Annotated in this window: 54 protein-coding genes, 3 tRNA genes, 2 rRNA genes and 1 pseudogene (2 of these 60 running past the window's edge); 21 read left to right on the top strand and 39 right to left on the bottom strand. The window is 51.8% G+C overall.

Annotated features, from left to right (window positions below; all coding sequences use genetic code 11):
- From HMPREF2804_RS01205 to HMPREF2804_RS01245, 9 genes are all read right to left on the bottom strand, one after another.
- Nucleotides 1-1,763, bottom strand: partial view of an MMPL family transporter gene (locus HMPREF2804_RS01205; protein ID WP_239664809.1) — the 5' portion only. Its footprint begins 988 nt before the window's first position; the window shows 1,763 of its 2,751 coding nt (coding positions 1-1,763); the start codon lies at nt 1,761-1,763; its stop codon lies beyond the left edge, outside the window.
- 58 nt (nt 1,764-1,821) lie between these two features.
- Nucleotides 1,822-2,475 carry a TetR/AcrR family transcriptional regulator gene (locus HMPREF2804_RS01210; RefSeq protein ID WP_048755403.1) on the bottom strand — a complete coding sequence of 218 codons (654 nt, stop codon included), beginning with the start codon at nt 2,473-2,475 and terminating at the stop codon, nt 1,822-1,824.
- A gap of 128 nt (nt 2,476-2,603) precedes the next feature.
- Nucleotides 2,604-4,169 (bottom strand): sensor histidine kinase, encoded by a 1,566-nt coding sequence (locus HMPREF2804_RS01215; protein WP_070626962.1) that lies wholly within the window; start codon nt 4,167-4,169, stop codon nt 2,604-2,606.
- 85 nt (nt 4,170-4,254) lie between these two features.
- Nucleotides 4,255-4,998: a response regulator transcription factor gene (locus tag HMPREF2804_RS01220; RefSeq protein WP_004005894.1), complete on the bottom strand. Its 744-nt coding sequence runs from the start codon at nt 4,996-4,998 to the stop codon at nt 4,255-4,257.
- A gap of 183 nt (nt 4,999-5,181) precedes the next feature.
- A complete protein-coding gene (locus HMPREF2804_RS01225) occupies nt 5,182-6,045 on the bottom strand; it encodes a hypothetical protein (protein WP_048755404.1) in 864 nt (287 codons plus the stop codon).
- Nucleotides 6,046-6,319: 274 nt separating this feature from the next.
- On the bottom strand, nt 6,320-7,456 hold the full coding sequence (locus tag HMPREF2804_RS01230) for a Fic family protein (protein WP_048751193.1): 1,137 nt from the start codon (nt 7,454-7,456) through the stop codon (nt 6,320-6,322).
- Between the two features lie 238 nt (nt 7,457-7,694).
- A complete protein-coding gene (locus HMPREF2804_RS01235) occupies nt 7,695-9,185 on the bottom strand; it encodes a hypothetical protein (protein ID WP_070626963.1) in 1,491 nt (496 codons plus the stop codon).
- Between the two features lie 11 nt (nt 9,186-9,196).
- The gene (locus HMPREF2804_RS01240; RefSeq protein ID WP_048755406.1) at nt 9,197-10,588 is read right to left on the bottom strand and encodes a hypothetical protein; all 1,392 of its coding nucleotides are present in this window, start codon (nt 10,586-10,588) and stop codon (nt 9,197-9,199) included.
- Between the two features lie 263 nt (nt 10,589-10,851).
- A complete protein-coding gene (locus HMPREF2804_RS01245) occupies nt 10,852-11,625 on the bottom strand; it encodes a hypothetical protein (RefSeq protein WP_048779314.1) in 774 nt (257 codons plus the stop codon).
- 250 nt (nt 11,626-11,875) lie between these two features.
- On the opposite strand from HMPREF2804_RS01245, the gene HMPREF2804_RS01250 reads away from it, so the two are divergent.
- The 6 genes from HMPREF2804_RS01250 (at nt 11,876) to HMPREF2804_RS01275 (ending at nt 17,276) form a co-directional block, all read left to right on the top strand.
- Nucleotides 11,876-12,730, top strand: coding sequence for a PRD domain-containing protein (locus HMPREF2804_RS01250; RefSeq protein ID WP_070626964.1), 855 nt, complete (start codon nt 11,876-11,878; stop codon nt 12,728-12,730).
- Nucleotides 12,731-13,173: 443 nt separating this feature from the next.
- The gene (locus HMPREF2804_RS01255) at nt 13,174-14,163 is read left to right on the top strand and encodes a mannose/fructose/sorbose PTS transporter subunit IIA (protein ID WP_070449371.1); all 990 of its coding nucleotides are present in this window, start codon (nt 13,174-13,176) and stop codon (nt 14,161-14,163) included.
- Complete coding sequence (locus HMPREF2804_RS01260; RefSeq protein WP_070449374.1) at nt 14,160-15,032, top strand: PTS mannose/fructose/sorbose transporter subunit IIC; 873 nt, start codon at nt 14,160-14,162, stop codon at nt 15,030-15,032. The genes HMPREF2804_RS01255 and HMPREF2804_RS01260 overlap by 4 nt, the downstream gene beginning before the upstream one ends.
- A gap of 9 nt (nt 15,033-15,041) precedes the next feature.
- Nucleotides 15,042-15,905: a PTS system mannose/fructose/sorbose family transporter subunit IID gene (locus tag HMPREF2804_RS01265; protein WP_004005902.1), complete on the top strand. Its 864-nt coding sequence runs from the start codon at nt 15,042-15,044 to the stop codon at nt 15,903-15,905.
- A gap of 104 nt (nt 15,906-16,009) precedes the next feature.
- Nucleotides 16,010-16,777: an HAD family hydrolase gene (locus tag HMPREF2804_RS01270; protein ID WP_048755410.1), complete on the top strand. Its 768-nt coding sequence runs from the start codon at nt 16,010-16,012 to the stop codon at nt 16,775-16,777.
- A gap of 70 nt (nt 16,778-16,847) precedes the next feature.
- Nucleotides 16,848-17,276, top strand: coding sequence for a hypothetical protein (locus tag HMPREF2804_RS01275; RefSeq protein ID WP_048755411.1), 429 nt, complete (start codon nt 16,848-16,850; stop codon nt 17,274-17,276).
- Between the two features lie 170 nt (nt 17,277-17,446).
- Here HMPREF2804_RS01275 and HMPREF2804_RS01280 read toward each other — a convergent pair whose 3' ends face one another.
- Complete coding sequence (locus tag HMPREF2804_RS01280) at nt 17,447-18,334, bottom strand: nucleotidyl transferase AbiEii/AbiGii toxin family protein (RefSeq protein ID WP_168164896.1); 888 nt, start codon at nt 18,332-18,334, stop codon at nt 17,447-17,449.
- Complete coding sequence (locus HMPREF2804_RS01285; protein ID WP_048751399.1) at nt 18,331-19,161, bottom strand: type IV toxin-antitoxin system AbiEi family antitoxin domain-containing protein; 831 nt, start codon at nt 19,159-19,161, stop codon at nt 18,331-18,333. The genes HMPREF2804_RS01280 and HMPREF2804_RS01285 overlap by 4 nt, the downstream gene beginning before the upstream one ends.
- A gap of 96 nt (nt 19,162-19,257) precedes the next feature.
- On the opposite strand from HMPREF2804_RS01285, the pseudogene HMPREF2804_RS01290 reads away from it, so the two are divergent.
- Nucleotides 19,258-20,028: pseudogene (locus tag HMPREF2804_RS01290) on the top strand (LLM class flavin-dependent oxidoreductase); the annotation flags it as partial.
- A 346-nt stretch (nt 20,029-20,374) separates the two neighbouring features.
- Here HMPREF2804_RS01290 and HMPREF2804_RS01295 read toward each other — a convergent pair.
- From HMPREF2804_RS01295 to HMPREF2804_RS01310, 4 genes are all read right to left on the bottom strand, one after another.
- Complete coding sequence (locus HMPREF2804_RS01295; RefSeq protein WP_070626966.1) at nt 20,375-20,743, bottom strand: hypothetical protein; 369 nt, start codon at nt 20,741-20,743, stop codon at nt 20,375-20,377.
- A gap of 9 nt (nt 20,744-20,752) precedes the next feature.
- A complete protein-coding gene (locus tag HMPREF2804_RS01300; RefSeq protein WP_070534561.1) occupies nt 20,753-21,184 on the bottom strand; it encodes a hypothetical protein in 432 nt (143 codons plus the stop codon).
- Between the two features lie 172 nt (nt 21,185-21,356).
- The gene (locus HMPREF2804_RS01305) at nt 21,357-23,093 is read right to left on the bottom strand and encodes a cation:proton antiporter (protein WP_070626967.1); all 1,737 of its coding nucleotides are present in this window, start codon (nt 23,091-23,093) and stop codon (nt 21,357-21,359) included.
- Between the two features lie 252 nt (nt 23,094-23,345).
- A complete protein-coding gene (locus tag HMPREF2804_RS01310) occupies nt 23,346-24,236 on the bottom strand; it encodes a biotin synthase (protein ID WP_070626968.1) in 891 nt (296 codons plus the stop codon).
- A 160-nt stretch (nt 24,237-24,396) separates the two neighbouring features.
- Here HMPREF2804_RS01310 and HMPREF2804_RS11430 point away from each other — a divergent pair, with 160 nt between their 5' ends.
- From HMPREF2804_RS11430 to HMPREF2804_RS01335, 5 genes are all read left to right on the top strand, one after another.
- Nucleotides 24,397-24,990, top strand: a complete 594-nt coding sequence (locus HMPREF2804_RS11430) for a TetR/AcrR family transcriptional regulator (RefSeq protein ID WP_037231446.1) — start codon at nt 24,397-24,399, stop codon at nt 24,988-24,990.
- A 126-nt stretch (nt 24,991-25,116) separates the two neighbouring features.
- Entirely contained in the window at nt 25,117-26,508 is a 1,392-nt protein-coding gene (locus tag HMPREF2804_RS01320) for a galactokinase (protein ID WP_070626969.1), read from the top strand.
- Nucleotides 26,509-26,609: 101 nt separating this feature from the next.
- Nucleotides 26,610-26,774 (top strand): hypothetical protein, encoded by a 165-nt coding sequence (locus HMPREF2804_RS01325; protein WP_004005912.1) that lies wholly within the window; start codon nt 26,610-26,612, stop codon nt 26,772-26,774.
- A 231-nt stretch (nt 26,775-27,005) separates the two neighbouring features.
- Complete coding sequence (locus HMPREF2804_RS01330; protein ID WP_013398139.1) at nt 27,006-27,311, top strand: glutaredoxin domain-containing protein; 306 nt, start codon at nt 27,006-27,008, stop codon at nt 27,309-27,311.
- A 19-nt stretch (nt 27,312-27,330) separates the two neighbouring features.
- Nucleotides 27,331-28,149: a shikimate 5-dehydrogenase gene (locus HMPREF2804_RS01335; RefSeq protein WP_070626970.1), complete on the top strand. Its 819-nt coding sequence runs from the start codon at nt 27,331-27,333 to the stop codon at nt 28,147-28,149.
- A 362-nt stretch (nt 28,150-28,511) separates the two neighbouring features.
- Here HMPREF2804_RS01335 and HMPREF2804_RS01340 read toward each other — a convergent pair whose 3' ends face one another.
- Together HMPREF2804_RS01340 and HMPREF2804_RS01345 are read right to left on the bottom strand one after the other, a co-directional pair.
- Nucleotides 28,512-29,297, bottom strand: coding sequence for a rhomboid family intramembrane serine protease (locus tag HMPREF2804_RS01340; protein WP_070626971.1), 786 nt, complete (start codon nt 29,295-29,297; stop codon nt 28,512-28,514).
- Nucleotides 29,298-29,425: 128 nt separating this feature from the next.
- A complete protein-coding gene (locus HMPREF2804_RS01345; protein ID WP_004005916.1) occupies nt 29,426-29,953 on the bottom strand; it encodes a peptidylprolyl isomerase in 528 nt (175 codons plus the stop codon).
- Between the two features lie 218 nt (nt 29,954-30,171).
- On the opposite strand from HMPREF2804_RS01345, the gene HMPREF2804_RS01350 reads away from it, so the two are divergent.
- A complete protein-coding gene (locus tag HMPREF2804_RS01350) occupies nt 30,172-30,513 on the top strand; it encodes a hypothetical protein (protein WP_013398143.1) in 342 nt (113 codons plus the stop codon).
- A 144-nt stretch (nt 30,514-30,657) separates the two neighbouring features.
- Here HMPREF2804_RS01350 and HMPREF2804_RS01355 read toward each other — a convergent pair whose 3' ends face one another.
- The 18 genes from HMPREF2804_RS01355 to dnaA form a co-directional block, all read right to left on the bottom strand.
- Nucleotides 30,658-31,047: a hypothetical protein gene (locus HMPREF2804_RS01355; protein WP_070626972.1), complete on the bottom strand. Its 390-nt coding sequence runs from the start codon at nt 31,045-31,047 to the stop codon at nt 30,658-30,660.
- A 318-nt stretch (nt 31,048-31,365) separates the two neighbouring features.
- Nucleotides 31,366-31,482, bottom strand: a 5S ribosomal RNA gene (gene rrf / locus HMPREF2804_RS01360).
- A gap of 3 nt (nt 31,483-31,485) precedes the next feature.
- Nucleotides 31,486-31,558 (bottom strand) — tRNA-Ala (locus tag HMPREF2804_RS01365).
- Between the two features lie 83 nt (nt 31,559-31,641).
- Nucleotides 31,642-32,685, bottom strand: coding sequence for a Tat (twin-arginine translocation) pathway signal sequence (locus HMPREF2804_RS01370; protein WP_070626973.1), 1,044 nt, complete (start codon nt 32,683-32,685; stop codon nt 31,642-31,644).
- 217 nt (nt 32,686-32,902) lie between these two features.
- Complete coding sequence (locus tag HMPREF2804_RS01375) at nt 32,903-33,388, bottom strand: DUF3349 domain-containing protein (RefSeq protein ID WP_004005920.1); 486 nt, start codon at nt 33,386-33,388, stop codon at nt 32,903-32,905.
- Nucleotides 33,389-33,435: 47 nt separating this feature from the next.
- The gene (locus tag HMPREF2804_RS01380) at nt 33,436-33,738 is read right to left on the bottom strand and encodes a hypothetical protein (RefSeq protein ID WP_004005921.1); all 303 of its coding nucleotides are present in this window, start codon (nt 33,736-33,738) and stop codon (nt 33,436-33,438) included.
- A complete protein-coding gene (locus tag HMPREF2804_RS01385; protein WP_070626974.1) occupies nt 33,738-35,003 on the bottom strand; it encodes an inorganic phosphate transporter in 1,266 nt (421 codons plus the stop codon). Before HMPREF2804_RS01385 ends, HMPREF2804_RS01380 begins: the two co-directional genes overlap by 1 nt.
- Nucleotides 35,004-35,415: 412 nt before the next feature.
- Nucleotides 35,416-35,532: ribosomal RNA gene (gene rrf / locus HMPREF2804_RS01390) — 5S ribosomal RNA — on the bottom strand.
- Nucleotides 35,533-35,535: 3 nt separating this feature from the next.
- Nucleotides 35,536-35,608: transfer RNA gene (locus HMPREF2804_RS01395), tRNA-Ala, on the bottom strand.
- A gap of 27 nt (nt 35,609-35,635) precedes the next feature.
- On the bottom strand, nt 35,636-35,749 hold the full coding sequence (locus HMPREF2804_RS10900; protein ID WP_115333524.1) for a DUF2648 domain-containing protein: 114 nt from the start codon (nt 35,747-35,749) through the stop codon (nt 35,636-35,638).
- A 22-nt stretch (nt 35,750-35,771) separates the two neighbouring features.
- A tRNA-Ile gene (locus tag HMPREF2804_RS01400) sits at nt 35,772-35,845 on the bottom strand.
- A gap of 195 nt (nt 35,846-36,040) precedes the next feature.
- Nucleotides 36,041-36,622 carry a DUF3566 domain-containing protein gene (locus tag HMPREF2804_RS01405; RefSeq protein WP_070449406.1) on the bottom strand — a complete coding sequence of 194 codons (582 nt, stop codon included), beginning with the start codon at nt 36,620-36,622 and terminating at the stop codon, nt 36,041-36,043.
- Entirely contained in the window at nt 36,622-39,261 is a 2,640-nt protein-coding gene (gene gyrA / locus HMPREF2804_RS01410) for a DNA gyrase subunit A (protein ID WP_070626975.1), read from the bottom strand. Before gyrA ends, HMPREF2804_RS01405 begins: the two co-directional genes overlap by 1 nt.
- Before the next feature lie 79 nt (nt 39,262-39,340).
- On the bottom strand, nt 39,341-41,401 hold the full coding sequence (gene gyrB, locus HMPREF2804_RS01415) for a DNA topoisomerase (ATP-hydrolyzing) subunit B (protein WP_179958860.1): 2,061 nt from the start codon (nt 41,399-41,401) through the stop codon (nt 39,341-39,343).
- A gap of 247 nt (nt 41,402-41,648) precedes the next feature.
- Nucleotides 41,649-42,317, bottom strand: coding sequence for a DciA family protein (locus HMPREF2804_RS01420; RefSeq protein ID WP_083308321.1), 669 nt, complete (start codon nt 42,315-42,317; stop codon nt 41,649-41,651).
- Nucleotides 42,314-43,525, bottom strand: a complete 1,212-nt coding sequence (recF, locus tag HMPREF2804_RS01425; protein WP_070626976.1) for a DNA replication/repair protein RecF — start codon at nt 43,523-43,525, stop codon at nt 42,314-42,316. The genes HMPREF2804_RS01420 and recF overlap by 4 nt, the downstream gene beginning before the upstream one ends.
- 66 nt (nt 43,526-43,591) lie before the next feature.
- Nucleotides 43,592-44,719, bottom strand: coding sequence for a DNA polymerase III subunit beta (dnaN, locus tag HMPREF2804_RS01430; protein WP_004005928.1), 1,128 nt, complete (start codon nt 44,717-44,719; stop codon nt 43,592-43,594).
- 614 nt (nt 44,720-45,333) lie between these two features.
- Nucleotides 45,334-46,995 (bottom strand): chromosomal replication initiator protein DnaA, encoded by a 1,662-nt coding sequence (gene dnaA / locus HMPREF2804_RS01435; RefSeq protein WP_070626977.1) that lies wholly within the window; start codon nt 46,993-46,995, stop codon nt 45,334-45,336.
- 445 nt (nt 46,996-47,440) lie between these two features.
- Between dnaA and rpmH the strand changes: the two genes are divergently transcribed.
- From rpmH to HMPREF2804_RS01475, 8 genes are all read left to right on the top strand, one after another.
- Complete coding sequence (gene rpmH, locus HMPREF2804_RS01440; protein WP_004005930.1) at nt 47,441-47,578, top strand: 50S ribosomal protein L34; 138 nt, start codon at nt 47,441-47,443, stop codon at nt 47,576-47,578.
- A gap of 64 nt (nt 47,579-47,642) precedes the next feature.
- Nucleotides 47,643-48,047 carry a ribonuclease P protein component gene (gene rnpA, locus HMPREF2804_RS01445; protein WP_083308322.1) on the top strand — a complete coding sequence of 135 codons (405 nt, stop codon included), beginning with the start codon at nt 47,643-47,645 and terminating at the stop codon, nt 48,045-48,047.
- Nucleotides 48,028-48,474, top strand: coding sequence for a membrane protein insertion efficiency factor YidD (gene yidD, locus HMPREF2804_RS01450; protein WP_048752400.1), 447 nt, complete (start codon nt 48,028-48,030; stop codon nt 48,472-48,474). The genes rnpA and yidD overlap by 20 nt, the downstream gene beginning before the upstream one ends.
- Before the next feature lie 54 nt (nt 48,475-48,528).
- A complete protein-coding gene (gene yidC / locus HMPREF2804_RS01455) occupies nt 48,529-49,557 on the top strand; it encodes a membrane protein insertase YidC (RefSeq protein ID WP_013398156.1) in 1,029 nt (342 codons plus the stop codon).
- A 29-nt stretch (nt 49,558-49,586) separates the two neighbouring features.
- Nucleotides 49,587-50,141 carry a Jag family protein gene (locus HMPREF2804_RS01460; RefSeq protein WP_070555415.1) on the top strand — a complete coding sequence of 185 codons (555 nt, stop codon included), beginning with the start codon at nt 49,587-49,589 and terminating at the stop codon, nt 50,139-50,141.
- Nucleotides 50,142-50,774: a 16S rRNA (guanine(527)-N(7))-methyltransferase RsmG gene (gene rsmG / locus HMPREF2804_RS01465; protein WP_070626979.1), complete on the top strand. Its 633-nt coding sequence runs from the start codon at nt 50,142-50,144 to the stop codon at nt 50,772-50,774.
- Nucleotides 50,775-51,278: 504 nt separating this feature from the next.
- Nucleotides 51,279-52,115: a ParA family protein gene (locus tag HMPREF2804_RS01470; protein WP_004005936.1), complete on the top strand. Its 837-nt coding sequence runs from the start codon at nt 51,279-51,281 to the stop codon at nt 52,113-52,115.
- A 211-nt stretch (nt 52,116-52,326) separates the two neighbouring features.
- Nucleotides 52,327-53,799, top strand: a complete 1,473-nt coding sequence (locus HMPREF2804_RS01475; protein WP_070626980.1) for a ParB/RepB/Spo0J family partition protein — start codon at nt 52,327-52,329, stop codon at nt 53,797-53,799.
- A gap of 597 nt (nt 53,800-54,396) precedes the next feature.
- Here HMPREF2804_RS01475 and trxA read toward each other — a convergent pair.
- From trxA to murJ, 4 genes are all read right to left on the bottom strand, one after another.
- Nucleotides 54,397-54,723 (bottom strand): thioredoxin, encoded by a 327-nt coding sequence (gene trxA / locus HMPREF2804_RS01480; protein ID WP_048755435.1) that lies wholly within the window; start codon nt 54,721-54,723, stop codon nt 54,397-54,399.
- Between the two features lie 15 nt (nt 54,724-54,738).
- Nucleotides 54,739-55,770 carry a thioredoxin-disulfide reductase gene (gene trxB, locus HMPREF2804_RS01485; RefSeq protein WP_070626981.1) on the bottom strand — a complete coding sequence of 344 codons (1,032 nt, stop codon included), beginning with the start codon at nt 55,768-55,770 and terminating at the stop codon, nt 54,739-54,741.
- A 256-nt stretch (nt 55,771-56,026) separates the two neighbouring features.
- Nucleotides 56,027-57,262 (bottom strand): hypothetical protein, encoded by a 1,236-nt coding sequence (locus HMPREF2804_RS01490; protein WP_048755437.1) that lies wholly within the window; start codon nt 57,260-57,262, stop codon nt 56,027-56,029.
- A 90-nt stretch (nt 57,263-57,352) separates the two neighbouring features.
- Nucleotides 57,353-57,671: the final stretch of a murein biosynthesis integral membrane protein MurJ gene (murJ, locus tag HMPREF2804_RS01495; RefSeq protein WP_048752390.1), read on the bottom strand. It continues 1,367 nt past the right edge of the window; 319 of the gene's 1,686 nt are visible here — the last part of the coding sequence; the start codon falls outside the window, past its right edge; its stop codon occupies nt 57,353-57,355.

Below are 57,671 nucleotides of genomic sequence, written 5' to 3' on the forward strand. Positions count from 1 at the left end.
TCGGGGTCTTTCGCCTCAACCGCATGGGCGATATCGAGCTGTGCCTGCTCGGCCTGCGCATCGCTCATGCCTGCAGGGGTGTGTGCCACTGCAACCACAGGACCGCTCATGCCTTCACCAAACTTGTCTTTAACAATTTGGTAGGCCTGGTACTCGGTGCTTTCCACCTGCGAGCTTTCTGCCGAGGGAAGACCCATGCGCATCTGACCCATCGGAATGGCAATAGCACCCAACGCCACCACGCAGAGCAGGATGGTCACCACAGGTTTGGCGAGCACAATTTTCAGCCAACCGTGCGGGGTAGCCTCACGTTTTTCCTGCTCGGCGTGATGCGCTGCGATCTTCTCGGGAGTATCGATAGATGCCCACGTTTTCTTCGACATGACCTTACGGCCGATCAGCGAAAGCATCGCGGGGGTCAGGGTTACCGAAATCAACACGGCCACGAAGACGCACAATGCCGCAGCGTCGCCCATGTATCCCAGGAAGGGAATACCTGTCACGTTCAGGGCAAGCAGGGCGATAATCACAGTTGTTCCGGCGAACAGAACCGCGTTACCGCTGGTGCCGTTAGCGACCGCGATAGATTTTCGCAGCGGCATACCGTCCATCAGGTTAGACCGGTGCCTGTTGAGAATGAACAGTGAATAGTCGATGCCCACCGCAAGACCAAGCATCATGCCCAGCATATAGGTGGTTGAGCTCATATCGATAAGGGATGAGAACGACAGGGTTCCCAGAATACCTATCACCACGCCCACAAGCGCCATGATGATAGGCAGCCCGGCGGCAATAAGAGTACCGAGCATAACGATAAGCGTAATGAGTGCCACCACAATACCGATAACCTCGCCAATACCCATACCCACATTGGGAGATTCGGCGATATTCTGGTCAAAATAGACCTTCAAACCCTTCAGATCGGCACTCTTGAAGTGTTCCATGAGCTTTTCTTTATCAGCCTGAGGGGTTTCTGCACTCTTTGTCTTGAAGAAAACCCCGGCGATTGCGGTCGAGTTATCTTCAGAGACCGTTCGATAGTCGCTTGTCAGCTCCAAAAGCGCAGATTTGCGGGCGTATTCCGACTGTTGTTCGGGGAGTTTTTTCTCAGCATCGGCAAGTTCAGCAGACTTAGCGTCATATTCTTTCTGAGACTCTTCCAACTTGGCGCGTTGCTCGTCCAACTGCCCCTGTTGGGAGCCGAGCTGTTCGCGCATAGACTCTAGAGCGCCAGCCGCTTTGGCTTGTTCGCGGGCTTCGTCGAGTTGTTTTTGTGCAGCATCCAGCTGCTCTTTACCGTCTTTAAGCTGCTTACCGGCTTCTTCGAGCTGTTTCTTGCCGTCCTCGATGCGCTGCGGTGCGGCATCTAGCTGAGGTTTGCTCTCGTCAAGCTGTTTTTTACCGTCGGCTATCTGCTGTTCGGTGGCAAAAGGATCGCTGACGGCGTCAACAGCCGAGTTCTCATCCTTGAGGCTGTTCAGCGTGGTTATGAAGGCCTGTTTCTGTTCCTCGGTGATTGCGGATCCGTTATCTGTCTTTACAACAATCTGCCCGTTACCGCGGTTAGCATCGGGATACCGAGCAGAGAGTTCGTCGGTAAGACGCTGGGTTTCGGTTCCGGGCATCGTGAAGGTGGTCTTCAGCTGCCCGTGGAATGCGCTATAGCTACCGGCAACACCGGCAATAACAAGCACCCAGATAGCAATAACCGCCCACGCCCTGCGTGCGGCAAAGCTACCTATGGAATATAGCCACTTAGCCACTATGGTTCTCCTCAAATGTCTCTGTATCGGTTGAGTATGGTGTGCGTATTTACCGCGCCTATGTGTATTTGCCGTCGATTAGCTCTTCGACGTAGTCGAGGCAGTGTTCTATGTTTTCCCGCATTTTTTCGGCATTTTCGGGCGGCTGTGGGTTACCTTCGGCGTCGTAGAAGGAGGTCGCGATTCCCTCGCAGATAGCGGAAGCAATGAGGTTCCCGAAGATTGCGATGCGCATCCGCGGTATGTCCTGCCGCTCCTGCCATAGCTTGTCAATGACCATCTCAATGGAGTTCAAATAGGAGGTTGAGCTGTACTCATTGAACTTATTATCGAGAGCGTAGTCGTGAAGGGCGAACAGCAGCCGAGCGTGGGGTTCTACGTGCTCGGCAAGGCGTTCGGTGGTGAATGCTGCACGCACGCCGTTGAGCATATCCCGCTCGGGATGCGCTCCTCTGGGGGTGCAAAAGTCGGGGATGACTTCAAAAATACGGCGTAGGTAATCGTTCAGGCGTTCAACGACGGCGGCTTCTACCGAGGAAAAATGATTGAAAATGGTGCGCCTGGATACACCGGATTCTTTGGCAAGCGCATCCGCCGTGAGCGCTTTAAGGCCGCCTGCGAGCACGAGTTTTTCTGCCGCATCCATAATGGCGATGCGGTTCTCGGCTTTACGCGCGGAGCGTTTATCTACAATCTTTTGGGCAATACACACAGTTATTACACTAAGTGCAATATTGCACCAAGTGCAACTATTTTTTGTGTGAGCTCAGACATATTTTTGCACTGAGTGCATATTGTTTGAAAAGTCTCTGCTCGCCAGAAAGCCCCGAGCCAAGCGGTCTATGAGACCGAAACCCCCTGCCGCATAAGCGGAAGACGTACCGAAAATTCGGTTCGTCCGGGGCGGCTTCGCACAGAAATCAGCCCGCCGTGTGCCTGCACGATCGCCTGCACGATTGCCAACCCGAGGCCGGTCGTCCCGTCAGAGCCCGAACGCGCCTTGTCTGCCCGCGCGAATCGGTCAAAAATCTTGGGCGCAAACTCTGGGTCAATTCCGGGACCGTTATCCACAATGGTCATAAGCGCTTCACGCCGATCCGCAGATACCCGCAGCCCGGCAATAACGGTCGTACCCTCGTCCGTATGTTTGCGCGCATTAGAAAGCAGATTCAAAATAACCTGCTGAATCTGCGAGCGGTCCGCGATCATCTCAACCGGCTCATCCGGCACATCCATGCGCCAGATATGGTCGCGCGCCGCCGCCTGCATATCCGAAACACTCTCGACAAGCAGCTCGGTTAAGTCGATGTTCTCAAACTTCGGTTCACGCCCTTCGTCCAAGCGCGCCAGCAACAGCAGATCTTCCACAAGACGCGACATTCGTTCAGTCTGCGAATCGATGCGTGCAAGCGAGGACTGCCCACCATCGGCGAGAGGTTCCGTCCACCGCAGCATATCGGAGTAGCCCTTAATGGCGGCCAGCGGGGTACGCAACTCGTGGGATGCATCCGCAATGAAGGCACGTATCTGCTTTTCGGTACGTTCACGCACGTCAAGAGCCGAACTCACGTTATCAAGAAGCTGATTGAGCGCATACCCCACAGACCCCACTTCGGTGCGGGGATTCGCATCCTTGGGGGTCACACGCACTTCGGGAGCAATAGTGTCAGATTCCAGATTGAGGCGCGCCACCTCAGTCGCCACACCGGAGACACGCTCTAGGGACTTCATCGTTCTGCGAATTACGAACGAACCCAAAAACCCGGTACCGATCATCACAGCAACCGAGCCAATACCCATTGTGATAGAGAGCATGGTAAGGGTCTGATACATTGCCCCCAGCGGCACACCGGTGATAAGCGCGTCCGAAGAAGGCCCCGGTGAAGAAACCTTCACCATGTATTTACCAACGTCAAGGTTCACTTCGGTAAGCTGACTCTCTTGATTTACGGTGTTCCGAAGAGAGTTAAGAGTCTCGCGGTCTTTATCGCTGAGCTCCTTGATACTCCCGTCAGCACTCAAATACCCCGAGAATTTGTAACCACCCTGATGATCAACACAAAGGTTAATGGTTCCGGCACCCTGACCCGGCGTATAGAGAGGGTTTTTCGGATTAGATTTATCGAGGCATTCAAAACCGTGGCCGCTGGGAGAATTATTGGGATTGGCGGCGCGATTCGCAGTTTCTTTGAGGGTACTGCCGATTTGTGATCGCAAAGAGTTCTGTAGCGTGGCATAGGTTGAAACGCTGGTGATAAAACAGGCGATTCCTAGAGCCGAAACGAGAATAAGAATAAGTCGCCTGCGCAGATGCGGCATTGGGCGTATGGCGGTTTTATCCCGTTTTTTTCGACTACCCTGTGGGGGCTGTGTCTCGGGAACACTGGGAGCTTCCACAATGGTCACAGACTTCACCCCTTCCAGGATATATTACTAAATCGGAATATAAGAATATATACACCTTGACTAGGCACTTTACACAATCAGGGGCTTAAACTGCCGGTCGAATTACATAGCCAGCACCGCGTACCGTATGGATCATAGGTTCACGACCCACATCAATTTTCTTCCGCAGATACGAAATATAAAGTTCCACAATATTCGCCTGACCACCAAAATCGTAATTCCAGACATTATCCAAAATCTGGCTTTTAGAGACCACGCGCTTCGCATTCTCCATCAGATAACGCAACAGGTCGAATTGGGTTGCCGTGAGAGCGATAGGTTCACCGCCACGTGTAACTTCGCGAGTATCTTGGTTGAGCACCAAATCCCCCACAACGAGTTCGGCATCGTCAATAGCGGCAACACCCGAACGCTGCACCAGTCGGTGCAGGCGAATCATAACCTCTTCCATCGAAAACGGCTTGGTCACATAGTCGTCGGCACCGGCGGCAAGCCCTTCGATGCGGTTATCCACCGAATCTTTCGCGGTCAAGAAGAGGCAAGGCACTTCGGGGTAAAACTTCCGGATGCGGTCCAACAGTTCCAGACCGTCGAAACCGGGCATCATAATATCAAGCACCAGCACATCGGGGCGCCAATCGCGGGCAATAGCTAAGGCTGCGGGTCCATCACCAGCCGACTGCACCTCCCACCCGATCATCTTCAGGCCCATACTGACGAGTTCTTTGAGCATCTCCTCATCATCGACCACTAGGGCACGAATGGGGCTGCCGTCCGGATGTTCAAGGGTCGGCAGGTTTTTAGCGATTTCGGTTGCTTTGCTGCTCATAGTGTTAAGGGTAGCGGTATTTAAACGCCTGTGTAGGTTTAGCGGCTACTTTTCGAGCAGAACATAAAATATACATGCCCCGCACACAGCCTGCACACAGTATTCCTAACCCGCCAGTACAAGGATGTCCACAAAAGTGGGTGACGCGCATTAGTCCACGTCACCCACATTATGAGGAATTATTTAGAGGCGAATACCGCTTGGTACTACTGTACGAGGCTGAAGCGGCACAACACCACCGCCGCCGGGAGAGCCATATCCGTTAACGCGGGATGGCGTGGCTGTTTGGGCATCCGAGAAATCTTCATCCCGAATCTCTCCTCGATCAGTGATCTCGGTGAGTATTTCTTTATCCCGGTCTCCCACCCGTATCTCTTGGGGAAATATTTCAATCCATGAGCCGTTAGAGCAGGTCATGACTTTTACTTCCCGGTCTTTAATATACCGATAGGTGCCGTCCGCGTTAACGTATGTTTCTTGTCGGGTTCCATACCCGTAATTAGCTTCGGTGATTTCCTGCCAGGAACCGTCAGCATGCAGTTCTGCGCTGTGGCTCTTTGTTTTCATGGTCCAGGTTCCATCAGCTTTGACTTCCCCATGTTCATCGCCGCGCTTATCGTAGATCCATGACCCATCGGATTCGTTGATAGTGGTCCATTTCTTATCTTTGCTGTCCACAGATTCGGTGGATCTGGGGCGGGGCTTACCTGCTTTGTTATCGTCAGTCAGCGCTATCTCTTTTTCGCTGATACCCTTTTTCTTGAGTTCTTCAAGATCCAGGTTTTTGCCGGATTCGTGGCTCGGGCAGGTGATTGGAAACTTAACGTCCCGCATAAAATCAAGACCCCGCGCCTTTTCTGGGTGCTCCAAAAGTTCAGATACTTCAATCTGCTGCCCAGCAGACGATGCGTTCGAGCCGGAGGATGATGCCGCAGCATGCGAGCTTTGGGTCGAGGAATTATTGGATGAAGATGCGGTTCCTGATGAACACGCACCCAGGGCAAAAACCAGAGCAGTGCCCAAAGAAAATACAGAAAGTCTACGCATTAAAAGTCCTTATCGGTGACTATGAGGGAAGTTACAGGATCAAATATACCCTGTCTCAGATCTTCCCCACCGAAGACACGCTTCTGCCGGTCATAGGAACCAAACGTAGGTACCCTTCTACGAATACTTTCTAGCGCTCATTATTTAACAGCCCGCAAACCATTATTTAACCCAATACCCGTTTTTGCCCCTAAATTTCGGGGATTTCATGGAAGGGCATAGAATCATTATTTAACCCAAGGTCACACAGTATTTACTCTGTTACCGGAGGATCTTACATACCATCACGTAAAATCTGCGGAAGCATCCCGAGTTCATCAAGTTGCCTCACCACATAGATCGTCAGATCGTTTCCCTGCACCCGTACACTGTATTGACGAGTCCCCTCGGGCCGATACAACAAATCACGATCGACTAGTTTCTTCAGGTATTTACTGCGAACCGCTGCAGACCCAGGCACAAGGTCTTCAACATCTTTAGCATGAGCCCGGCCCATCTCAGCAATACGAAGAAGCACCGCAACATCACGACTTGTCAGAACAGCATTCTGATAAGCTTTTTCGAGTACCGGGCCGTAAAGCTCATTCAATACAAAACCGGTAGACGATAATTCAAGAATATTCTTTACATCGGATTCGATTCCCCGCAAAACATATAAGCACCATGATTCAAGATCATCATCGCGTAACGAATCGGCGGTCTCCAAATGCCGATAGTAGGCGTGACGATCAGACCCAAAAACAACGGTTGGGTTCAACGCTCGATACCCATGTGTTGCGGTAAAGCCAAGCTTAACGAGCATCGCATAGGTGATGAGCCGTGAGACACGACCGTTTCCATTCCCGAAAGGATGAATCCACACGAACCTGTGATGACTAATAGCAACCTGCAGCAGGTGATACTGCGGGCTCATGGGTTTGTTCATAAACTCAACAAGCTGGCGCATATCAGCGGGTACGGATTCCGGTCCGGGCGGCTGGTGCGTAGACTGCGCGATGCGCACCTCGGAACTTCGATAACTTCCAGGGGTAGCATCACCTTCCCGCTCTAGCCCATCGACTGCGAGCGCGTGAAGTTCTCGAATAAACATTTCCGTCAAGACAAAATCTTCAGTCACAACGTCGTCAATATAAGCACTGGCTTTTTCAAGATTGAGGATTTCACGCACACCGTCATCAAAGCTCTGTCCATCGCGCACACCTTGGAGCGCATCCAGCATCGTGGTGCGATTTCCTTCGATGCGCGCCGACATAATATTGGAGAGATTTTGAAAAAGCTTTTGCAGGTCGCTGTAGAGTGGCAGGTCCGTTTGATCCTGCCCCTGCAAAGTGGTTCGAATTCGTTCAAGCTCAATAATGGTCGAAGCTAGATCAGAGGTAAAACTGATGTGGGGAATACGAATAGGCTCCATACCTTCTATACTACCGACAAGGACTGCATTATTTAACAGCCCGCAAACCATTATTTAACCCAGCACCCATTTTTACCCCTATATTCCGGGGAATTTTTGGAAGGGTACAGAATCATTATTTAACCTTCAGGCAAATATTATTTAACTCCGAGCCCTTGATGATGTGTGCAAAAGGGTGACGCATCCAGCCATACAATCTGGATGCGCCACCCTCTACCTTCTTCACAAATAATTTCCGTTAAGACACAGCCTGCTGACCGGGCTGCAGAGGCTGACGCGGGGTCAGCGGAATGACCCCTCTCCCACCGGGACCATCACCTCCACCAATCAGTAAATCTGGTTGAGGAGGAACGTAAATATACCGTTCTTTATCTACCGAAGATACCTCGCTCTTACGCGATGACGATTCCCTACTTACCGTAGATTCCCGATATACTTTGCCGTCCGGGGTGCTATATACAGTTTCATAGGTGCTCTGAGTGCGCCACGTGCCATCAGATTTTACTTCTTCTGTTCGGTCCCGGTCTTTTCTCTGCCAACTTCCGTCAGGGTTTACGTGAATAATATCTTCCCCGTCGCTGCGTGTATTATTTTTGATTTCCCATGAGCCGTCAGCATACAACACAGTAGTTTTATCATAATTACCGGAGTTATCAGAATCTTTCTGCGTCCACGTGCCGTCTGCTGCAACATGTATTGTCGTGTCACCATCGCGCGATTCCCAGCTCCACGAACCATCCGGATTGACCTTAGCCATACCGAAGAAGGGGTCTTTTTCTGAACGTGGTCGGGGCTTGCCCGCTTTATTCTCATCCGTCAGGAGTATGCCCTCAAGTTCAGCGGTAGCATGCTTATACTCATCGGTTCCAGGAACAGCCTCTTTAACAGGCATTCCCAAAGGCAGAGCCGTACGCGGTTTCAGGGGAATAACACCATTTTGAGGAATATATAACCCCATATCGTACATACTATTCATGTATTCCCTAGGAGTTGTAACCCCACTCTGCGCCCCACGTGTGATAGATTTTTCCTCCCCGGTTTCTGTATTCTTTTCCACGGCTGTACCGTCAGGGTTTCCCGTGATGACCTTATTATTCGAGTATCCGCTAGACTTCCACGTACCATCGGCATGTGCCTCAACATTGTCTGGGGAAGATGAATCGCTCTTACGCTCGACACTCCACGTACCGTCAGCATTAACGCGAGTTTTCGTCTGTGAAGAAGAAACTTTTTCAATCCTCTCCCAAGATCCATCTGCGTTAATCGTCATTTCGTGATATATGTCAGACCCCGTTCCACGCTTCACATGGAATGTACCATCGACATTAACTACAACTGATAATTTATCCTGGCCGCTGCCTTCTTCAACAGTCCACGAACCGTCGTCCTTGAGCTTTACATTCTTTCCTAACGAGCTCTGAGGCTTCTGTTCAGCGCGCGGGCGGGGTTTACCAGCCTTATTATCGTCAGTAAGACCCACAATCTGTTTCTCATGACTCTGTTCTTCATTCTTCTGTTTCTCCTCTGCTGGGTTTGTCGTGGGGGAAGCGGAAGAAGACTCGGGTGAGGCAGAAGATGATGCAGAGGAAGATATAGAGGAGACAGGGGAAGATCCCTCAGATTTACTCGGCTGAGATCGTTCCACAGTCATACAGGCGCTGAGCGCGAGCATGAGGGCGCATCCGGTGGAAAGAGGAACGACGATGCGGGTGAACTTAGTGATTTTCATCGAAAATTTCCTTAAGACACGGCTTGCTGACCAGGTTGAAGAGGCTTACGCGGTTTCAGTGGAATAACGCCTCCGCCGCCGGGGCCGTCCTCTAAATAGGAGAGGCTCGGTTCATGGGGAACTTGAATATGGCTCACTTCATGTTCTCCCGAAGGGAGCTCGGTCTTCCGACCCGAACTCTCCCGAAAGACTTTACCGTCTGAGGTGCTGTACTTGGTGTCGTATTCAGTTTGGGTGCGCCACGTCCCGTCCGCTTTCACCTCTACCGTTCGGAAGGAATCCTTTGAAGTCCAACTGCCGTCGGGGTTCACGTGAACAAAGTTTTCTCCATCGCCCATTTTCATTTTAGATTCCCAAGAACCATCCGCGAACAACTGCGAACTTCCTTCACGGCCAGTTTCTGCGGAGTCCTTCTGATCCCACGTACCGTCTTCAGAAACACGTATGGCTGAACCTTTACTCTGCCAAGTCCATGCCCCATTCGGGCTGACGATAGCATCATCATCGATTTTCCTCTCTGAACGTGGACGGGGCTTGCCCGCTTTGTTCTCATCTGTCAGGAGTATGCCCTCAAGTTCGGCGGTAGCATGCTTATACTCATCGGTTCCAGGAACAGCCTCTTTAACGGGTATTCCCAAGGGCAGAGACTTACGAGGCTTGAGCGGAATAACACCGTTTTCAGGGACGATCTTATCAAGGTTATAGGTATCGGCGATCGAGCCTTCATCATGGTCTTTCGGGGTCGTGACCATCTTCCACTCTAGCGGGGTAAGAGGTTTTTCCTCCCCCAACTTCGTGTTCTTTTTGATTGCCGTACCGTCGGGTTTTCCCGTTATAACCGCGTTCGTCCTTTCGGTAGATTCCCAGCTGCCGTCGGAACGCATCTCAACTTTTTCTGGGGAACCCTCACTCCCATATTTTTTCTCAATGGTCCACGTGCCGTCAGCATTAACGTGAGTTTTTTGTTCGCTGGAAGAACTTTTTTCGATTTTCTCCCAGGACCCATCGGCGTTGAGGGTAAATTCTTCCGTAGAATCTTCCGAATTTTTATTCTTCACCTGGAATGTGCCATCGGCGTTAACCGAAACCGATTCCGTGCGTCCATTATTGTCTTCTTCGACAGTCCATGAACCGTCGTCCTTGAGCTTTACATTCTTTGTTGAATCCAAAGGCTTCTGATCAGAGCGCGGGCGCGATGTACCGGCCTTATTATCGTCAGTAAGCCCCACGATCTGTTTCTCATGCGACGTTGCAGAAGCTGAAGAGGATGCGCCGGAACCGCCATGAGTAGAATCTTCCGAACCGATTCCTTGTACAGAGGTCGAGCAAGCACTGAGTGCCAGCATGAGAATACATCCGGCAGATAGGGGACCAAATACGCGAGTGTGATTATCATTCTTCATCGGAAGTTTCCTTACGGCTATGTAGTCTATGCGGTGCTTTGATGCGGTGTTTAAAAATACCTTTAGTTTCAGTCTACGGTTCTTGGACAGACCCGATGCCGCTAACACCCCACGTTTTCTTCCAACACTCAGCGAATATAGAGTACGTTCCCATATTTCTTCCAGCAAAGCTCCAGATAGAAAGGTGTTTTAGACACAAAAAGGGTGACGCATCCAGCCGTAAAATCTGGATGCGCCACCGTACTACCGAGAGAGGTTCGAGGTTACTGAGCCTTCTCCCCTGCTTTAAGCGGGGTACGCGGTTTGAGAGGAACAACGCTGTTGCCGCCTACACCGCCAGGAGCATACAGGGTAGGTGGAACTGGAACTACGGAAGGAGTAAGTTCCTTCCCAACCTCACGCTTCTCTTGGCCTGGTTTCTCTTGGTAGACCTTGCCGTCGGCAGTTCCGTAGAGGGTAGAGTGCGAGTCCACACTGCGCCACGACCCATCGGCTTTAACCTCCATGCCCTGGGCCCCTTTAATCAGATCCGTATCACCGCTCTCGCGTACTCGAATCCAGCTGCCATCGGGGTTTACGTGAACGCGTTCATCTCGGGCCGCTTCATATTTTTCCCAGGTGCCGTCAGCATTCAGATTAGCCTTATCACCATTATTGCTTTCCCAAGTCCAAGTACCATCTTTTTGGACATGCATCGTTCCCAAACTACTGGTGTAGTCCCAGGAGCCATCCTCATGGATGGTAGCACCGCTGGAAACAGAACTATACGATGATGTCGGCCGCGGCTTACCGGCCTTATTATCATCGGTCAGGGCTTTTGAGGTAGCGCTCGAACTTGCCGAAGCCGAGGCGCTGGTGCTGCTGGAAGCTGAGGCACTAGGTGATGCGGTTTCCGAGGCAGACGCGCTCGCGCTCGACGAGCTGGCGGCGGAAGACGAAGGTGCCACACTGCTCACCGAGGAGGAGCAGGCGCTCAGGGCGAGCACCGCAATAAGAGCGGCGGAAAGCGGCATCGCTAGACGACGAGGGTTATACATAGAAGTCTCTTTCAACAGTGATTATTGCACGATGTTTATAGCACCGACTTATTCATTCTATCGGCATCTCTCCATAAAATGCAGAATATACCCTTCATATTTTAGAAGGACTGCATCGTATTTTATGTTTATCGAGGTAAAAGGCGGCAAGCCTAGAGCGCATAGATTCGCTTTCTCACAGTAAACAGCACAAGGGGGCTGTAAAATCTTGAGAAAGCATTCGATACCGCCCACACGGAAGGAGGGATGCATGCGCATCAGCCGCATCTATAACAATAATGTCGCCCTCACCCGTGATTCCTACGGGCAAGAGGCAGTAGTTATTGGGCGCGGACTTGCCTTTGGTAAACGCAAGGGCGATCTGGTTGATCCAACTAAGGTCGAGCAGACGTTCATTCCCGAGCACGATATTTCCGCCGAACGGCTCAGTTGGTCGCTCTCCGAGATTCCCCCGGAGATTCTTGCTATTGCCTCCGAACTTGAAACGAAGGTTCGCAATACCCCCGATATTAAAATCGCGAACTCCTTCATCATTCCTTTCGCAGACCACCTGCACTATGCTGTTGCGCGCGCTCGCGAAGGACTGCAGGTTGATTATCCTCTCGCACCAGAGGTAACGCTGCTGTATCCGCGTGAAGTTGAGTTCGGGCGCCGGGCACTTGATCTGGTACATGAGCGTTTGCATCTCACCCTAGATCCGCAGGAAGCTATTCCTTTGGCGTTACATCTCGTCAATGCCCAGTTTGCGACGGCCGATATGTCGCGAGCCTTCCGCATGACTGAGGTTTTTGCGCAGGTTTTTGATGTTATCGGAGCAACGTATGGCAAGCCGATAGACACAAATTCCATGTCGGCGGCGCGATTTATTACCCATCTGCGTTATCTCTTTGTGCGCGCCGATCGAGAGAACAATAAACAACGGCGGCATATTACTCAGCCCGGTGTTTTGGCGGCACTTCGGGCGGATGCACCCCAAGCCTTCGCATGCGCACAAAAGGTTCTTCTCCTATTAGAGATGCAGCTCAATCAGCCGTTACGCCAAGATGAGCTCACATATTTGACGATTCATATTGACCGCCTCGCCCAAGAGATGTGGGGTTCTTAGAATTTAAAATCATCACATCCGCACAATAAAAATTCTCTTGATCGTAAATAACGCAGAATTTTTAATGTTTTATTCACGATCACAAGCATTTTTAGTCAGAATACACTTTACCCCCTGACAAGCTCTCCCAAAACTCGATATATTCCTATATTGGAATATAAGAATATACGCTATTAATGTATCAAAATACAGCAAATAACAGCTCTTTACCCCCTGTCCGACTGATAACCTTTCACGCTCTCCACCCTCTAGACCATGTCCTTAAGAACGACATAGTTTAGGTCACATATACTATATTTATGTGCCGAGCGGTTCTCGTGTAGAAGCATTTTTTCATATATTTTTCTCCATATTTAAAACCATTACCGACCGTGATATTCTCAAAGGGCTTAGACCCTTAAATACGGAAACAACACACATTCTGTAGTAACGAGAGGACCATCATGGTCACTATCATCGTGGCGGCACACGGGGAGTCAGCACCCGCGCTCTTAAAGACCGCCAGCATGATCCTCGGAAACCTCGATAACGTGTATCCGGTGACATTTCTCCCCGGGCAGGGTCCGGAAGATTTGATCGAAGAGTACACGCGCATCGTTGCGGAAACAGGATCCGAAGAAACCCTTATTCTCGTCGACCTCTTCGGCGGCAGCCCCTACAATGCAGGCGCTCGATTCGCGGCAGAACACGAAAATATTGATGTTGTCGCAGGCGTCAACGTGCCGATGCTCATCGAAGTTATCAGCGGCGCCGGTCGCAAAAATGCAACCCTCAAGAGCCTGGTCGCCAAAGCCCATAAGGCGGGCGTGAAGGGTATTCGCTCCTTCCAAGAAGCCAACCAACCGGTACAGGAAGAAAAGCCTTCTCAAGAGGCAAAACCCGCCAAAACACCGGCGGCACCGGAAATACCCGCAGAACAGCAGGTTGAAGGCGGGCATATGGATGCTATTTTCACGCGCATCGACTCCCGTCTTATTCACGGGCAGGTCGCGGGCACCTGGGTTCCTTACGTGGCACCGCAAACCTTTATTGCCGCATCGGATGCAGCCGCCCACGACAACCTCCGCAAGACCCTGCTGCTGCAGGTGGCGCCCGCCGGAGTCAAAACCAATGTGCTCGATATTGCTAAAGCGGGGCGCGTGTACAACAACCCCAAGTACACCGGCATGAAAACCATGTTTGTACTCGAATCCCCGGTCGATGTGGTGCGTCTAATAGACGAAGGCGTCGAAATTCCAGAGGTCAATGTTGGCGGCGTAACCTACAAAACCGGTATGACGCAGCTTTCTGAGGCCGTCTACGCGAGCGAAGAAGACCTCGACGCATACCGTGAGCTTCTCAAACGCGGCGTCAAGCTGTACGTACAGCAGCTTCCCAACCACAACCCCGTCGATCTGGCAAAAATTTTGAAAGAGAAAGGCCTCGACTCATGAGTCCCCTCGCATTTATTCTCGTCATCGTGGTGGCGTTCATTGCGGGTGTCGCATCCGTGGTGGACGAACGCCAGTTCCACCGCCCCCTAGTGGCATGTACCCTCATGGGTTTCGCCCTCGGAGATCCCACCACTGGCATTATCTTGGGCGGCATGCTCGAACTCATTGCCCTCGGGTGGATGAATGTCGGCGCGGCGATGGCACCCGATGCGGCGCTCGCATCATGTATCGCAACGGTCGTCGTCATTCACGGTCACCTTGATAAAGCGCAGGGCATCGCCGTTGCTATTCCGATTGCAGCAGCCGGGCAGGTGCTCACCATTTTCGTGCGAACTATTACCGTCTTCTTCCAGCATCAAGCCGACCGGTTCGCCCAAACGGCGAATTTCCGGGGTATTGAGCTCATGCATATCAGCGGTATGGTTCTGCAAGGTTTGCGTGTGGCTGTCCCAACCGCCGTGGTTGCCCTTATTAACTCCGAAACCCTGCAGAACTGGCTGCAGGCTATTCCTGCTGAAGTGACGAACGGCCTGCGTATCGCTGGCGGCATGATTACGGTGGTCGGTTTCGCCATGGTCATTAACATGATGAAGTCCCGCGCCCTCATGCCATTCTTCTTCCTCGGATTCATCGCGGCAGCCGCTATTCCGGCGTCCCAGGAAATCACGCTCAGCGGCGGCAACCATGATGCTATCGGCAACCTCGCCGCAACCCTGGCAGATCCCGCGCAGCTGAACCTAGTCGCGATCGGTATTGTCGGAGCGTGCCTGGGACTGCTGTATACCCAGCTGAATCCAATCTTCCATAAGAGTGAGGCGGCACCGGCAGCCGCACGCCCAGCCGACGACCTCGATAACGAGCTTGAGTAGGAGCGAATCATGACTGAGAACACTCAAGAAAAAGTAACCGCAGAGGTTCCCGACCTCACCAGGCGCGACAAGATTGATACCTACATCCGCTCCACCTTCCTGCTCGGCTCCTTCAACTTCGAGCGTATGCAGGCCATTGGTTTTGCGGTGTCGATGATACCCGCGATTAAACGTTTCTACACCAAGAAGGAAGATCAGGCGGAAGCACTCACCCGTCACCTGGAGTTCTTCAACACCCAACCCTGGGTCGCGTCCTCCATTATGGGTGTGACTGCCGCTATGGAGCGCGAAAAGGCAGCCGGTAAAGAAGGTATTGACGATGCCGCCATTACCAACGTGAAGGTTGGTCTGATGGGACCGCTCGCAGGCGTGGGCGACCCGATTTACTGGGGTACCGCGCGCATCGTGCTGGCGGCGGTAGGTGCATCCTTCGCTATTGCGGGCAATATTCTGGGACCGCTGATTTTCTTCTTTGGCATGACCGCGATTCGGTGGGCTACCCGCTGGTACGGCTTCAAATATGGGTACGAAAAAGGTACCCAAATCGTGGGCGAAGCGGGCGGCAACACCCTGCAGAAGATTACGCAGGGCGCCTCGGTGATGGGCCTGTTCGTGATGGGGTCGCTCGTGTACCGGTGGACGACCATCAACATTCCGCTCAAGCTCACGGAATACGAACAAAACGGTAAGAACGTTGAGGTCACCGTGCAGTCGATGATGGATCAGCTGCTGCCCGGGCTCGCCGCACTGGCCCTGTGTTTCCTGTGCATGTGGCTTCTGCGCAAGAGGGTTAACGCCATTTGGATTATTTTCGGTCTCTTTGCCGTGGGTATTGCAGGTTCCTACCTCGGATTCCTGTCACTTCCCTCGTAAGCCCTAGTGACTGTTTAGCCACCCTGTGGGATGCGCGCTCCGGTAGACTGGTACCGGGCGCGCATCCCGTGATTTTTAGCCACCGCACAGACCTGAGGAATCCCATGAAAAAACTGATGGCATTCGACTTGGATGGAACTCTGCTTTTTGACCGGACCATCGACCCCGCGAATGTACAGGCTATTCACCGCTGGCAGCAGGCCGGGAATCTTGCGGTGTGTGCGACGGGGAAAAGTATTTTCGCCACGAAACTTGCCCTCGATAAAACCGGCGTAACCTTCGATTACAACGTGTTGTACACCGGCGCGGTTGTGACCGATGCCGAGTACAACATCCTGCACGCGCAAACTCTGCCGGTGTCAGTGGTGCGCGCCTGCTATGAACGGTTCAAAGAAGAACCGGGGGTCGCTCTTTTTGCCACGACTTTAACCCATGACTATCGTCTGGCGGATAATGTGGGGTCTTCGACTAATATTCTGCCCGAGTTCCTGCCGCTGGCAGAGTCCGAGATTGATACCCAAGATTATGTGGGCGTGCCCCTGTGGATTCCTGAAGACGATGCTCGCGAGCGCACCTACCGCTGGATTCTTGAGGAGTTCGGTGATTCAGTGGATTGTCACAAGAATCAGGATTTTCTGGATATTGTGCCCCCGCGGTGCACGAAGGCGACCGGGCTGGCGTGGCTTGTGGAGTACCTGAAACCGGTTGAGTATGAAACCTACACGATTGGGGATTCCTGGAACGATGTACCCATGCATGAGTGGGCGGATCATGCGGCGTCGTTCAGCTATTCCCCGGATGATGTGAAGGCGCGAACCGAGGTTTCGGTGGATCATGCGTGGGAGTTTATTGACTCTTCGTTGGGTGCGTAGATTCTACGTTTCACGTGAAACTTTTTGCGAAAACAACGTCTATAGATTGTTAAAGCGGGGTAGATGGCGAATGTCTTCAACAAATAAAGAGCGCAATCCCGAGAGTTTTGGCGATGCTTTTCGGCAGGCCGCCCGTGAGTCTTTGGTGAAGAACCAGCGCGAGCGTTCCAGCGATATTGTTTCTATTGCCCCGATTCAACTGGCGCTCGCCGCGTTGGCTATAGGTATTTATGCCCTGTGGAATAGTTGGTTGTGCTTGATTCCGCTGGGAGTGGTGCTGGTGCTCATGTGGGTGCGGTACACCATGCAGCGGCAGATTTCCCGCGATTTTACGCAACTGGATGCGGCACGCACGGCTTGGCGTAAAACCCGCGATAAGCAGTATTTAGAGTTTATGGCGGAGAATGCCGGGCGCATCCTGAAGGAGAATAAGGCGCTGACCAAGGATGCGCGCAAGCGTGTGCAGGAGTACGCCGACTACGCCTCATCCCGGCTTTAATCCGCTGCCCCCGTTTTCCCGCGAAAGAAAGGCTCTTTCATATGGACGAAAGAGCCTTTTGCAGCGATTCTGCCTGCTGAGTAGTACACCCAGGGGTGTTTTGATCACCCCTGCCGAGTACGTTGCTGCATTTATTACATATATGTAATAAATGCAGCAACGTACCTAACCTAAACCCATGCTTCCCCATTCCAGACTTCTTCTTTAAGTTCTCCCTTCATCACCTGATCCAAGAAATTTTGGGCAAAATTTTGAGCTTGAGAATACGACTCTGGGAACATTTGGGGTTCATCTACTGATTTTGCGATAAGTTTCCTGTATTCCTGATCATTCCAGTTCTCAGGGAAAATTAACCACTGACAATATGGGTCAAGGTTATTTTCTAGCCTTTTAGCTTCCAGTGCTTTGTACAGATCTGCCGCACGTATCCCAAGAGACTGCTGCGCAAGTACTGGAATATCAATAAGATCTTTAATACGTGTGCTCCGAGAACCGCAATGTCCTACCCCTGGATATACCTGCATAGTTGCAGTTACTTTATCTGCAATATGATCTACCAGTGGATATAGGCTAATATTAGGCATTTCAGGAACATCAAAGACTTCTGCTAAATCATTTCCTGGATAGGATTCATAAGGGGCTGTCGTTATATCTCCCACAACAAGGTCAATATCAATCGGAGAGCATACCGGAGCTCCTGATGCTTTCGAAAGTATGGAAACTTGAAGTTTTCGCCCTGCTTTATCACCCGGCATGACGATATTACCTTTTTCTCGTAGCCTCATCACAACATCATCAGGCGGTATATGTGCGGGGTTTCGGATAAGAATATCCTGTAATGCTTTGTGAGCATCCTGGATAGTTGATTGTGTACTGAAAAGGTCAATATCCCTAGTAGCACGGGCTTTCGTATCTCGCCATAAAAGCGCATTACCCCCTTTGAGAACCCAACCGTGTGGTGATGCCCCAAATATACGTGCTAATACAATGGCACGGTTAAATTCCGCGTCCCGTCGAGCGGGTGCAATATCAGAATATCTTCCTTTACCATCTTTCACTGAGGTGCGTGCCTGAAGGTATGTTCGTGCCAAGATTCTTCTTTCATGGTCGTGTTTTTATAAATTTTCCGGGATATTTCAACTCGATCTGAGGGATAGATGATATCGGGATTACCAATATGCCCACGACCCTCAACCGGCATAATTTTTTCGCCAGATTCTAGGTATGAATCCAAAGCCGGATGCGCAGAAACACGTGTTTCAATCCTGGTTTTGAGAAGCTCACCCATAATCCAAGGTGCGGACGCCGAGTAAACCCTGTAAGAGTACTTGTGCACTGCATCCACAACATCAGACCAGTGAACCTCATACTCTTTCTGAATAAGTTCCTGCAGAACGAGTGAAACCTTCTCAAGGTCGCGGCTTTCCCGCAAGAAATCACAGATCAGTCGGGTTGGAGGAACCAAGGGAAGACCTTCAACAATAGTGGCTTCAGCAGGCATATCTTGGCGACGCGACAGATGAATATCCTCGAAAGAGATCTGCTTACGTTCCCGTGAATAAAACTCGTACTGCTGTGTATAGAAGTCGCCTACCCCATATACTTCGGCCGCAGAGGCAGAAGCAACAATAAATTGGGGAGAATCCCACAGTCTCTCCCCCGCACTCTTTTTGGGGTCCAGCGAAAGCCACGCCGCGCGAAGATCGCGATGGATATCCCAGCGAGCAGAGGACAAAACGTACACACCTCGCCGCACCTGCTGTACATACCCTTGACGCACTTTACGATGCAGAGTCGCACGGCTTACCCCGCGCACATCCACCTGTGCCGAGGTTATGAGCCCATACTGTTCGCCCGCAAGAACTTCTACGTCTAGCCATCCCATACTGAGATTATTTCATATATGAAACAAAAACAGTAATATTTGAGATTACAAACTCATTTTAGAAGGTCTTATACTCACGACTGCCTCACAAGAACCTGGTTCGGCAAGGATATTCGCGAGGGCGTAAACCTCGCTATCGAGAACTATGCTCTGTTGCATAAGCTCTGGCGCGAAGAGCGTGTGAACAGGTCGGGGCGCTTCCGCACGCCGCTCAACGGATTTACCTCAACCCCGCGCCCGCTCAACGGTGTTGCCCCGTTCGTATGGCACGGCAGCATCCGTACTCCCAAAATTGCGGAGCAGGCGGCATACTACGGCGACGGCTTTTTCCACAACAACATCTTCTGGCCTAAGGAACACACGCAGCGCATGATTGAGCTGTACCGCGAACGCTACGAATATTACGGTCACGGCGGTGCCGATCAGGCTATCGTAGGTCTGAGTGGGCAGATCTTTATGCGCAAGAATTCACAGGATGCGCGCCGCGAGTTCCGCCCCTTCTTTGATAACGCCTCGGTCTACGGCGGCGGTCCGTCGATGGAGGACTTCATGGAGCAGACCCCGCTGACCGTGGGTTCGCCGCAGGAGGTTATTGAGAAGACCTTGAGTTTCCGCAATTATGCGGGCGATTACCAGCGTCAGATATTCCTGATCGACCATACGGGTCTGGAATTAAAGACCGTGCTGGAACAGCTCGATCTGTTGGGTGAAGAGGCTGTGCCAGTACTGCGCAGGGAGTTTGCAGCTCTGAAACCCGCCCACGTGCCGGAGGCACCCACCCACACCTCGCTGATTGACTGTAAGGAACGCGGTGAAGCGCCCATTCTCGGCGGTACGCGTGCTCAGCAAGCCCAGCGGGCTGCGTAATTCAGCAGTGCATTCTTTGGCATTACCAAGGGTGCCTCAGTTATCAATACCGGTTCGGGCGATGATCCGCATCGCCTTACAGTCACCCCGTTTGAGCAGCTTCTTCAGGATGCTCACGACGGGTAACGATTATCTCGCGTGTGGTTAGATATAGGGGTGGGCGGACTATCAAAATCCGCCTACCGTTATATTCTTATTTTGGAATATATACCTTTTGACATGGCAATATTCCATCATTGATATAAGAAAATGTAGGGGAGATTCAGCACAACAGTGCATCGAATCTCCCCTTGCTATCAGGTTTTCCATGAGGGCGAATATACGCCACGCTTATTTTCTGAAGGTCTTACGTTCTTTTTACAGAAGCAGTATCTTTTGCCCCATTCTCCACAACCTCTGGAGCATCAGGAAGATCCTCCAGCAGAGGTTCTGCATCCATATCCACAGCCGGTTCAGCAACTTCTTCATCAAGACGCTGCACCACCGGTTCGCCGATCTCTAGTTCTGATTCATCGGGACGTTTGAGCTGAGCGCCAAGATGAGTCAGTTGATCGCGGTTAACCAAGACAACTAACACCAAAGCGTTCAGAAAAAGACCGACGATAAAGAAAATCCAGCCGATCAGCATAAACCTTCCTCCACTGAGCACAGCACCTACTATCAGCAGTGCCGCCGAGCATAGATATGCGGGTGAGAGAAGGAATTTTGTGTTCATAGCAGACCTTTAGCGAACGTTTGAGCGTGGGTGAGAGCCTCGTGAACCGTTGGGTTTTGAGGGAAGAACTCCAAGCTTACCGGCGTCAGACTCGCGGGTCGAAGACTGCGCGGCTTCATCCGATGCGGAGTTTCCTTCTTCACCATCATAAGCCCCGTCATCACCCTCAGGACTGTCATGACGCTCCGCATTTTTATCGCGCATAGCGCCCACAAGATTATTTTCCATCTCACTTAAGCTTGTCACTAAAGCGGGTGTAGGCTCTCCTTGAGCCTTGGAAATAGTGACCATATGTGCAAGAACGTTCAATCCCAGCGCGGCAAGAACTAGAATCCATCCGAGCCACAGCAGCCATGTCTGTGAGAGGCTAATCAGCAAGGCACCGACCACGATAAGAAGTAGGGAGGTGAGATAGGCGGGCGAAAGTTTTTTAGAATTCATGGGTTTTCACAGCTTTTCAATTATGAAGAAACGCATAAAATATTCGTACACATTATGCGTTTGAACGGCGTAAAATTCCTCTTAATCCAATTTTAGATGATATGAGGTCTCAAAGCATTTCATACCGTGAATTTCCTTAATTTTCCCAGGTTCACGGTGTGAAAATCATAGCTTAACGTTGTTCATCAAATATGGCATTAGAAACATATGGCGAAGAAGGGGCGTCCTTCACGATGGGAATAGTCGAAGTTCCCAGATGACTGCGGAGCATGTTATACCTTTCAAGAGCTACGGCAGGCAACGAAGGCAGAATAAAGTTATTATTCGTGCGCACATTCTCAGCCTGAACCAGAATATCCAACTTACGAATTACTCGGGAAACATCGTGGGAATCGTAACGATCCTGAGCTGAAATCACTGCACGCTGTGCCGCCATCAGCGCCGCATCACGCAGACGAATATAGTCGCTTCGCTTATCCTTGAGCTTTTCGATATGGGGCTTATATTCCTCAGGCAGGCTCTCGATAATCTCGTCGCGGCGAGTAATAGCGGTGTACATATCCTTCACGCGAGCGTAGGTCTCTGGATCAACCGTTGCCTTTGCTTCTTCCTGCAGGGCTTCCAAAGCCGCATTCTGAGCCAGTTTGAGCAGTTCTGGAACGGCGGTATCTTCCTCATGGTTCACCTGCACCTTCAAGATCCTCACCACAAACGGCAGGGTCAGTCCGGGCACCACGAGGGTAAAGAACAGAACCGAAATCATCATCACGATAGCGTCTTCGCGCACCTGTTCCATACCGTCGATCATGGGAATAGAGAGCGCAAGAATCAGGGTCACTAGGCCGCGCATCCCCGACCAGGTCATCACGATAACCTCGGCGAAGGATTCGGGAGCACCTTCATGCACCGGGCGGGCAGCCTTACCAACCAGCCAGATGACTGTGAACCACACAAGACGAATTATCATCGCGACCACAGCAATAACGGCACCATCGACGAAGAGACCGGCAATACGCTCTGAGTTGGCTTTATAGATAATTTCGCTCGCCTGCAGGCCGATCAGCCCAAAAGCAATACCGGTCATGAGCAATTCAATAATCTGCCAGAAAGATGAAGTCGTCAGACGATCCTCAGCTTCTAAGGCCACCAAATACTTAGTGCTGGTGAATTGAATTGCGGCGATCACCACGGCAATAACGCCGGATGCGTGAATATTTTCTGCCACCAGGTAGGCAGCGAAGGGAATTACAAGAGTTACGGCATTTCTTGTCACCACATCGTGGGCGCGCAGACGCACATAACCACCGATCCAGCCAAATGCAAAACCGATAATAACTGCTAGAACCGATCCTAAAGCGAAGTCCCTCATAACCTCGATTGGTTCGATGGCGTGATGTTCCTCCATCGAATGAATAGCAGCATGAAAGAGCACAATCGATATAGCATCGTTGAAACTACCCTCAGTCTGAAGCGTGCCAATCAGACGTCGTGGAATGCCGACAGGCTCGGCAACGGCCTCAACAGCAACGGGGTCAGGGGGTGAAACCGCGGCACCAAGTGCCAGAGCGACAGCAACCGTCATTCCGGGAACCCACCACAGGGCAACACCGGCAACGGCAAGCGCAGATGCCGTGGTGAGCAGCACCGAATAAAGGAGAACGGATTTCCAGCGGCGCCGGAGTGTACCCCAGGAGAACTTTACGCCAATGGCCCACAGCAGCGGCGGCAGGAAGATCGGCAGAATAATATCGCTGTCGATTTCAATATGGGGTCGATCGGGAGGTAGCAGCAGCGCTCCAACACCCAGGATGGTCATCATCACGGGCCAGGGAAGATTAAGGCGATCGCCAACGCTCACCATAATGACTGTTGCAAGTAGAATCAGAACTATAACGGATAAGTAGAGCATTGTCTCTCGTATCAACCCCTTGTATTTTTAGATACACTCACATTCAACTTTACCGGAGAGTCACAGGTAACAGCCCTTCTCACAGGAGAGTTCGGGTAATGTTCACCTACAAGACGAATAACCGTAAGGTAATACTATTCCAATTTTGGAATATACCGCTTTTACCCTGCAAAGACAGGGAACCCCTTCACCAAAATCAACCTCTGCGAACTTGGTGAAGGAGCAATTATATTCCGTGAGGGAAGCTAGATGCTATGCCGACCCACAGCCGCCGGAACCGCATCCGCACCCACCAGAAGCGGCGGGTTTCGGAACCTCAACCGGCTGAGCGGAATCATGCCCACCACAGCATCCACCTTCGGAATGCGCGTGCTGTTCTGTCGAGACGGAATCGGATCCACAGCCGCCCGAGCCACAGCCGCATCCACCCGAGGATGCGGCAGGCTCGCTTTCGTGCCCGCCGCAGCATCCGCCGCCATCAACGGAACCGCAGGCTGAGCCGCGTGCCTCACGGTGGCCCATCAAATCAACACCGAGCTCCGAAAGATACGCTAGGTACCCGGCGAGCGCATCGCGACTGCCCGAACCGGCGATCACAATCCCGCCGTGACGCAGTGCTTTGAGGGTTTCATTCACGAGCGGCCAACGCTCAATATCATCGGTAATGGTAATAGCACTCACAATATGCATAGCCAAAGATGCCAGCGAACGCAGCGACTCTTCGTAGCCTTCGGGAAGGTGAATAACCTTATCGGGGGCGGCAAGCCGCAAGACGGAGAGGATGCGCATCAGCGTCATCGGAACCGCCTGCTGAGGTAGTTTTACGGTAATGCCGGTAGATTTCCCGGCCCCTAAAGCCACCATCCGGTCAGCGAGTTCATGAGAATCAATATCTTGGCTTATATCTAAAATTTCATAAGAATCAATAGAAATTGAACGTGTACCTAATGCTTCAGCTAATTCCTCATCTTCAGTATGAATTGCTATTACATTGCGAAATTCTTGGCGGCGAAGTGCAGATGCTGCTTCAATAAGCGCAAAATCTTGACCGTCTTCAGTGCTCAGAAGCGACTGCGCTTCATCGCGGGTCAGCGCCTCTCCCCCGCTAATGCGTGCCACAAGTTCGGAATATGCGTTACTCATACCATTTATTAAACACCTACGTAAGCCTCAATTTTTACAGTTATGCCACTAGCAATTTCTATAGTTTTCTACATAAATACAATTACTTCTTCATACTCTTTACGAGAATTTATAGGTGTTTTTCATGACAGCAGAGAGATTTCACCCGTAAAATAGACGTGTGGTACTTTCTCAAGCAAAAATTTTAGACACAGCATTTGATCTTCTGGTAACCAATGGTTTAGCGGATTTGTCGATGCGCCGTTTGGCAGCTGAACTTCAAGTTGCTCCCGGCGCCCTCTATTACCATGTCAAGAATAAACAGCACCTTTTGGTGCTTCTTGCGAACTATATCTTGGATAAGAAAGCTCCAAAGGAGCTTCTTATGCCCGCGGATTCTAAGGATCCAGAGGCAGTGAAAGAGTCCTTGATCGTGCGCGGACAGGTTCTTTTCGAGACTATTTATTCCATTCCAGAATTTCCTGAAGTTATTCGCCTAGCATTGGCAACTAATCCTGAGCGGCTCAAGCCCGTGGCGGCCATTGCCTATGACGCACAAAATATGGGGTTTGAGCCTGGGGAGGCGCTGCGCCGCGCCCGCATGCTCATTCACCTTGCCTTGAGCCTGGTGGAAGAGGCACAGGCTATTCCTGTATTAACTTCGCTGACTGCGGAAGCCGAAGAGAATCCCCTGCAGGAAATTCCCAAGCCGGTGTGTGAAGCATATACAGCTGATATTTCCACTGCTATCGATGGGCTCATGCTCTCCAAATAATTCCCGCATACAGATGCATATGCATCAGCCGGGGCTGCTGCCGTTGTGCAGTCGTGCCCCGGTACGCAGGCGTGCAGATGGTATGTTGAAGAGTACCGTTTTATCGCATTGCCTGAATGGAGTTCTATGACGACCACCGCAATCCCGCAGTGGGCTTCTCTGCCCGAACATCAGGATGAAATTCAACGGGTACGCCAAGCGTTTCGACAAACCTACGGTAAAGAGCCTGATGGGGTGTGGTCCGCCCCCGGTCGTTTGAACCTCTTGGGCGAATACATCGACTTTCTGGGTGGTTCGTGCATGCCCATGCCGTTGCCCTACCGTACCTACATTGCGGGGTCGTTGCGCCGAGACGGGGTGCTGCGCGCATCCTCTCTGCAGATGCCCGGAGACGAACGCACAATTGTGATTCGGGATATTCAACCCGGGCATATTAAGGGTTGGTTCACCTATGTTGCCGGTGTTGCGTGGGCGATGAATCATGAGGGTGGCCGCGATATTATGCTTCCCGGCCAGTTCGGGGCTGATTTGCTCATTAACTCGCGGGTTCCCGTGGGAGGGGGGCTTTCTTCGTCCGCCGCTTTAGAATGCTCCACAGCACTGGCGCTTCTTGACCTTTCCTGCCCGCTGCGCCCCGGTTGCCCGGATACCGATGCGGTTCCTTCCGACCGCTCCCCCGATAATGATGCACTCCGGGCTCGCTTAGCGCAGGTATGCATCACCGCAGAGAATAAAGTTGCGGGCGCCCATACCGGCGGACTCGATCAGACGGCGTCGCTGCGGTCAAAGCCAGGCCAGGCCTTGGTCGTCGATTTCCGTGATTTTTCGATAGACCCTATTCATCTGAACCTGCAGAAGCACGGGCTAAGTTTTCTTGTTGTTGATACGAATACCCCGCACGCGCTGGCGCATAATGGTTTTGCCGCCCGGCGTGCCGCCTCTGAATCGTGTGCGAAAGCGCTTGGTCTCACCTTTCTACGTGATGCTCTTCCCGAAGATCTTACGTGTGCACACCACGATGAACGCGAGGCTAAAGAATGGCGTTTGGAACTGGTAGATTCTTCGGTTAATCGTTCTCTGACAGCGTTAGAGGAACGTGAGGGCCCGGCAACTTTCCCGCGCGGTTGGGTCCGCCATGCGTTTCACGATATGACGCTGGTGGGGCGCGCCAGCTACCTGCTCAAACATGCGGATGAGCTGGGGTATCGGGCTTTTGAAGAGGCCGGGCGCATCTTTACCGAGTCCTTTATTTCGATGCGCGACGAGCTTCGCGTCTCCCGCCCGGAGATCGACGCTGCGGTTGAAGCCTGTCTGATGCATGGAGCCTTAGGGGCGCGCATCGTTGGAGGCGGTTTCGGCGGCGCCGTGATGGCTCTTGTTAAAACATCCCGACTTGAGGAAACAGCTCAGGCGATCGCCCAAGCATACGCCGAACATGGGTACGCCGAGCCTCGTTTTCTGCCGATGGTTGCCGGTTTTCCTGCGGATTGTGATTGGCTCTCGGAGAACTTTAGATAAATTTCACCCTAACTCATGTCATGATATTTCGAGGGTTGTTTATACTCTGTACAACCTCTACACTGTGTTTCAACCAGTCACCCAAAATAAAGGAGAGTCTTATGGGTTTCGATCCGAAGAACATCGTCGAGCAGGGCATCGACAAGGCTAAGAACCTCGTTAACGACAAGGCAGGTAAGGAAGTCGTCAACGACGAGCACACCTCGAAGGCTGAAGAGGTCGTCAATGAGAACGTCCAGAAGATTACCGATAAGTTCGGTAAATAAGACTCTAGTCTTCAAGAATTCCCCGCACCATGAAAATGAATGCGGGGAATTTTTCTGTATTCGAAGGCCTTTACCAGCAGATTCATGATTCTTTCGCCTATGCTGGAATTATTGTCTCAAACACTCTGTTTTTGTAGTGTTAGACAGCCCGCATGCAGCCTGTTGCTTTACCTCGATGGGTCACAGTAACCGCGGCGGGCTCCCTATTGTGTTATACCTTTGGAGATCAAAATGCTCGAACGTCAGCAAGCAACCCAAGAAGACGCACGCAAAGTTCAGGAAGACGGCGGAGTCGTCATCTATTGGCGCCCCGGATGCCCCTTCTGCGAGCGCCTCGATTCGTCGTTAGGCGATCTGGGCAATCATGCAACCTGGGTCAATATTTGGGAGGATCCTCAGGCGGAGGCTCATGTGAAGAGCCTCAACGACGGCAACGCGGTTGTTCCCACACTCGATACCGGCGATATGCATTTCGTGGTGGCTGACCGCCAAACTCGCGAAAAAGCCGCAACTCTCATTCGCAACACTCTTTCCTAAACCACCGAAGGACTCCCCTATGCCGCGTCCACCGCTGAACCGCGATACGACCCTTTGCATTTCCCTGTCTGGACGACCGTCAAACCACGGCATCAAGTTCCACAATTATCTGTATGAGAAACACGGCCTTGATTACCTGTATAAGGCGATGACAACCACGGATATTGAGGGTGCTATCGCGGGTGTGCGCGCCCTGGGTATTCGCGGGTGCTCCGTTTCTATGCCCTTCAAACAAGCGGTTATTCCGCTCATGGATGAGGTCGATCATTCGGCACAGGTCATTGGGGCGGTCAATACTATCGTCAATACGGACGGGTACCTGCACGCCTACAATACCGACGTGATTGCAGTAGCTTCCTTGCTGAAATCGCATGCCGTTGATCCTAAGCTGCCGTTTCTTCTGCGCGGTTCAGGAGGCATGGCGGCGGCCGTTGCGGGTGCCTTCCACGATGCTGGATTCCGGGCGGGCACTATTATCGCTCGCAATGAAGATGCAGGCACGGCGCTCGCACACAGGTACGGGTATGCGTGGGCGCCTGAACCCGGCGATCTTACCGCTCCAGTGATTGTGAATGTTACCCCGATCGGTATGTCTGGCGGTGCCGAGAGCGAGCAACTGGCATATCCGCAACCCACGATTGAGGCGGCGTCGGTGGTATTCGATGTTGTGGCGATGCCTGTGGAAACCCCGCTGATTCGTGCTGCTCGCGCTGCTGGTCGTGAGGTTATCACGGGCGGCGAGGTGATTGCTCTGCAGGCGGCTGAACAGTTCCGGCTGTATACGGGTGTTACGCTTAGCCCCGATGACATTGCTCAGGCTGAAGCGCAGGCGAACTAGTCCGTACAAGCGTTCCTCTGGGTGCAGTTCGTTGATCGAACTGCACCCGTTTTTTGTAATTACACATCCTGGGTTTTAAGTTTTCCACAGGTGGGGATAAACATGGGGAAAACCTTACATGCCTGTAATTTCGAGATGATAAAGCCTTCTATCCACAGGTATTTACGGGGTACTAACAAATATGAAATTACATCATTGTAGTTATTCACAGTGTGGAAAACTCATGTGGATAATCAAAAAATACAGGTGTTTTTCTGTGCTATAAAGCAATCGGTGGACCACCGTATCCCACTCTGTCCCCACGGGGAAACTTAGGATGCTGTGACCCACCGAAAATTAGTTATCCACAGGTATTTCGAGTATTACCTTCGGATACTTCGTGTGCGCTGAATAATCTGAGGTGCTAAAAGCGCTGCCGTGGCAAGAGCACCGATCACAAAACCGCCCGCGTGAGCCTGCCAGGAAATCCCGGGAACGAGGAATCCAAAGGCGACGTTCACGGCGATCATAATCATGAGGGCCCGTATATTATCCCGTTCGCGCAGAACCACCATAATCACCAAGTAGGCACCGATCAGCCCGAAGATACCGCCGGATGCGCCCACAACCTCCGCAGTTGGATCGTCCAGAAGAAGCACGCCAAAAGAACCGCCTACGATGGAGAGCAGGTATACGAGCAAGTACCGCCACCATCCCATCATCTGTTCAAGGGCAATACCAAAGATATAGAGGGAGAGCATATTCATCACAATATGTGAGTAATCGTTCTGTGAGTGCAAGAAACCACTGGTCAGCACGCGATAGTACTCCCCCGTGAATTCGGTGTAATCCCATTTCAGGGCAAACATGGAATACACCCAATACTGCGGGATGATGAGCTGAAGCAGATATACCACTACGTTAATCCCGATCAGGGTGTAAGTTACGTAGGGAACGAACCTGCGCGGTGCGCGCGCCTGATATTGGCGTCCATATAGCTCTCGGTAGCAGTCAGGACAGATCATCCCAACATCCAGATTAATTTGGCATTCCCCGCAGGCGGGACGCATGCACCGTTTACACCGTGCATAGCTCACACGGTCGGAATGCCGTGGGCAGGTGGGCTCCGTCTGAGAGCTATTTTGCTGTGGATTAGATGGGTAGTCCACGTTTTTCCTTTCATACGCTCTTACTCAGTCCCTCGGTTCCCGTGCTTCGGCTCATGGATGCGAGAAGAACGCAGATACGGTGAAGGACCCGTCCCGGTTGCCCAGGCGGGTCCTTTCCCAGCACGAAATTAGAGTTTCTTGATGTCGATTGAAGAGATAACGACATCCTTCACCGGGCGATCCTGTGCACCGGTTTCAACGCTTTCAATAGCGTCTACAACCTTCTTTGAAGCTTCGTCAGCGACCTCACCGAAGATAGTGTGGCGACCGTTCAGCCAAGGAGTCTCTGCCGTGGTAATGAAGAACTGCGAGCCGTTGGTACCGGGGCCTGCGTTCGCCATTGCGAGCAGGTAGGGCTTAGAGAAAGAAAGCTCGGGGTGAATCTCGTCCTTGAACTGGTAGCCGGGGCCACCAATACCCATGCCGAGAGGGTCACCACCTTGAATCATGAAGTCCTTGATAATACGGTGGAACACCACATCTTTGTAGAGCGGAGTGTTCATGACCTCGCCGCTGCGGGGGTGCTTCCACTCTTTAGAACCGTCTGCCAGACCGATAAAGTTCTCAACGGTCAGCGGTGCATGGTTGCCAAAGAGATCAACGACGATATCACCGTAGTTGGTGTGAATAGTTGCTTGAGCTGTTGCATTAGTCATAGGTCTATTTTGTCATGTTGTCTCTATGATGCGCTAGAAGCCGCGCTATCACGGCGTCACGTTAAATTTAGCCTGCTGAGAAAACACGGGCGGTTTATCAGTATTTTTAGCTGAGGTGAGGGTTTCAACAAGCATTTTTCAGGGTAATTCCTTATGCTGAGAGGTGAACATTTACCCGCGTACGTGAGGTATTGCGGTATGACTAATGGAGGTTCACGATGTTCTGCAAAAAGCGCAAGGCTCGTAAAGCCGCGAAGAATTCGGCTGTCGTCGCCGCTATGGCCATGGCAGAGAAGGCCGATGACCTGAATATCCCCGGGCACGCAGATATGTTTGCTGAGAAGCTCACCGGCAAGAAAAAAGCCATGAAGAAGGCTCGCAAGACCGCCTCGAAAACCGCACGCAAGGCTCATAAAGAGCTGGCACGCATCGAGCGCAACGGCGGTAAACGCCCCCGTAAGGGTCTAGCCCTGGTGGGTCTGGTTCTTGCGCTGGGGATTGGAGGCGTTGCCGCCTACAACGCGGCTCGTCCGGTTGAAGACCCCTGGAAGAGCGCCTAGTTGCCCTCTCCCCCATATCCGAAAAGCCATTTTCTTGATTCCCTTGTTCTACAGGGTGGATCGCGGAAGATGGCTTTTCTGTTTTAAGGTTCCTCTAATGAGGTCATATAAGTCTGATGCCAAACCAACGTGCAAACACGTAGTTCACTGTGTATGTCCAGTGGGTTCTAGAAGCTTCAAGATGGCAATCGAGGCAAAGAGAGCAGATACCAACCAGAGGAGATCTCCCCAGCCGAAAGGCCGAAAGAACGCGACACTAAAACCCGTGATCATCGCGGATGCTGCTGCCAAGATTACCGAGGTGGTCAACGGAATACGGCGTGGCAGAAAGAAGTGGGCAGTCCACAGTAAAGCCATCAGGAAGAAAATGGCGGATAGTCCTCGCCACCACGGTTGCAGCTTGCTGATCCCAGCTTCGCCCGAGGTGACAACTGCGGCTATCCAGCCGATGATAACCAGTGCCACAACGGCTACGGCCATAAGACCTGAAGCCACGCGGGAAACGTCGTTATCCTTTTTCATCATATCGGTCATCAAGGTGCTCCTATCGCCCGGGCAGGGATCCTATCCTACTGTTTACACCTATCACGGTTAGATCACAAAGGGCGGCGCTAAAAGCATCATCGGACGGATATTGGGCTGAATATTCAGCGCCGTAGCAGATAGAGTCTGCTGAATTATCTGGTGAAGAAGACTATTTCGACAAGGATAAGTCATATGCACAGCAGAAGGCTAGTAGGTTCGGTATCGTGCAGACATACATTCTGACCATTAGCCCGTTGTATATGAGCAAGCAGGCAGATATAGCAAAGAGGCCTCAGACATAACGTCTGAGGCCTCTTCGGAAAACTAGTCCGGCGACAACCTACTCTCCCACACCCATCAAAGTGCAGTACCATCAGCGCAAAGAGGCTTAGCTACTGGGTTCGGAATGGAACCAGGCGTTTCCCTCTCACTATAATCACCGAAACGTGGAGGCGAGGGGACTCGAACCCCTAACCCTCTGCTTGCAAAGCAGATGCGCTACCAATTGCGCCACGCCCCCGCGGTGCTCTACTACTATAAACTACTTTTTATAACGTAAGCAAATCCAGCAGAGCGTTTCTTATGAGAAGTACATCACAAGATTTACAGACCCCTAAAAATTGTTTCCTTCACACGAATGTGCATTTCTTTGAGCCCCTCCAGCGTGACCCTCTGTTCACGCATATACGTTTGAGCCACATCGACGAGGTCTTCGGGATTTCCATCAATAACAATAATCAGACTGTCCTTCTCCCCCGACTTACGGCTGCTGCTCTTTCCTGAGGTATCGTCTATCCAGCGTGCCGTGAAGCTCTTCAAGTTATTGAATTCCTGGGTCTCCATAGCATCCTGAAGCGCCATAGTTATCAGATTCAAACGCTCGGCGCCCAAAACCTGAATTGAAATATCCGCGGTAGCACCCGAAGGAACCTGAAGTTTATTGCGCTGCACGGTATATTGCACTCGCATTCCCTGCGAGAACTGCGCGTTTTGCAGGGTTCGCAGATTTTCCTTGATCTTGTTCCATGCGCCCTTCGTGAGGCTTGCATCGACGTCAAGGGTATTCGAATCGTTGTCTTTTTGAATGCTCAACGCATCAACGGCATAGCGAGGTACTGAAACCCCAAGAATTGTTCCCCACTCAGCTTCGGATATTCCTTGTGGGGAAGGAATGGTCATAGCTGCTTCATTATCCGAGGGTTCAAGAGTAATGGACTCGGGGTGTCCATATTCCCACAAGGCCGAAAGAGCACGTGCGGTACCGGCAGAATCTTGTCGCCCACGACTCGTTATCGAGATACGCCCGATAAGTTCAAGATTATCCTCAGAGTTATCGTCCTTGTTCCGACCCTGAATCGTAAATTCTTCGACCTTGAGATAGGTTCCGTCAATATTCTCTCGAATATCGTGCTCCCATTTTTCAAGCTGTTTCCTCCGCGAAACAGTCGCCGCCGCCTCATCGCCTAATATTCCAGCACGGGCAAATTGGGGCATCATCGCAACAACGTCGGCAGCCACGATGCATCCCGCCGTCAGCAAAAGCGAGCGCCTGCTCAGAGAATTCACGCGCTGAGGAACATATTTCTTCCATCCGCTAGACTGAGCATCTTTGTGTGCAACATCGTTATTTTCCGCGTTCTGCGACATTACGATATTCCTTTCACCAGTGAGTGAGATTCTACGTTTTTATCTCTACTCCCAGAATACCCAATACCGTCGCAGAAGAACTCATCAGGACTGTCTCATCCGCTTCACATCACATGAGATTACGTTCAGGCAGATTAGTACGCGCGCCATAAACACTTAAAGCTGTGGGGCAAGAATGACTGCAATTCTCGCCCCACAGCTTTATCTTCGGATTATCCTAGGCAGATTCAGCTTTTTGAGTCTCTTCTTCATGCTGCCCGGCGTTGTTTTGTTCAAGTGCCTCGTTCTGGAGTGTCACATCGGCTGCCGCAAGTTCGGCAATACGGATTTCCCCGGTAGTGGGGTCATCATAGGTGACATATTCAGGATGCCCCTCGATCTCAGTACCGTCATTTACGTGAGTCTCCGATATTAAGAAACCGTGTGCGCCTAAAATTTTGGCGACTCGGTCAATATCTTGAGGGGTTGGTGTATGGTCTACCACACGACGAATGTATTCGTTAATGCGTTGGTCACTTACATACGCCTCGCCGCGAGCGGCACGCGACTGCATAAGACGACGCACAACTTCTTGAAGCTGTTCGTCAGTCAAACGCATTTTCAAAATTGCCATAACCGCTGCACGGTCTTGAACAGGAACGTCCTTCGGGTAACCGACACTGAGCCAGTCAACAACACGCGAGATGATGTTTTTATCCGGCATCGGATACCTCCTCTATACGTTCATCATATCTATCTTCAAGCATGTATTTAGTGACCTCCACCGGTCACACCAAAGATATTCCACCCAAAAGTATGGAAGATGAAATCTTTGGCGACCCACAGAATGCCAATAAACACAATTCCTATGATGATAGCAAATACAACGCTCGCGGCAATCTTTGAACCGCGACTAGGAGGCTGAATCTCGATGAGTTTACCGTCTGCCGTGTACTCGGTATCCCCCGCCAGCAAACGCATTCCAAAGGCGTAGAGTGCTGGCAAACCGGCACCTAAGAAAAGCCCAGCAAGAACAACAGGGACGATCTTTTCAAACAATTCGAAAAGAGACATTATGCACCCGCCTTTTCACGTGCTGGAGAGGATACTTCAGGAATGTCTTGATTATCGCTTTGGCGACTCTCAAGAGTTTCGTCCTGAGTCTTCTCAGTCTCCCCATTCTTGCTGTCGTTCCAGTCGGCGGTCACGTTCGATGCGTCCACAGCATCCTTCTGGGAATGGCGCCACATCCAGATACTAAAGGCCAGCAGGATCAAGAAGACAACCAACTCACCCACGTGATGAGTGTTCGTCAGGTTATTCAGTCCCGTACCAATCAGCCACGTAATAGCACCGATAGCGGCAGCGGCGGGAAGAGTAATAACCCAGGCGATCACCATACGCCCGGCAACACCCCAGCGTACTTCTGCGCCTTTACGACCCAAACCGGTACCCAGAATTGAGCCGGTAGCAACATGGGTGGTCGAAAGTGCCATACCAAAGTGCGAGGAGGTCAGAATAATTGCTGCAGATGCTCCGTCGGCGGCTACGCCCTGCGGGGTATCAACTTCCACAATGCCCTTGCCTAGGGTGCGGATAATACGCCAGCCACCCAGGTAGGTACCCAAGGCAATGGCTATAGCGCAGGATGCTTTGACCCAGAACGGGATAGCATCGTCGTCTTTTACGGTGCCGGAAGCAACTAGGGCTAGGAAGATCACGCCCATGGTTTTCTGCGCATCGTTGGTACCGTGTGCCAAGGACATGAGGGATGCGGTGCCCACCTGACCCCAACGGAATCCGTTGGTCTTCTTATCATCAGATACCGGCGAGGCGACGCGGTAGACCAGCCATGTACCCACCGTAGATACAAGAGCCGCCACAACCGGAGACATCACGGCGGGAATTACGATCTTGGAAACCACGCCTTCCCACTGCACACCATTGAGCCCCATAGCGGCGAGCGCGGAACCGATCAAACCACCGAAAAGAGCGTGGGAAGAACTGGAGGGAAGCCCAAAAAGCCAGGTCAGCACATTCCAGAGAATACCGCCTACAAGGCCGGTAAAGACGATCAACATAAGATCGGCGCCGTTGGTACTGATATCAATCCTGTCAAGGTTTACCAGCCCTTTACCGACGGTTTTAGCAACCTCAACGGATAGAAAGGCACCCACTAGGTTCAGCGATGCTGACAACGCCACCGCTGTCTTAGGCTTAAGCGCACCGGTAGCGATGGAGGTCGCCATCGCGTTTCCGGTATCGTGAAAGCCGTTTGTGAAGTCGAAGGCTAGTGCCGTCAACACCACAATCACGAGGATGATAAGTTCAGTAGTCACATTTTGATTATGGAATGTCTCGCGTAAAATCTAAAGTATTCTTCCCCGAAACGAAATAACACTTAAAACAACATAAACCAACACAATGCCTGTGGGCTACAATGCCTCATCTTGACCTAAAAACCCGAGAAATAAAGGATATACGAATAATAAATCCACCATATATCACGAGCCTTTTCCATGGTTTTCTGTGGTTTATAGCGTTTCCTAAGATTCTCCCCAACAGCAGGTCTCCTCATGTATAACACGTGTTCATCTACTGTTCATGTAGATGCGAGGATTTATGACGCAGCGCGATTATAAGGTTTGTAATTCTATCTAGGAACACTACATATTTGAGAGAATTTAGCGGCATTTTGGTGATAAAACGAAGGACCCCGAGTTCTATGCTCGGGGTCCTTTTCTAAAACTAGTCCGGCGACAACCTACTCTCCCACACCCATCAAAGTGCAGTACCATCAGCGCAAAGAGGCTTAGCTACTGGGTTCGGAATGGAACCAGGCGTTTCCCTCTCACTATAATCACCGAAACGTGGAGGCGAGGGGACTCGAACCCCTAACCCTCTGCTTGCAAAGCAGATGCGCTACCAATTGCGCCACGCCCCCGCATTAGCGGAAAATCGCTATGAAGTTCTAAATGGAATCTGTAGATTCCTGCCAGGCCTGACGGACCTGCTGCGACTGAACCTTTTTGAAGCCCAGAAATGCCACGATCGAGACAGCCGCAAGAACAAAGAGCTTTTTCATAGCAACCTTTCGTCATGGAGAGTGGGCGTACCAAGACTTGAACTTGGGACCTCTTCGTTATCAGCGAAGCGCTCTAACCGCCTGAGCTATACGCCCTCCCATTCCGGCGGAATTCTCCGCAAGAACGAAATATAACTATACAGATGTTTTACCCTGTTGCCAAATCTCTTAGATGTGCATTACAACACAGACAGAAGCCCCATAAAACCAAAAAACCGGGGGAGTATCACTCCGATACTCACCCCGGTTGATAACGCACAAAGACGGCGGTTTTAGATACTCAGGACTATCTTATGATTCGTCGCTGAGGGTCAGCGTAATACCACCCACGAGCTTAGCGGCCAAGTTATACAAAATTGCGCCGATCATACTCAAAAGCGTGAAGATAACGGTGTTAATGACCGACAGAATAGTCGTTGCCAAAGCCACCTGACCGATATTGACCATCTGGGTAATATCAATATTGGTGTTACCGGTACCCATGGAGGTTAAGATCTGGTTCACGCCGGTAAAAGCACCCGAAGCCTGCAAGAAAAGCCAGAGGATTACCGAAGCCACAATGGTCACAATACCCAGAGCCATAGAGAGCAGGAAGACCATCTTCGCAACCGACCAGGTATCAATTCGCTGAACCACCAGACGAGCACGGCGAATACGCGAGCGCGGAACCGGGCGGATAGACTGGCGTCGTTGTCCCTTGTTTTTAGGGCGTGTACCATTGGCAGGACGCTTCGCAGAACGCTGCTGTGATGAACCACCAGGCTTAGATGCATTGCTTTGCCGGTTAGAAGCATTCGTACCGCCCGCAGGGGTTCCCTGTGCTGCGGGTGCCGTTTGTTTTCCTGGAGCCGACCCCTGTGGGTTTGCGCTCATTAGTTACCTCCGTCTACATCGGTGGATGCGGTGGTTGGCGTATTTTCTTGCGTATCCACCACCTCGGAATTTATCACAGATTCTTCTGTGGCTTCCACCTCAGCGTCGTCTTCTTTCTGTTCATCTAGCTGGCGATCTTGGTTACGAGCAATACCAATAATGCTATCGCCCTTACCCGGCTTCGCAAAGATAACGCCCATAGTGTCGCGTCCCTTGGCAGGAACTTCGCTCACATTGGTGCGAACAACCTTACCGCTCTGCATCACCACGAGCACCTCATCGTTCTCAGATACGATCAGGCCACCCACAAGAGCGCCACGGCCTTCCACAAGCTTAGCAACCTTAATACCGAAACCGTTACGACCCTGAACGCGATATCCCTCAACATGAGTACGCTTGGCGTATCCGCCCTCGGTCACGACGAACACGAAGGACTCAGGGATAACAACCTGTGCCGAGATCAGTTCATCACCGTCACGGAACTTCATACCGGTCACGCCCGAAGTCGAACGTCCCATAGGACGCAGAGACTCATTGTTAGCGTGGAAGCGCAACGACATACCATTGCGCGAAATCAGCAGAATATCATCTTCGGGGGAGACGAGGAACGCAGAGACCACTTCGTCATCGTCACGCAGGTTAATCGCGATTAGACCGGCGGTACGGTTCGTATCATAGTCACTCAGGCGAGATTTCTTGACCAATCCGCCCTTCGTGGCAAGAACCAGGTACTCGGCATCCTCATAGGTCTTCAGATCCATGACCTGGGCAATATGCTCATCCGGCTGGAATTCCAAGAGGTTAGCCAAATGTTGTCCTTTGGCATCACGCCCAGCCTCTTGCAGTTCATAGCCCTTGGTGCGGTATACACGCCCCAAATTGGTGAAGAACAGAATCCAGCTGTGCGTGGTAGTCACGAAGAAATGTTCCACAACATCGTCGCCGCGCAGCTGAGCGCCTCGAATACCCTTACCGCCGCGATGCTGGCTGCGGTACTGGTCGCTGCGGGTACGTTTGATATATCCGCCGCGGGTAATCGTCACGACAACTTCTTCCTCAGGAATAAGGTCTTCCATCGACATATCGCCGTTGAAACCGCGCAGAATCTCGGTACGGCGGTCATCGCCGTAACGATTCACGATCTCGCCCAGTTCCTCGGAAATAATCTCGCGCTGGCGATCTTCAGAGGCAATAATCGCGTTGTATTCCGAAATGAGGCGCTGCAGCTCGTCGTGGCGATCCTGAATCTTCTGACGTTCCAGAGCCGCCAGACGACGAAGCTGCATATTCAGAATTGCCTGAGCCTGCGCTTCATCAATATCCAGGAAGTCCATCAAGGCCGAACGAGCTTCATCGGCTGTGGGGGAGCGGCGGATAAGTGCAATAACCTCATCCAGAGCGTCCAGGGCTTTGAGTAGACCGCGCAGAATATGTGCTTCTTCTTCAGCCTGGCGCAGACGGTACCGAGTACGACGTACAATCACGTCCATCTGGTGGTTTACCCAGTGGCGAATGAAGGCATCAAGTGAGAGAGTACGCGGCACGCCATCCACAATCGCCAGCATATTGGCAGAGAAGTTCTCCTGCAGCTGTGTGTGCTTATACAGGTTGTTGAGTACAACCTTGGGCACGGCATCGCGTTTGAGCACAATCACGAGGCGCTGACCGGTACGGCCTGAGGTTTCATCACGCAGATCGGAAATTCCGTTGACTTTACCTTCCTTGATGAGATCGGCAATCTTAATCGCCAGGTTATCGGGGTTTGCCTGGTACGGCAGCTCGGTCACCACAAGGCAAGTGCGCCCGTGGATCTCTTCGACATTGACGACCGCGCGCATCGTAATGGAACCGCGGCCGGTGCGGTAAGCATCCTCAATACCCTTGGTACCCAAAATGGTGGCACCGGTGGGGAAGTCCGGTCCCTTAATACGCTCCATGAGGGCACTCAGAAGCTCTTCATTCGTGGCGTTCGGGTTCTTGAGGAACCATTCCACACCTGCGGCAACTTCACGCAGGTTATGCGGAGGAATATTGGTTGCCATACCCACAGCGATACCTGAGGAACCATTCACCAAAAGGTTCGGGATTCGCGCTGGCAGTACCGTGGGCTCAAGCGATTTACCGTCATAGTTAGGCTGAAAATCGACGGTATCTTCATTGATGTCACGCACCATTTCCAGGGCGATCGGCGCCATCTTCGTCTCGGTATAACGCGGAGCCGCAGCGCCGTCATTACCGGGGGACCCGAAGTTACCCTGACCGAGCGCCAGGGGATAGCGCATAATCCAGCTCTGGATCAGGCGTACAAGGGTATCGTAAATGGCGATGTCGCCGTGGGGGTGGAATTGACCCATTACATCGCCCACCACGCGAGCACACTTATTGAAGGCACGGTCGGGCCGATACCCGCCGTCATACATCGCGTAGATGACGCGACGATGCACAGGCTTGAGTCCATCACGCACATCGGGCAGGGCGCGACCGATAATAACCGCCATTGCATAGTCCAAGTAGGAACGCTGCATCTCGGTCTGCAGATCTACCTGTTCAATATGACCGTGGGGATCGTCAAGCACAATCTCACCACTATTTGTGGTGACCTCGATATCTGGGTTTTCGCTTTGGTTTTCTTCACTCATGAGTTTTTCCGTTCCTCTGTGACTCTCTCGCTTATATTCCGTTTGGGAAATATAGCCAACTGGCTATATGCCAAACTCTTTAGATATCGAGGAATCGAATGTCCTTGGCGTTCTGCTGAATAAAGTCGCGGCGGGCTTCTACATCCTCACCCATCAGAACCGAGAAGATCTGATCGGCTGCAGCCGCATCCTCCATCTTCACCTGAAGCAGGGTACGGCGTTGAGGATCCATCGTGGTATCCCACAGCTCGGTATAATCCATCTCGCCAAGACCCTTGTAACGCTGAATGCCATTGTCTTTAGGCAAACGCTGATTCTTTGCCTGGCCGCGTGCCAGAGCCTCATCTCGCTCGGCATCAGAGAACACATAATCGTGCGGAGCGTTCGACCACTTGATGCGGTACAACGGAGGCTGTGCCAAATAAACATATCCGGCTTCGATAAGCGGGCGCATAAAGCGGAAGAGCAGGGTTAGCAATAGGGTGGTGATGTGCTGACCATCCACATCGGCATCTGCCATAAGAACGATCTTGTGGTAGCGAGCCTTCTCCAGGTCGAAATCGTCGCCGATACCGGTACCGAAGGCCGTAATCATAGCCTGAATCTCAGCATTGGAAAGGGCTCGATCGAGGCGGGCACGCTCCACGTTGAGAATCTTACCGCGCAGCGGCAAAATAGCTTGGCTGTTTGGATCACGCCCCTGCACTGCCGAACCGCCTGCGGAATCACCCTCCACCAGATAAATTTCGGAGATCGACGGATCCTTTGAGGCACAGTCCTTGAGTTTGCCGGGCATGGAGCTGGTTTCCAGCAGACCCTTACGCCGAGTCGTCTCTCGCGCTTTACGTGCCGCCATACGTGCCTGTGCCGCCGTAATAGCGCGGCGCACCACATCCTTGGCAACAGCGGGGTTACGATCGAACCAATCGGCCATATGATCGTTGATCTCGCGCTGGGTAAAGGATTTTGCCTCGGAGTTACCGAGCTTCGTCTTCGTCTGCCCTTCGAACTGTGGCTCGGAAATCTTAATCGAAATAACCGCAGTCAGACCCTCACGCACGTCTTCACCGGTGAGGTTATCGTCTTTATCCCGCAGCAGTTTATTTTCGCGAGCATAACGATTCACCAGGGAAGTCAGCGCAGCACGGAAACCTTCTTCGTGAGTGCCGCCTTCGTGAGTGTTGATCGTATTCGCATAGGAGTGCACCGACTCTTTATACGACCCGGTCCATTGCATAGCCACCTCAAGCGCCATATGGCGCACGGTGTCCTCAGCCTCAAAGTAGATAATATCTTCGTTAATAACGGTTTTTGAACCCGCGTTGAGGAAGTGCACGTAGTCGAAAAGACCATTATCGTAACGATAGGTGACCGTGCGGTGTCCTTCAGCGTTTGCACCTACACGGTTGAGAGGGAGAACTTTATCTTTCTCATCCTCTTCTTCGGCGACCTCGTCGCCCCCCTCAAATTGATCACGCTCATCGGTGAGAGAAATTGTCAGTCCCTTGTTCAGGAACGCCATCTGCTGGAACCTGGCACGCAGAGTCTCAAAATCAAACTCAACGGTCTCAAAAATCTCGGGATCAGGGTAGAACGTCTGAATAGTACCGGTCTTCTGAGAGGCTTTACCGCGGCGCAGGGGACCATCAGGAATACCACCGTTAGCAAAAGAAATGTGCCAGGAATAACCCTGACGGTGGACTTCGGTTATAACCTTTTTCGAGAGCGCATTAACGACAGAAATACCCACGCCGTGCAAACCACCGGAAACGGCATATCCGCCGCCGCCGAATTTACCGCCAGCGTGAAGAACAGTCATAACGACCTCGACCGTGGATTTATGCTCAGTTGGATGCTCATCCACGGGAATACCGCGGCCATCATCTTGAACGCGCACGCCACCATCGGCCTGAATTGTAACTTCAATATGGCTTGCGTAGCCTGCGAGCGCCTCATCTACGGAGTTATCGACCACCTCGTAGACCAGATGGTGTAGACCGCGTTCGGTTGTCGAGCCGATATACATACCGGGACGTTTACGAACCGCTTCCAGACCCTCCAAAACGGTAATGTCAGATGCGCCGTATTCATGGGGTTGTTCAGATGTCACGAGTGCGTAACTCCTTGGGGTAGATCTCATGCCCGGTGATGTATCACCGCTGCACCTAGATGAGCGCAGCATCAGCATATTCTCTACTATTCTACCGAATTTCACGACTTTACGCCCATATTTTAAAGGGTGTGGAACGGCTTATTTCGAATATACAGCCTTCTAAGGCTTTTCTGAGCATACTCACCCCGGTATGCGGTAGGGGATATATACCGTACCTTTATCTTCGTTTCCGGCGATTTAGGCCCTTATGACGCAAAAGTGTCAAATAAGCGGGTTATCCGTAGGTGTCTCGTACCCCTCGGCCTCCCGGTGCCCGTTTAGGACCGCGCGATGCCCAGCGCCCGTTATTCGGCCCGTAAATACGGATGTTCGTCACCACGCCTTCACCGAGTTCACGCGCGAACATCTGCACAATTTGATTACGCATGAGCCTAAGCTGCGTTGCCCACGCGGTCGAATCACACTGCACATCGACCACGGCATTCTCAAAGCGCGTGGGTTTAGCATGCGTGGCAAGTTCGGGCCCAACAAGTTCACTCCATCGCGCCATGACGCTGGAGACCGCCACAGGCTCTTTCCACCCACGAGAACGAATCAGGTACGAGATCACGCCGTCAAGCGGCTTCGGATCGCGAGAATCTTCTCCAGAGGCGGTATAGCCGCCCAACACGCGCATATCAACCCGTTGGGCGCGAGGTTTTGTTCGTTTCCCCGGTTCGGCGCTCATGGCAGAGCCAAATTCACGAAGAATCTTTTTTGCGGAGAATGCGTTGAGTCGCCCCTCGCCGCGGGCTGCTGCGGCGGCGCGCATCCGTTCTACTATGGCGGCGGGGGCATCGACCTCATCACGATAGTATTCTTGCTCGGGATCAAGTGAAGATTCTTCATGATTCGACGGTTGCGTGCCTATTTCCTCACCGTCATCCCAGAGTTTCTCGCTCATGAGGACAAATCCTCAGTCTGCGGTGTGTCTGTGGTTTCGGGCGCATATTCGGCGTGAGCGGCACTCACCCGCACTAAACGGTACGTCCCCAGCTCCTCGGGGATATCGCTCAGGACGGCACTGGTGAGCAAAACCTGTTCTGCCTGGGCTACTAAAGCACCGAGACGGTGACGTCGTTCTGAATCTAGTTCGGCAAAAACATCGTCAAGAATAAGAATGGGGGAGGACCCGGGAGAATCGTCGTCGGCACGATGCACAAACCAGGAAGCCAACCGTAAAGAAAGCGCAACCGACCAGCTTTCCCCGTGAGAGGCAAATTGTTTAACAGCTAACCCGCCCAAAAGCAGCGTTATATCGTCCCGATGCGGTCCCACCAGAGTCACCCCGCGTTCCAGTTCGGCGGCACGACGCTCGCGCAAGCGCTGCGCCATCGCATCTTTAATATCGTCGATGCTCATACGCGAAACATGTTCGAGCCCTCGCTCGGTGATCTCGGGAAAAACCGTCGAATCGTAGGTAAATGAGATGTCCTTTGACCCATCGGTAAGCCCGGCGTAGGCGCGCCTCAGGTGGGGAAGCAGAAGCCATAGAACGCGAAATCGTGCTGCGAGGAGCTGTGCCCCTAGCTGAGCCAATTGTTCCGACCACACATCAAGGGTGTGCATCGCGTTTTCATCGTCTGCCGCCAAGGAACCGCGGCGCTGCAATGTTTTCAACAGCGAATTGCGCTGGCGCAAAATGCGTTCGTATTCCTGACGGTACCCGGCAACAACGGGTCGCAGCGAAACCGCTAAATCATCAATAAAACGACGTCGCCCCGCGGGTTCACCCTTGACGAGCTGCAAATCTTCGGGCGAGAACAACACGGTGCGCGTAATCCCTAGGGCTTCACGGGCGCGCACGGGAGCGGCTCGATTGATGCGCACCCGATTGCTCGCCCCGGGTGCTATCTCGAATTCGGTGACCGTTTGTTGTGAACCGCGCACCGTGCGCACACGAATATAGGCTCGGGATGCGCCCACCCGCACGAGCGGACCATCATGGCTTACGCGGTGCGAGGAAAGATTCGCGGTGTAGTCGATAGCCTCAATAATATTGGTTTTTCCAACACCGTTAGGCCCTAAAAAAACGGTAACTCCGGCGCTCAGCGGTAGGTTGAGAAGGGGGTAGGTGCGGTAATCAAGAAGCGAAAGATGATCAAGATACACAATACCCCCTTCTATAAAAACGAATGTTTATTCTAATTTTCTATGCCCCGGCGCCAGAATGCGCGATTAGTTAGCGGGCAGTCGAATCGGTTGAACCAGGTACCGGTAGCTAAGATCTTCTTCACTTAGCGGCTCATCCTGACCGGAGAGCACGGCAGGTTTAGGAGCCTCAGTAAAGGAGAAACGTACAAAGTCGGTATCGAAGGCACCCAACCCCTCCGAAAGGTACGTGGGGTTGTATGCCACCGTAATTTCGTGACCGTCCAGCTGCGCGGGCATCGATTCGGATGCGCGAGCCTCATCGCCACGCCCGGCATCGATCGAGACCTGTCCGTCTTCGGTGAACTGTAGACGCAGGGGAGTGTTACGTTCCGCCACGAGGGAAATACGGCGCGCCGCCTCCGCCAAATCTGATGTACGAACCACAGCATGAACCGCGGTTTCGGTTGGGAAGAGGGCACGAAGATTCGGGTACTGACCGTCCATGAGAACACTCGTGGTTCGGCGGGATCCCGCAGAGAAACCGATAAGATCGCCATTTTCAGGAAGTGCGATAGAAAGCTCTCCTGAGCTTGAGAGGGTACGCCCCACCTCGGTCATGGTTTTGGCCTTGAGCAGAACCGCAGCCTCAATTTCAGGGTTCTCAGGATTCCAGGTAATTTCGCGCATTGCCAGGCGGTACCGGTCGGTAGCAAGAAGAGTCATGGTTGAACCGGAGATTTCCAGGCGAATACCGGTAAGCAACGGCAAAGTTTCGTCTTTGGAAACCGCGATCTGAACCTGGGAGACAGCCTTAGCGAATTCCGCGCCATCAACAGTACCGGAGATCTGCGGGAGTTCGGGAAGCTCCGGATAGTCCGCCACCGGCATACCCGCCAGCTGGAACTTTGCGGAGCGACAGGTCATAAAAATTGTGGAGTCATTAGCCACGAACTCGACATCTGCGTTAGGCAGCGAGCGGCAAATTTCGGCAAGCATCTTACCCGGTACTAAACAGGTTCCTTCCTGCTCTACCGACGCCTCGATCGTCTGCTTGGCACTGATTTCATGATCGAAGCTCGAAATAGAAACCTCACCACTTTTAGCTTTGATGAGAAGGCCGTTGAGCACGGGAGAGGTGGGACGAAGAGGTAGCGAGCGTGCGGTCCAACCAACCGCCTCGGCAAGTACGTCACGTTCAACGGTAAATTTCATCAAAGAGCCTTTCGGTGATGAAGCAAACGGGTTTGAAAAAAACGATGATGAGCTCACGGATGCGTATGGAATTGAGAACCCGACATCGTGCGTGTGTAGTTTATGCAAAACTGCATAATCCATCCTACCGGATACAGGTTCGTCAAGGAGAGGGTACAGGTTAGTTCCGCTCAGAGGGTTTAGAAAATTTTGTAATTACATCTTTAGAAAGGTAGATCATGCAGTACAGCTTCAGAAGGTTATGAAAATTGTAATTACAAAAATCTGATGCTGTTGTCTCGCTACCATCGTCAAAATAGTTGGATACTGCGTTCGATTGGACCTGCGTGGGTGCGCTTCATGTTATGTGAGGGTGTTTTCTTTAAAGTACAGTAATGTTAATAACCCCTGTGGATATCGTGGAAAAACCAGAGTTCCCCTGTAAAATCAAGGAAATCACCTGTGGATATTAAGTGGACAAAAATTAGCGTTTCTGAGGATGTATTGTGTATGGATATTTATACATCTACCTTCGTCCACACATCATGAATAATCATGCACTTAATATCCACTTAACGCCCCGGTTTAACACACACGTTATCCACAGGCTGTTTAAACCTTGAAATTCCGGGGAACTACCGACTTTCACGCTGATCCTGCTTGATTTTGTTCGTCAAATCGGTGACCTGGTTAAAGGTAGTGCGTCGTTCGGCCATTTGTGCTCCCACCTTCCGTACCGCGTGCATAACCGTGGTGTGGTCGCGGCCGCCTAATTCCTGCCCGATGCGCGGCAATGACATATCTGTGAGCTCACGCAGTAAGTACATGGCAATCTGACGTGCATTTGTAAGGGTTCGAGTGCGGGACTTTGACCGTAAATCTTCTAAAGTCACATCGAAATAGGAAGCCGTAGTCGCCAGCACTTGCCCCGAGGTAATTTCGGTGTCGCCCGCATCTGTAATGAGATCCTTGAGCACAACTTCGGCTAAAGCAACATCGACGGGCTGCTTATTGAGCGAGGCGAATGCCGTTACACGAATGAGCGCGCCCTCCAACTCGCGGATATTCGCCGTAATATGCGATGCAATATACTCCATCACATCATCGGGAACGTTGAGCGATTCACTCTGTGCCTTCTTGCGCAAAATAGCGATACGAGTCTCCAACTCGGGAGGCTGAACATCGGTAATCAGACCCCACTCAAAGCGCGAACGCATACGTTCGGCAAATCCAGTGAGCTGTTTTGGTGGCAGATCAGAAGTAATCACAACCTGCTTTTGGTGATTATGCAGGGCATTGAAAGTATGGAAGAACTCTTCCTGCGTATGTTCTTTACCCGCCAAAAACTGGATATCGTCAATCAGAAGCATATCGACATTGCGATAAATCTGCTTGAAAGATGATCCCTCATCGTCACGAATCGAATTGATGAAATCGTTCGTGAACTCCTCAGAATTTACGTACCGCACGCGCAAGCTCGGGAAAAGATGCTTGGCATAGTGCCCAATCGCGTGCAGGAGGTGGGTTTTACCCAGCCCCGAATCGCCATAAATAAAGAGGGGATTATAGGCTTGGGCGGGGGACTCTGAAACAGCAAATGCTGCGGCGTGTGCAAAGCGGTTAGACTGACCAATCACAAAAGTATCGAAAGTGTAATTTGGGTTCAGACGTGCCGAAGAATCCCAACCGGAATCCGAAGAAACAGCGGTATGAGTATCCGCGGCTGGGGAAGAAATATCCTCAGTCTCTGTAGGAGAAGAAATCGGCTGAGCGGGAACGGCAGAGTCCACGTGATGCTGCGTGTGTACTTCGGAAAAATCGGTGGGGGAGGGGGAAGAACTCTGCGGGCGCTCGGCAAAAATGGCGGGATCAACCGGTGAAGCTGCCGGTGCATCGGCAACGGGCACATCCGCAGTTTGATGAGGCGGTACAGGGGTGTGGAGCTCGGCCTCAACCTCATGAAGCGGGGGCATAGGAGAATCGTCTTCGACCTGCTGTATTGAAGGCGAAACCGTCTGAGATGTTTGCGCAAGCGATTCATCAATCGTGAAAGCCTCTGATACACCGGGACCAAAAACGGTGGTCAGAGCCTGTTGGAAGGGTGCCTTGAGCTGAGACTGAAAAATATTGCGGGTTAGTTCGCTGGGAACGGCAATCAGAAGAACAGTTCCCACGAAAGCCTGAGGCTGCGCAAGACTCACAAAACCACGCAGACGCTGAGAGACCTCAGAATTCGCTTGCAGAATGCTTATGACCTGTTCCCAGCGTTCCTGAAGCTGCGTGTGCTCAGCGTTCATCAGTGATTCCCCTCGTAAAGATGACAAAGATATGTACCGATTCTACCGTAGGTTATACACATCATAAACAGCTTATCCACAGGAGTTATACACAATGTGGAAAAAATGTGTCTTTCCTGAGGATAAACGGTTGAAAAATTCTTGAATTTCATTATTTTTCCTTGATATATCAAGGAAATTAAGTGTATAACAAGGATGTGGAAAACTGTGGATATGATGTTTTAAAGACCCGTTGAGAACACCTGTGGATAGTCTAATCCCCACAACCTGGGGATAACCTGGGGTTATGTGTGGGGCGGATTAACTTGCTTTGTAGCATAGACTCTTCTAGAGTTGTTCTGTTGTATGTGTACCGCCTACCTCGAAGTGTCGAGGTACCATCGGGCACGAAAAAGCTTAGAAATCCTAACCAGCGGGCTAGGATTTTGTGTCCAAGGAGATAAGTATGAGTAAACGTACTTTCCAGCCGAATAACCGCCGTCGTGCGAAGAAACACGGTTTCCGTCTTCGTATGCGTACTCGTGCCGGTCGTTCTATCCTGTCGAACCGTCGTTCCAAGGGTCGTTCCAAGCTTTCGGCATAAAGAACTCAGCAAAACCCGCTAACGCATTCGTGTTAGCGGGTTTTCCACTACAGGGAAGGAAAACGTGCTGCCAATCCAGCACCGGATGCGCACCAGCTCCCAATTTTCCGCGACTTTTCGTTCCGGTACCCGCTCAGGGCGCCGGAACTTAGTTGTATATACGGCTCAAAAACCCGGAAATACAACCAGGATAGGTTTCATTGTGTCAAAAGCCGTTGGAAATGCTGTGACTCGTAACCGTGTTAAACGGCGTTTGCGTGAACTCGCTGCCGCAACCGTTAGCACCTACCCGCAGGGACTGTATATTGCCGTGCGGGCGCTTCCCGCATCCGCTGGAGCGAACTGGGAAGAATTGCGCGCAGACTATCGAGGTGCCCTAGAATCCTCTCTGAAAAAACTTGACCGTCAAGATCAACACTGCAATATTGAAAACCGTGGGGGAGGGGACTATGAACCATCGTCGATGTGATGAGCGTTTTCACCCTCATCACAGCAGCACACATCATCCCCACACACATCAGCTTGATCCCGATGAATGCCTCGCACAAGCGCCCCATGAGTTTGTGCATCCGGTATCTTTTCTGCATGCGGTCTATACCCTGCCGCAGAATATTCTGATTGGGCTTATTAAGGCTTATCGTAAAGTCGTATCCCCACTCTATGGGGATGTGTGCCGGTATTATCCGACCTGCTCCGCCTACGGGTTGGAAGCGGTCACCACTCACGGAGCCCTCGGCGGTCTCAGCTTGACCGTGCGGCGCATTCTGCGGTGTAATCCCTGGGCAACCGGCGGAGTCGATCCCGTCCCGCCCGGAAAACGGACCTTTGCTTCCGGTCAGGAACCTAAAATTATGCTCCTGAACCATCCCCTAGAAACTCACTCGAACAACCACTAACGGTTGTCGAGATTCCTACGAAGACTTAGCCGAGTCATAAGGAGAAAAACTCCCGTGAACATTTTTGACATGATCCTTTGGCCCTTTAAATTGGCCGTGTCTGCGGTGCTGTGGTTCTTCCACACGATCTTTACCAGTATTGGTATGGATCCGTCCTCAGGCTTTACCTGGGTGCTGTGCATTATTTGCCTGACTCTCGTGATGCGTGCCGTAACCATTCCCCTATTTATGCGCCAAATTAAGTCGATGCGCGGTATGAACGCCATGCAGGGTGATATTGCAAAGCTGCAGGCCAAATACAAGGGTAAGAAAGATCAGCTTTCCCGCCAGGCTATGGCACAGGAACAGATGGCACTATTTAAGAAGCACGGCACCAGCCCCTTTTCATCCTGTATGCCGATTATCGCGCAGACGCCGATCTTCCTCGGTCTCTATCAGGTGCTCATGGGTGTTTCTGGTGCGGCTGCAAACAACGAAGATATTCTGCTGCTTCCTGCGGAACTGGTTAAACAATTCAACGAAGCCTATATCTTTGGGTCACCCATCTTCTCGACCATGATGAACCCCGGCAACGGCAATCATACCGCCACCGTTGCCCAGGCCATCATCATGATTCTGCTCATGAGCGGTACCCAGTTCTTCATTCAGAAACAGCTCAGTGCCAAGAACATTTCCGAGGCAGCTAAAAGCTCCCCGATGTTCCGTCAGCAGCAGATGATGATGTACGTTTTTCCTCTTATCTTCGCGGTTACAGGCGTTAACTTCCCCATTGGAGTGATGTACTACTGGACCGTCTCAAACTTCTGGGCTCTCGGGCAGCAGTGGTGGGTTATCCGCAATAACCCGAATCCCGGTTCTCAGGCTGAGAAGGAGCTCAACGAACGCCGTGCCGCTAAAGGTCTGCCCCCCGTTGGGAAAACCAAGGAACAGCACGAAAAAGAGCTTGAGGAGGCGCGTGAGCGTGCCGCCGCGGGCCAGCGTCAGCAGCCCATGAGTAAGAAACGCCAGAAACAGCAGCAGCGTAAAGGCGGCGGGCAGAACAAATCGAGCAATAAAAACTCGAATAAGCCGAAACTCAACTAAACACAGCATCGATAAATTCAAGGAAAACCATGACTGAAATATTTGAAGAAACCGCAGAATCGCCAAGCACCGCATCGGAAACTGAGGCTGTCGAAGAAATCGACGAAGTCAGCATGATTGAGGAAGAAGGGGATATCGCCGCTGACTACCTCGAAGAACTTCTCGATATCGTCGATCTTGACGGAGATATTGATATTGAGGTGCGCAACCAGCGCATCTACCTCTCGGTGGTCAATGATGAAGATGGGAACGAAGACCTGCGCCACCTTGTCGGTCGCCGCGGTGAGGTCTTAGACGCTCTGCAGGAACTCGTGCGCCTGTCGGTTCTGGCCGCCAGCGGCAACCGTTCGCGTCTTATTCTCGATATTGCGGGTTACCGTGCACAACGTCGAGAACAGCTTACCGAAATAGCCCTCGACGCCGTCGAGAAGGTACGTGCCTCCGGCGAAGATTTCCACCTGAAGCCATTGGGTGCCTATGAACGCAAGGTTGTACACGATGTGGTTGCTGAACAGGGGCTCTACAGTGAATCCGAAGGCGAAGGCACACGTCGCCATGTGGTGATTTCCCTTCCGGAGGCGTAAATGACGGTTCCTTGTGAAGGTCAAGACCTTGTAGCCGCTACCGCAATTTTTGGCGATCGTCTGCCTCTAGCACAGCGTTATGTGGAACATTTGGCGACGACGGGGATTGAGCGCGGACTCATTGGTCCGCGTGAGGTACCGCGCCTTTGGGCTCGTCACGTGCTCAACTGTGCCGCTGTGCAGGAATATATCGCCGAAGGTGCATCCGTGGCGGATGTAGGCTCTGGAGCGGGTCTACCGGGGCTTTGTCTGGCTATTGCCCGCCCCGACCTTGCGATCACGCTCATAGAGCCTCTGGAGCGCCGCGTGATATGGCTTCATGAAGTGGTTGAGGATCTAGGCCTTGAGAATGTAAAAATTCTGCGCTCGCGTGCCGAGCAGGCTGTCGGGCAGGTTGAAGCCGATGTGGTGACTGCTCGCGCCGTATCTGCGCTGGTGGGTCTTGTGGATATTACCCTGCCGATTTTGCGCGGTACCGGTGAGCTTCTGGCTCTCAAAGGGCGTTCTGCACGGGAGGAAATCAAGAAGGCTAAGAAGAAACTCAACCGTTTCGGGGCTCGCGAGACTGAAATCCTGACGGCGGGGGAGGGGCTGCTGGATGAGCCCACAACCGTTGTGCGAGTTACACTCTAGTCTCGATAAACTCTGAAGCTGCGAGCTTCATAGGGGTTGAAGATACATCCGAGAATGTATCTTCAACCCCTTTTCTTATGGTCTTTATTTGATACCGGAGAAAGAGTTTGTGGTACGTGAGAGATGAAGGGGAACTTTCGGCGGGGCACCGTAGTTTTTCGTGAATGTGGAATATTAAAAATGAGTAATAGAAGTTGTATAAATTTTCCTGGCTGAGAGGTTGATAATCGGTTCATGATGCTGTGCTGAGAGTGAATACTTGGGGATGAAATCATAAATTTTCGTGAAAAAATACGAATCCTAGACAACTTCTCGAGGGTGTACGTGGTATATCGCTGTTTTGACAGGTAATCTTAAAGAGGAACGCGCAGACCGGAGACAGCATCGGTGTTTCACGTGAAACATCCTTGATGCTCTTTATTCAATGTTTCACGTGAAACACGGTGTGCGTATCTTTATCTGGCGAAAGACACATCAACCATCAGCATCAGGCGCGGAGGATATATGACGATCACCCCCGGTGGCTCGACGCCGCCTTTACTGCCCAAGCCCCCACATACACGCGTCTTTACCATCTCGAATCAGAAGGGTGGAGTCGGTAAAACGAGTACCGCCGTGAATATTGCGGCCGCCCTTGCAGAAGCGGGAATGAACGTTTTGGTCATTGATAATGACCCCCAGGGAAATGCTTCGACGGCTCTCGGTATTGAGCATGGCGTGGAGCTTCCCAGTACTTACAACACTTTGATTGACGATACTCCGCTTTCCGATATTGTGCAGGAGTGCCCCGATCTCGACAATCTGTGGTGCGCGCCTGCGAATATAGACCTTGCCGGGGCAGAGATTGAACTTGTTTCGGTCGTGGCACGTGAGAAACGCCTTAAAAACGCTCTGGAAGACTATACTGAGTGGCGTGCCCAGCAGGGGATGGGGCGGCTCGACTACGTATTTATCGACTGCCCGCCGAGCTTGGGACTGTTGACCGTTAATGCTTTCGTGGCGGCAGAGGAAATCCTGATTCCTATTCAGTGTGAATACTATGCCCTGGAAGGTTTGAGCCAGCTGCTCAAGAACATTCAGATGATTCAGAAACATCTGAATTCCAATCTAGAGATTAGTACGATTCTGCTGACTATGTACGACGGACGTACCAATCTTGCATATCAGGTAGCGGAAGAGGTTCGGGAACATTTCCCGAAGGAAACTCTACAGACCAAGATTCCGCGTTCTGTACGAATTTCGGAGGCGCCGAGCTACCAACAGACCGTTATTAGCTATGATCCAACGTCTACCGGTGCTCAGGCCTATCGTGAAGCGGCGCAGGAAATTGCGCGCCGCTAAGAAGGAATACGGAGCATATAAATGCTCTGAAATATCGGCATATCAGGACTGGTAATTACTCCGATATTCTCCATAAATAAACTTTTTGAGATTTATATCTAGGGAAATACCGAATTTTCTGAGCGCAGATTTTATGGTGCTGCAAGGTTCATATGAAGTGTAATCGGCATGCATGAGAGCGGTAGGAAATTTGGTGTGAGGAAGGAAAAACATGGCAGAGAAGCGACGGGGTCTCGGAAGGGGACTGGGTGCTCTCATTCCCAACAATACGACGCCTGTTGTGACTGCTTCCGATGTTGCCGAGAAAGAGGCGGAAAAGAAGGTAGCGGCGACTCGCAAACCTCAGCAGGAGGAACAAGCCGCCGCATCCTCAGCAAAACGCCCGAAGACTCGCAACGTAAAGCCGGAGCCGCAGAAAAAATCTGCCCCGAAAAAGGAACCGTCTGCGACAACGAAACGGACAGAACAGCAAGAGAACCGCATCTCTTCGTCGCAAAAGGCTACGGATCCGAAACCTCAGGAATCTTCTGCTGAGACTCGGAAACCTTCTGGTTCATCGAAACCGCAAAAGGTTTCTGCGATTAAGATGCCTAGTCTTAAAGCCCCTGCCGTGAAAGCGGGGGAGAAAAAAGAAGAGAACGTACACGTCTCATCTGCTTCTTTGTCCGCATCGCAGCCTGTGCAGAAATCAGATGTTTCACGTGAAACATTGTCTCAGCCTCGTGAAGTTCAGAAGAAGAAACCTCGTATGGATATGGGTGCGGCACTTCGCAATACGACGTTAACACGCCGCCCGGTAGATTTCTTCTTTGGTGAAGAAACGAAGGAAGCTGAGGAAGAAGGTAACAGCAACCTCGTACCCGTTCCTGGAGCTCAGTTCGCAGAAATCAAAGTTTCTGATATTCACCCAAACCGCAAACAGCCTCGCGTTGATTTTGATGAGCAAGACATGGCTGAGCTCATCCATTCGGTTCGCGAGATTGGTGTTCTGCAGCCTATTGTGGTGCGCCCTTCACGCGAGAAAAATGCCGAAAAATATGAGTTAGTGATGGGCGAGCGGCGTTGGCGCGCAACCCAGGCTGCGGGTCTAGAAACTATCCCTGCCATTATCCGTGACACGCAAGATATTGATCTGCTTCGAGATGCCCTGCTGGAAAACCTGCATCGTAGCCAGCTGAATCCCATTGAAGAGGCGGCTGCATATCAGCAGCTTATGGAAGAGTTCAGTACTACCCAGGAGCAGCTTGCAAAGCGTATTGGGCGCTCTCGCCCACAGATCTCAAACACGATTCGTTTGCTTAGGTTGCCTCCTCTCGTACAGCGCAGGGTAGCGGCAGGCGTTATCGCTGCCGGGCATGCGCGCGCTCTGCTGACTTTAACCGATCAGGCAAAGATAGAGACCATTGCTCAGAAGATCGTGAATGAAGGGCTTTCTGTGCGTGCTGTTGAGGAGCTTGTTGCCCATGCGAGCGAAGCTCCGGCAGAGAAAGAGCGGAAGACCCCGCAGCCACAGAAGCATCACGAGCGATTGGACTATATTGCGGATGCGTTCGCCGACAAACTGGATACATCGGTTAAGATTTCGCTCGGTGCTCGTAAGGGTAAGATGACTATTGAGTTTGCTAATGTCGAGGATCTCAACCGCATTATTCGGGTTCTGGATTCTGATTTCAAAAGTTCTTAGTTCATGCGATAGTTTAGAATCCTTCCCCGCATAATCTACTGGGGGTGGTGATGTTTCACGTGAAACATCACCACCCCCAGCCTTGTATAAGGCGTGTATATCTGGTTTAGTGAGCATCGTGGCGGGTTGTTTCCTTGTCCATCTGCCATTGTCTCCGGATAAGAAGAGCTCACAGAGATCTGGAGCATGTGTGAAAACGGTAGGTATACGAGTCTTTGTGGGACCTACAGCGGTGTATATAGCAAAGCAGGGGAGTGGCACGAGGACTAATAAAACGAATTCCGATCTGAGGGTAATTGTGAGTCTGCGCATCCTTTTATGGATATTGAGGATTGCAAGGATAATTATCGAAACGAGCTAAAATCCCCACGTTTTCGACACGATGGAATGGTTATAGGAAGAACTGTACCGAAGTCATACAGAGATTCACGGGTAGTATCTTCATAAGATATTCTTATCTAAAATACAACCTCAAAAAGTATATAAAGTGTTTTTAGCTCTGTAAACGAAGCAGGTATAAAGATAGAAGGTGTGGATGTTTCACGTGAAACATCCACACCTTCTATGAGTTTCTGAGGATGAAGACTTGAAGAAAACCTACTTTATGTATTCCTCAAAATCAGCAATGAGTGCCTGTTTGGGGCGGGCTCCTACGCTCTTCTTCACGACCTGCCCATCTTTGAAAAGGTAGATCGCGGGGATAGAAGTAATGCCGTATTCCATAGCGGTGTCGCCGCTCTCTTCGACATTGACCTTTACGACATCGACCTTCTCGCCATATTCGGCGGCGATTTCATCGAGGACTGGGGCGACCATGCGGCAGGGACCGCACCATTCGGCCCAGAAATCGACGATCACCGGTTTGGAATTTTCCAGAACCTCAGCCTTAAAAGTGGCATCGGTTACTGCTTTTGCATTGCTCATATCTGTTTCTCCTGACTAAAGGTTTTCGAGGTAGTGCTGTGCGTCGAGTGCTGCTACCGCACCCGAACCGGCGGCGATAATCGCCTGACGGTAGGTTGGATCAATGACGTCGCCCGCGGCGAAAACGCCGGGCAGAGAGGTTTTTGATGAGCGTCCCTGAACCGCAATCGTGTTCTGATCGGTAATCTCCAGCTGATCCTTAACCATCTCGATACGCGGATCAGACCCGATGGCAATGAACAGTCCGTCGAGCTTCATATCGCGGGTAGCGCCAGTAACGGTATCGGTCAGAACGACCTCTTCCAGCTTGGAATCGCCGTGAATTTCGCTCACCACGGAATTCCAGAGAACTTCAATCTTGGGGTTGTCGAAAACGCGCTGCTGCATAATATCGGATGCGCGCAAAGAGTCACGGCGGTGGATCAGGTAGACCTTGGACGCGTAGGTGGTGAGGAAGAGTGCTTCTTCCAGAGCAGAATCGCCGCCGCCTACCACCGCGATTTCTTTATCTTTGAAGAAGAAGCCATCGCAAGTTGCGCACCACGAGACGCCGTAGCCAGAAAGTGTATCTTCACCTTCAACACCCAGCTTGCGGTACTGCGAACCGGTTGAAATAATAACGGTTTTCGCCAGGTGCACGGAACCGTCGGAGAGAATAACCTTCTTAATATCGCCGTCGAGCTCCAACTTTTCGACATCCTGGTAGCGAATATCCGTGCCGAAGCGCTCCGCCTGGGCACCGAAATTGGTCATGAGCTCAGGCCCCTGGATTCCCTGCACAAAACCGGGGAAATTCTCGACTTCGGTTGTAGTCATGAGAGCGCCGCCGGGGGAGAGGGAGCTTGCGAAGAGTACCGGCTCAAGGTTGGCACGCGCCGCGTAGACGGCGGCAGTGTACCCGGCAGGGCCGGAACCCACGATAATAACGTTGTGGACCTTCTGATCGCCCTCAGAGGCCGTTTCTTGGGGGGTAGAGGATGCGGCAAGGTTCAGACCGCCGAGAGCGGCGCCTCCGAACAGATTGCCCAATGTATTTTCAGTGCTCATTCTTCTCTTCCTCAATTTTCTGCTGATAGTCGCTCAACGCAACAGTATCCCCAATTATTCCATTCTGGGGGCGGCTAATCCATATTGACTGGGGTCGAAGTAAAAATGCCGGGTACCGAAGAAAAATGTGACATTTTATGTTCAGGGTTGCACCCGACGGAGAATACTGGTCGGGAGGTCTTGAGAGAGTGAGATCGAGGCAAAATAAATGGCGCATCCCCATGTATGAGGATGCGCCACTCGTTGAGGCTATACGCTACTCGGCCTTAATCTCGCCAATGCGCAGACCATAGCTGTACCCTGCGATAGGCTGCGAGAGCTTGGGTGCTTCATCGAAGACGATGATGATGTAGCCGCCCTTATCGGCAGACTGCTTGTCCTTATCCAGCTCAACCGTGACGTCCTGCCCAGAGAAGCTTCCCTTGCCAACTTCGGTAGCACCGCTCATCGAGGCTTGGTTATTGGTGTATACGGTGAAAGAACCGCCGGAACCGCCCGTCTGCTGAATAGTTAGTTTAGAGACAACCGTGGGAGACTCTAGTTTAGCGGCAAGCCCGAATTCCTTGACGACACCACCGAAGGCGGGGCTACCAAAACCATAGCTGGACCAGGTGCTTGAGGGGCTACCATCGGTCAGTGCAGGAAGACCGGAATCCATATCCGCCATAAAGTTAGGGTTGCTCGGCACCAGACGCGATACGGAGGTAACCTTTACTGGGGCGTTGGAGGCGCTGGGCGATGCCGACGGGGAAGCTTCCTCAGATTCTGTAGACCCTGCCGTAGCGCTTGTGCTCGCCGAGGCGTTCTTACCTTTGACCGGATTCGATGCATGATTCGATCCCAGACCGGTCAGCGTGGTGAGCACGCCACCGGCAACAATGACCAATAGAAGTACGGCGGCGAAGGCAATAGCCCAAGTTCCGCGGTTTGTACCCTCGTCTTCGTCGTCTTCATAGACGCCGTCATCGTTCGGTCCGGAGACCATAGGTGCAACGTTCATCGAGGGGATCTGTGAGACCTCCCAGGCCTTTACGGCGCTGATGGCGGAGGTTTCGGAACCCACCATTGGGATGTTCTCGTAAGTTTGCGGTGCGGCACCGGTAAGGCTGTCACCGAAGATTTCGGCCCCGAGTGCCTCATCAGGGTTGCCGTCGGGAGAGACCGAGGGGTTGTCGGTCAGTAGGGTGTCAAGCAAAACATCCGGGCGGCTGTATGAGGTCACCAGGTATTTATTGCCTTCGGGGGCGATTCCCATATCGAGAATCTGAATGTTGTAGCGGCTATTGACCGCCAGCGCCCGCGAATTCTTCTCCAAGAGGTGGCTGCGCACGGGAGAAGCCACCACCACCGAAACCTTACGGTTCAGAATCTGATCCTTACCTTCGAGGATCATATCTGATTCGGCGGTGATGATAATCTGTGCGGTGATTTCGTAACGGCCACCCAAAACGGTTCCGACCGGAATCTGCTGCGACAAGTTCTCTCCCGTCATGTATTTTCTCGCCTATAGTTTAGTAGGCCCTTCCAAAGATTTTACCCGGATTACGCCGGATACGGTGTTTTTAGCGGTTTGCGGGCTGGTTTAAGATTCGTTTGAGGCCCCTCGCCGTGCGAGTGCTTTCACCTTGCCTGCAATGGGTGCGAAGAGAGCATCTGCCTCACGCACGCGGAAAATCTTGAGCATCACTACATAGCTGAAGAGCATGGTGAGACCACAGATTATAAGGGTTATAACCGCTGAAATTTTTGATGCCCAGGCGAAGCCATCAAGATTGTATCCGCCCAATACCCACAATACGGCGGCGGCAATAACTCCCGCAAAACATGCCGCGAGGGTAGTACGAGCGTACATGTTGATAATACGCTTCTGCCCATAATACCCAAGTCTGCGGCGAATTTCG

Origin of the sequence: Rothia sp. HMSC065G12, from assembly GCF_001811455.1 — a bacterium.
Lineage (GTDB): Bacteria > Actinomycetota > Actinomycetes > Actinomycetales > Micrococcaceae > Rothia > Rothia dentocariosa.

Bases quoted from the DNA above. Each gene is read 5' to 3' on its own strand.
- HMPREF2804_RS01220 (WP_004005894.1), bottom strand. From the start codon at position 4,998: ATGAGCAGCAAAGCAACCGAAATCGCTAAAAACCTGCCGACCCTTGAA.
- HMPREF2804_RS01225 (WP_048755404.1), bottom strand. From the start codon at position 6,045: ATGCGTAGACTTTCTGTATTTTCTTTGGGCACTGCTCTGGTTTTTGCC.
- HMPREF2804_RS01230 (WP_048751193.1), bottom strand. From the start codon at position 7,456: ATGGAGCCTATTCGTATTCCCCACATCAGTTTTACCTCTGATCTAGCT.
- HMPREF2804_RS01235 (WP_070626963.1), bottom strand. From the start codon at position 9,185: ATGAAAATCACTAAGTTCACCCGCATCGTCGTTCCTCTTTCCACCGGA.
- HMPREF2804_RS01240 (WP_048755406.1), bottom strand. From the start codon at position 10,588: ATGAAGAATGATAATCACACTCGCGTATTTGGTCCCCTATCTGCCGGA.
- HMPREF2804_RS01245 (WP_048779314.1), bottom strand. From the start codon at position 11,625: ATGTATAACCCTCGTCGTCTAGCGATGCCGCTTTCCGCCGCTCTTATT.
- HMPREF2804_RS01250 (WP_070626964.1), top strand. From the start codon at position 11,876: ATGCGCATCAGCCGCATCTATAACAATAATGTCGCCCTCACCCGTGAT.
- HMPREF2804_RS01255 (WP_070449371.1), top strand. From the start codon at position 13,174: ATGGTCACTATCATCGTGGCGGCACACGGGGAGTCAGCACCCGCGCTC.
- HMPREF2804_RS01260 (WP_070449374.1), top strand. From the start codon at position 14,160: ATGAGTCCCCTCGCATTTATTCTCGTCATCGTGGTGGCGTTCATTGCG.
- HMPREF2804_RS01265 (WP_004005902.1), top strand. From the start codon at position 15,042: ATGACTGAGAACACTCAAGAAAAAGTAACCGCAGAGGTTCCCGACCTC.
- HMPREF2804_RS01270 (WP_048755410.1), top strand. From the start codon at position 16,010: ATGAAAAAACTGATGGCATTCGACTTGGATGGAACTCTGCTTTTTGAC.
- HMPREF2804_RS01275 (WP_048755411.1), top strand. From the start codon at position 16,848: ATGTCTTCAACAAATAAAGAGCGCAATCCCGAGAGTTTTGGCGATGCT.
- HMPREF2804_RS01285 (WP_048751399.1), bottom strand. From the start codon at position 19,161: ATGGGATGGCTAGACGTAGAAGTTCTTGCGGGCGAACAGTATGGGCTC.
- HMPREF2804_RS01295 (WP_070626966.1), bottom strand. From the start codon at position 20,743: ATGAACACAAAATTCCTTCTCTCACCCGCATATCTATGCTCGGCGGCA.
- HMPREF2804_RS01300 (WP_070534561.1), bottom strand. From the start codon at position 21,184: ATGAATTCTAAAAAACTTTCGCCCGCCTATCTCACCTCCCTACTTCTT.
- HMPREF2804_RS01305 (WP_070626967.1), bottom strand. From the start codon at position 23,093: ATGCTCTACTTATCCGTTATAGTTCTGATTCTACTTGCAACAGTCATT.
- HMPREF2804_RS01310 (WP_070626968.1), bottom strand. From the start codon at position 24,236: ATGAGTAACGCATATTCCGAACTTGTGGCACGCATTAGCGGGGGAGAG.
- HMPREF2804_RS01320 (WP_070626969.1), top strand. From the start codon at position 25,117: ATGACGACCACCGCAATCCCGCAGTGGGCTTCTCTGCCCGAACATCAG.
- HMPREF2804_RS01325 (WP_004005912.1), top strand. From the start codon at position 26,610: ATGGGTTTCGATCCGAAGAACATCGTCGAGCAGGGCATCGACAAGGCT.
- HMPREF2804_RS01330 (WP_013398139.1), top strand. From the start codon at position 27,006: ATGCTCGAACGTCAGCAAGCAACCCAAGAAGACGCACGCAAAGTTCAG.
- HMPREF2804_RS01335 (WP_070626970.1), top strand. From the start codon at position 27,331: ATGCCGCGTCCACCGCTGAACCGCGATACGACCCTTTGCATTTCCCTG.
- HMPREF2804_RS01345 (WP_004005916.1), bottom strand. From the start codon at position 29,953: ATGACTAATGCAACAGCTCAAGCAACTATTCACACCAACTACGGTGAT.
- HMPREF2804_RS01350 (WP_013398143.1), top strand. From the start codon at position 30,172: ATGTTCTGCAAAAAGCGCAAGGCTCGTAAAGCCGCGAAGAATTCGGCT.
- HMPREF2804_RS01355 (WP_070626972.1), bottom strand. From the start codon at position 31,047: ATGACCGATATGATGAAAAAGGATAACGACGTTTCCCGCGTGGCTTCA.
- HMPREF2804_RS01370 (WP_070626973.1), bottom strand. From the start codon at position 32,685: ATGTCGCAGAACGCGGAAAATAACGATGTTGCACACAAAGATGCTCAG.
- HMPREF2804_RS01375 (WP_004005920.1), bottom strand. From the start codon at position 33,388: ATGCCGGATAAAAACATCATCTCGCGTGTTGTTGACTGGCTCAGTGTC.
- HMPREF2804_RS01380 (WP_004005921.1), bottom strand. From the start codon at position 33,738: ATGTCTCTTTTCGAATTGTTTGAAAAGATCGTCCCTGTTGTTCTTGCT.
- HMPREF2804_RS10900 (WP_115333524.1), bottom strand. From the start codon at position 35,749: ATGAAAAAGCTCTTTGTTCTTGCGGCTGTCTCGATCGTGGCATTTCTG.
- HMPREF2804_RS01405 (WP_070449406.1), bottom strand. From the start codon at position 36,622: ATGAGCGCAAACCCACAGGGGTCGGCTCCAGGAAAACAAACGGCACCC.
- gyrA (WP_070626975.1), bottom strand. From the start codon at position 39,261: ATGAGTGAAGAAAACCAAAGCGAAAACCCAGATATCGAGGTCACCACA.
- gyrB (WP_179958860.1), bottom strand. From the start codon at position 41,401: ATGAGATCTACCCCAAGGAGTTACGCACTCGTGACATCTGAACAACCC.
- HMPREF2804_RS01420 (WP_083308321.1), bottom strand. From the start codon at position 42,317: ATGAGCGAGAAACTCTGGGATGACGGTGAGGAAATAGGCACGCAACCG.
- dnaN (WP_004005928.1), bottom strand. From the start codon at position 44,719: ATGAAATTTACCGTTGAACGTGACGTACTTGCCGAGGCGGTTGGTTGG.
- dnaA (WP_070626977.1), bottom strand. From the start codon at position 46,995: ATGAACGCTGAGCACACGCAGCTTCAGGAACGCTGGGAACAGGTCATA.
- rpmH (WP_004005930.1), top strand. From the start codon at position 47,441: ATGAGTAAACGTACTTTCCAGCCGAATAACCGCCGTCGTGCGAAGAAA.
- yidD (WP_048752400.1), top strand. From the start codon at position 48,028: ATGAACCATCGTCGATGTGATGAGCGTTTTCACCCTCATCACAGCAGC.
- HMPREF2804_RS01460 (WP_070555415.1), top strand. From the start codon at position 49,587: ATGACTGAAATATTTGAAGAAACCGCAGAATCGCCAAGCACCGCATCG.
- rsmG (WP_070626979.1), top strand. From the start codon at position 50,142: ATGACGGTTCCTTGTGAAGGTCAAGACCTTGTAGCCGCTACCGCAATT.
- HMPREF2804_RS01470 (WP_004005936.1), top strand. From the start codon at position 51,279: ATGACGATCACCCCCGGTGGCTCGACGCCGCCTTTACTGCCCAAGCCC.
- HMPREF2804_RS01475 (WP_070626980.1), top strand. From the start codon at position 52,327: ATGGCAGAGAAGCGACGGGGTCTCGGAAGGGGACTGGGTGCTCTCATT.
- trxA (WP_048755435.1), bottom strand. From the start codon at position 54,723: ATGAGCAATGCAAAAGCAGTAACCGATGCCACTTTTAAGGCTGAGGTT.
- trxB (WP_070626981.1), bottom strand. From the start codon at position 55,770: ATGAGCACTGAAAATACATTGGGCAATCTGTTCGGAGGCGCCGCTCTC.
- HMPREF2804_RS01490 (WP_048755437.1), bottom strand. From the start codon at position 57,262: ATGACGGGAGAGAACTTGTCGCAGCAGATTCCGGTCGGAACCGTTTTG.